Origin of the sequence: Paraburkholderia lebeckiae (assembly GCF_050436225.1) — a bacterium.
GTDB classification, from domain to species: Bacteria; Pseudomonadota; Gammaproteobacteria; order Burkholderiales; family Burkholderiaceae; genus Paraburkholderia; species Paraburkholderia tuberum.
Map to the genome: position 1 here is coordinate 348529 of NZ_JBNDLU010000001.1, position 55741 is coordinate 404269.

53 protein-coding genes and 1 pseudogene (1 of these 54 cut by a window edge) are annotated in these 55741 nt (G+C 66.6%); 24 read left to right on the forward strand and 30 right to left on the reverse strand.

Going from position 1 to position 55741, the window contains the following annotated elements; translation table 11 throughout:
- The first annotated feature begins 28 nt into the window (after positions 1–28).
- Positions 29–1144 carry a YVTN family beta-propeller repeat protein gene (locus OKW45_RS01600; RefSeq protein ID WP_429465480.1) on the forward strand — a complete coding sequence of 372 codons (1116 nt, stop codon included), beginning with the start codon at positions 29–31 and terminating at the stop codon, positions 1142–1144.
- A gap of 160 nt (positions 1145–1304) precedes the next feature.
- Here the strand turns inward: OKW45_RS01600 and OKW45_RS01605 are convergent, their stop codons facing one another.
- Positions 1305–1547 carry a hypothetical protein gene (locus tag OKW45_RS01605; protein ID WP_429465482.1) on the reverse strand — a complete coding sequence of 81 codons (243 nt, stop codon included), beginning with the start codon at positions 1545–1547 and terminating at the stop codon, positions 1305–1307.
- Positions 1548–2039: 492 nt separating this feature from the next.
- On the opposite strand from OKW45_RS01605, the gene OKW45_RS01610 reads away from it, so the two are divergent.
- On the forward strand, positions 2040–2945 hold the full coding sequence (locus OKW45_RS01610; protein ID WP_429465484.1) for a lipid A biosynthesis lauroyl acyltransferase: 906 nt from the start codon (positions 2040–2042) through the stop codon (positions 2943–2945).
- A 197-nt stretch (positions 2946–3142) separates the two neighbouring features.
- Here OKW45_RS01610 and OKW45_RS01615 read toward each other — a convergent pair whose 3' ends face one another.
- On the reverse strand, positions 3143–3358 hold the full coding sequence (locus OKW45_RS01615) for a hypothetical protein (protein WP_429465486.1): 216 nt from the start codon (positions 3356–3358) through the stop codon (positions 3143–3145).
- 692 nt (positions 3359–4050) lie between these two features.
- Positions 4051–6426 (reverse strand): TonB-dependent receptor, encoded by a 2376-nt coding sequence (locus OKW45_RS01620; RefSeq protein ID WP_429465488.1) that lies wholly within the window; start codon positions 6424–6426, stop codon positions 4051–4053.
- A gap of 179 nt (positions 6427–6605) precedes the next feature.
- Here OKW45_RS01620 and OKW45_RS01625 point away from each other — a divergent pair, with 179 nt between their 5' ends.
- A complete protein-coding gene (locus tag OKW45_RS01625; RefSeq protein WP_429465490.1) occupies positions 6606–7604 on the forward strand; it encodes a histidine kinase in 999 nt (332 codons plus the stop codon).
- Here OKW45_RS01625 and OKW45_RS01630 read toward each other — a convergent pair.
- From OKW45_RS01630 to OKW45_RS01685, 12 genes are all read right to left on the reverse strand, one after another.
- The gene (locus OKW45_RS01630; RefSeq protein WP_018424574.1) at positions 7574–8236 is read right to left on the reverse strand and encodes a response regulator; all 663 of its coding nucleotides are present in this window, start codon (positions 8234–8236) and stop codon (positions 7574–7576) included. The genes OKW45_RS01625 and OKW45_RS01630 overlap by 31 nt on opposite strands.
- Positions 8233–9483, reverse strand: a complete 1251-nt coding sequence (gene pqqE, locus OKW45_RS01635; protein WP_429465492.1) for a pyrroloquinoline quinone biosynthesis protein PqqE — start codon at positions 9481–9483, stop codon at positions 8233–8235. The genes OKW45_RS01630 and pqqE overlap by 4 nt, the downstream gene beginning before the upstream one ends.
- 4 nt (positions 9484–9487) lie before the next feature.
- Complete coding sequence (gene pqqD, locus OKW45_RS01640; RefSeq protein ID WP_429465493.1) at positions 9488–9766, reverse strand: pyrroloquinoline quinone biosynthesis peptide chaperone PqqD; 279 nt, start codon at positions 9764–9766, stop codon at positions 9488–9490.
- Positions 9763–10521 (reverse strand): pyrroloquinoline-quinone synthase PqqC, encoded by a 759-nt coding sequence (gene pqqC / locus OKW45_RS01645; protein ID WP_429465494.1) that lies wholly within the window; start codon positions 10519–10521, stop codon positions 9763–9765. The genes pqqD and pqqC overlap by 4 nt, the downstream gene beginning before the upstream one ends.
- 72 nt (positions 10522–10593) lie before the next feature.
- Positions 10594–11508 carry a pyrroloquinoline quinone biosynthesis protein PqqB gene (pqqB, locus tag OKW45_RS01650; RefSeq protein WP_429465496.1) on the reverse strand — a complete coding sequence of 305 codons (915 nt, stop codon included), beginning with the start codon at positions 11506–11508 and terminating at the stop codon, positions 10594–10596.
- Positions 11505–12539 (reverse strand): alpha/beta fold hydrolase, encoded by a 1035-nt coding sequence (locus tag OKW45_RS01655; protein ID WP_429465498.1) that lies wholly within the window; start codon positions 12537–12539, stop codon positions 11505–11507. Before OKW45_RS01655 ends, pqqB begins: the two co-directional genes overlap by 4 nt.
- The gene (locus OKW45_RS01660) at positions 12536–13120 is read right to left on the reverse strand and encodes a cytochrome b (RefSeq protein ID WP_429348038.1); all 585 of its coding nucleotides are present in this window, start codon (positions 13118–13120) and stop codon (positions 12536–12538) included. The genes OKW45_RS01655 and OKW45_RS01660 overlap by 4 nt, the downstream gene beginning before the upstream one ends.
- An 81-nt stretch (positions 13121–13201) precedes the next feature.
- Positions 13202–14038 (reverse strand): formylmethanofuran dehydrogenase subunit C, encoded by an 837-nt coding sequence (locus tag OKW45_RS01665; RefSeq protein ID WP_429465501.1) that lies wholly within the window; start codon positions 14036–14038, stop codon positions 13202–13204.
- Positions 14035–15006, reverse strand: coding sequence for a formylmethanofuran--tetrahydromethanopterin N-formyltransferase (gene fhcD, locus OKW45_RS01670; RefSeq protein ID WP_429465503.1), 972 nt, complete (start codon positions 15004–15006; stop codon positions 14035–14037). Before fhcD ends, OKW45_RS01665 begins: the two co-directional genes overlap by 4 nt.
- A gap of 10 nt (positions 15007–15016) precedes the next feature.
- Positions 15017–16726: a formylmethanofuran dehydrogenase subunit A gene (locus tag OKW45_RS01675; RefSeq protein WP_429465505.1), complete on the reverse strand. Its 1710-nt coding sequence runs from the start codon at positions 16724–16726 to the stop codon at positions 15017–15019.
- Positions 16723–18108: a molybdopterin-binding domain-containing protein gene (locus tag OKW45_RS01680; protein ID WP_429465507.1), complete on the reverse strand. Its 1386-nt coding sequence runs from the start codon at positions 18106–18108 to the stop codon at positions 16723–16725. Before OKW45_RS01680 ends, OKW45_RS01675 begins: the two co-directional genes overlap by 4 nt.
- A gap of 306 nt (positions 18109–18414) precedes the next feature.
- Positions 18415–19164 carry a HisA/HisF-related TIM barrel protein gene (locus OKW45_RS01685; protein ID WP_429465509.1) on the reverse strand — a complete coding sequence of 250 codons (750 nt, stop codon included), beginning with the start codon at positions 19162–19164 and terminating at the stop codon, positions 18415–18417.
- A 14-nt stretch (positions 19165–19178) separates the two neighbouring features.
- On the opposite strand from OKW45_RS01685, the gene OKW45_RS01690 reads away from it, so the two are divergent.
- The 3 genes from OKW45_RS01690 to OKW45_RS01700 all read left to right on the forward strand — a co-directional run bounded on the left by OKW45_RS01690 (position 19179) and on the right by OKW45_RS01700 (position 22085).
- Positions 19179–20222, forward strand: a complete 1044-nt coding sequence (locus tag OKW45_RS01690; RefSeq protein WP_429465511.1) for an ATP-grasp domain-containing protein — start codon at positions 19179–19181, stop codon at positions 20220–20222.
- Entirely contained in the window at positions 20219–21328 is a 1110-nt protein-coding gene (locus OKW45_RS01695; protein WP_429465513.1) for a hydantoinase/oxoprolinase family protein, read from the forward strand. The genes OKW45_RS01690 and OKW45_RS01695 overlap by 4 nt, the downstream gene beginning before the upstream one ends.
- A gap of 166 nt (positions 21329–21494) precedes the next feature.
- On the forward strand, positions 21495–22085 hold the full coding sequence (locus OKW45_RS01700) for an amino acid kinase family protein (protein ID WP_429465514.1): 591 nt from the start codon (positions 21495–21497) through the stop codon (positions 22083–22085).
- Positions 22086–22092: 7 nt separating this feature from the next.
- On the opposite strand, the gene OKW45_RS01705 is transcribed toward OKW45_RS01700, so the two are convergent.
- From OKW45_RS01705 to pqqA, 3 genes are all read right to left on the reverse strand, one after another.
- Positions 22093–22836 carry a (5-formylfuran-3-yl)methyl phosphate synthase gene (locus OKW45_RS01705; RefSeq protein ID WP_018424589.1) on the reverse strand — a complete coding sequence of 248 codons (744 nt, stop codon included), beginning with the start codon at positions 22834–22836 and terminating at the stop codon, positions 22093–22095.
- A gap of 27 nt (positions 22837–22863) precedes the next feature.
- Positions 22864–23463 (reverse strand): DUF447 domain-containing protein, encoded by a 600-nt coding sequence (locus OKW45_RS01710; RefSeq protein ID WP_018424590.1) that lies wholly within the window; start codon positions 23461–23463, stop codon positions 22864–22866.
- A 105-nt stretch (positions 23464–23568) separates the two neighbouring features.
- Complete coding sequence (gene pqqA, locus OKW45_RS39620; RefSeq protein WP_113062024.1) at positions 23569–23643, reverse strand: pyrroloquinoline quinone precursor peptide PqqA; 75 nt, start codon at positions 23641–23643, stop codon at positions 23569–23571.
- A 482-nt stretch (positions 23644–24125) separates the two neighbouring features.
- Between pqqA and OKW45_RS01720 the strand changes: the two genes are divergently transcribed.
- From OKW45_RS01720 to rpe, 8 genes and pseudogenes are all read left to right on the forward strand, one after another.
- A complete protein-coding gene (locus OKW45_RS01720) occupies positions 24126–25625 on the forward strand; it encodes a form I ribulose bisphosphate carboxylase large subunit (protein ID WP_429465518.1) in 1500 nt (499 codons plus the stop codon).
- Between the two features lie 117 nt (positions 25626–25742).
- Positions 25743–26171, forward strand: coding sequence for a ribulose bisphosphate carboxylase small subunit (locus OKW45_RS01725; RefSeq protein WP_027195078.1), 429 nt, complete (start codon positions 25743–25745; stop codon positions 26169–26171).
- Between the two features lie 45 nt (positions 26172–26216).
- Positions 26217–27213 (forward strand): annotated as a pseudogene (gene cbbX / locus OKW45_RS01730) (CbbX protein).
- A 27-nt stretch (positions 27214–27240) separates the two neighbouring features.
- Positions 27241–28344, forward strand: a complete 1104-nt coding sequence (locus OKW45_RS01735; protein WP_018424595.1) for a class 1 fructose-bisphosphatase — start codon at positions 27241–27243, stop codon at positions 28342–28344.
- Positions 28345–28399: 55 nt separating this feature from the next.
- Positions 28400–29272 (forward strand): phosphoribulokinase, encoded by an 873-nt coding sequence (locus OKW45_RS01740; protein WP_429465520.1) that lies wholly within the window; start codon positions 28400–28402, stop codon positions 29270–29272.
- Between the two features lie 46 nt (positions 29273–29318).
- Complete coding sequence (gene tkt / locus OKW45_RS01745) at positions 29319–31370, forward strand: transketolase (protein WP_429465522.1); 2052 nt, start codon at positions 29319–29321, stop codon at positions 31368–31370.
- Positions 31371–31414: 44 nt separating this feature from the next.
- Positions 31415–32452, forward strand: coding sequence for a class II fructose-bisphosphate aldolase (fba, locus tag OKW45_RS01750; protein ID WP_184006734.1), 1038 nt, complete (start codon positions 31415–31417; stop codon positions 32450–32452).
- 22 nt (positions 32453–32474) lie between these two features.
- Entirely contained in the window at positions 32475–33182 is a 708-nt protein-coding gene (gene rpe, locus OKW45_RS01755) for a ribulose-phosphate 3-epimerase (protein ID WP_429465524.1), read from the forward strand.
- A 13-nt stretch (positions 33183–33195) separates the two neighbouring features.
- Here the strand turns inward: rpe and OKW45_RS01760 are convergent, their stop codons facing one another.
- The 3 genes from OKW45_RS01760 to OKW45_RS01770 are packed head-to-tail and all read right to left on the reverse strand — an operon-like array spanning position 33196 to position 37246.
- Positions 33196–34578, reverse strand: a complete 1383-nt coding sequence (locus OKW45_RS01760) for a DUF6513 domain-containing protein (RefSeq protein WP_429465526.1) — start codon at positions 34576–34578, stop codon at positions 33196–33198.
- Positions 34557–35186, reverse strand: coding sequence for a flavoprotein (locus tag OKW45_RS01765; RefSeq protein ID WP_018424601.1), 630 nt, complete (start codon positions 35184–35186; stop codon positions 34557–34559). The genes OKW45_RS01760 and OKW45_RS01765 overlap by 22 nt, the downstream gene beginning before the upstream one ends.
- The gene (locus OKW45_RS01770) at positions 35183–37246 is read right to left on the reverse strand and encodes a sigma-54-dependent Fis family transcriptional regulator (protein WP_429465528.1); all 2064 of its coding nucleotides are present in this window, start codon (positions 37244–37246) and stop codon (positions 35183–35185) included. Before OKW45_RS01770 ends, OKW45_RS01765 begins: the two co-directional genes overlap by 4 nt.
- A 388-nt stretch (positions 37247–37634) precedes the next feature.
- On the opposite strand from OKW45_RS01770, the gene OKW45_RS01775 reads away from it, so the two are divergent.
- Complete coding sequence (locus OKW45_RS01775) at positions 37635–38141, forward strand: dihydroneopterin aldolase (protein WP_018424603.1); 507 nt, start codon at positions 37635–37637, stop codon at positions 38139–38141.
- A 106-nt stretch (positions 38142–38247) separates the two neighbouring features.
- Here OKW45_RS01775 and OKW45_RS01780 read toward each other — a convergent pair whose 3' ends face one another.
- From OKW45_RS01780 to OKW45_RS01820, 9 genes are all read right to left on the reverse strand, one after another.
- Complete coding sequence (locus tag OKW45_RS01780; protein ID WP_018424604.1) at positions 38248–38625, reverse strand: hypothetical protein; 378 nt, start codon at positions 38623–38625, stop codon at positions 38248–38250.
- A gap of 137 nt (positions 38626–38762) precedes the next feature.
- Entirely contained in the window at positions 38763–39272 is a 510-nt protein-coding gene (gene fae, locus OKW45_RS01785) for a formaldehyde-activating enzyme (protein WP_018424605.1), read from the reverse strand.
- A gap of 184 nt (positions 39273–39456) precedes the next feature.
- Complete coding sequence (locus tag OKW45_RS01790) at positions 39457–40359, reverse strand: triphosphoribosyl-dephospho-CoA synthase (protein ID WP_429465530.1); 903 nt, start codon at positions 40357–40359, stop codon at positions 39457–39459.
- Between the two features lie 5 nt (positions 40360–40364).
- Complete coding sequence (locus tag OKW45_RS01795) at positions 40365–41336, reverse strand: ATP-grasp domain-containing protein (RefSeq protein ID WP_429465532.1); 972 nt, start codon at positions 41334–41336, stop codon at positions 40365–40367.
- Positions 41333–42373, reverse strand: coding sequence for a methenyltetrahydromethanopterin cyclohydrolase (gene mch / locus OKW45_RS01800; RefSeq protein WP_429465534.1), 1041 nt, complete (start codon positions 42371–42373; stop codon positions 41333–41335). Before mch ends, OKW45_RS01795 begins: the two co-directional genes overlap by 4 nt.
- Positions 42336–43559, reverse strand: a complete 1224-nt coding sequence (locus tag OKW45_RS01805) for an ATP-grasp domain-containing protein (protein ID WP_429465536.1) — start codon at positions 43557–43559, stop codon at positions 42336–42338. Before OKW45_RS01805 ends, mch begins: the two co-directional genes overlap by 38 nt.
- 11 nt (positions 43560–43570) lie before the next feature.
- Positions 43571–44497, reverse strand: a complete 927-nt coding sequence (locus OKW45_RS01810) for an NAD(P)-dependent methylenetetrahydromethanopterin dehydrogenase (protein ID WP_429465538.1) — start codon at positions 44495–44497, stop codon at positions 43571–43573.
- A gap of 103 nt (positions 44498–44600) precedes the next feature.
- Entirely contained in the window at positions 44601–45626 is a 1026-nt protein-coding gene (locus tag OKW45_RS01815) for a beta-ribofuranosylaminobenzene 5'-phosphate synthase family protein (RefSeq protein ID WP_429465540.1), read from the reverse strand.
- A gap of 276 nt (positions 45627–45902) precedes the next feature.
- The gene (locus OKW45_RS01820; protein WP_429465542.1) at positions 45903–46301 is read right to left on the reverse strand and encodes a 4a-hydroxytetrahydrobiopterin dehydratase; all 399 of its coding nucleotides are present in this window, start codon (positions 46299–46301) and stop codon (positions 45903–45905) included.
- A 418-nt stretch (positions 46302–46719) separates the two neighbouring features.
- Between OKW45_RS01820 and OKW45_RS01825 the strand changes: the two genes are divergently transcribed.
- The 9 genes from OKW45_RS01825 to OKW45_RS01865 all read left to right on the forward strand — a co-directional run.
- The gene (locus OKW45_RS01825; protein WP_018424613.1) at positions 46720–48537 is read left to right on the forward strand and encodes a methanol/ethanol family PQQ-dependent dehydrogenase; all 1818 of its coding nucleotides are present in this window, start codon (positions 46720–46722) and stop codon (positions 48535–48537) included.
- Positions 48538–48701: 164 nt separating this feature from the next.
- A complete protein-coding gene (locus OKW45_RS01830) occupies positions 48702–49121 on the forward strand; it encodes a c-type cytochrome (RefSeq protein ID WP_018424614.1) in 420 nt (139 codons plus the stop codon).
- A gap of 31 nt (positions 49122–49152) precedes the next feature.
- A complete protein-coding gene (locus OKW45_RS01835; protein ID WP_026226551.1) occupies positions 49153–50064 on the forward strand; it encodes a substrate-binding domain-containing protein in 912 nt (303 codons plus the stop codon).
- Entirely contained in the window at positions 50061–50831 is a 771-nt protein-coding gene (locus tag OKW45_RS01840; protein ID WP_429465544.1) for a hypothetical protein, read from the forward strand. The genes OKW45_RS01835 and OKW45_RS01840 overlap by 4 nt, the downstream gene beginning before the upstream one ends.
- Before the next feature lie 5 nt (positions 50832–50836).
- The gene (locus OKW45_RS01845) at positions 50837–51841 is read left to right on the forward strand and encodes a LysR family transcriptional regulator (RefSeq protein ID WP_184006704.1); all 1005 of its coding nucleotides are present in this window, start codon (positions 50837–50839) and stop codon (positions 51839–51841) included.
- A gap of 233 nt (positions 51842–52074) precedes the next feature.
- Positions 52075–53097 (forward strand): AAA family ATPase, encoded by a 1023-nt coding sequence (locus OKW45_RS01850; RefSeq protein ID WP_018424618.1) that lies wholly within the window; start codon positions 52075–52077, stop codon positions 53095–53097.
- Between the two features lie 20 nt (positions 53098–53117).
- Positions 53118–54017 carry a DUF58 domain-containing protein gene (locus OKW45_RS01855; RefSeq protein WP_429465546.1) on the forward strand — a complete coding sequence of 300 codons (900 nt, stop codon included), beginning with the start codon at positions 53118–53120 and terminating at the stop codon, positions 54015–54017.
- Entirely contained in the window at positions 54014–54937 is a 924-nt protein-coding gene (locus OKW45_RS01860) for a calcium incorporation protein MxaA (protein WP_429465548.1), read from the forward strand. Before OKW45_RS01855 ends, OKW45_RS01860 begins: the two co-directional genes overlap by 4 nt.
- Positions 54934–55741, forward strand: partial view of a vWA domain-containing protein gene (locus OKW45_RS01865; protein WP_429465550.1) — the 5' portion only. 179 nt of this gene lie beyond the right edge of the window; only the first 808 of its 987 coding nucleotides appear in the window; its start codon is at positions 54934–54936; its stop codon lies beyond the right edge, outside the window. Before OKW45_RS01860 ends, OKW45_RS01865 begins: the two co-directional genes overlap by 4 nt.

Consider the following 55741-nt stretch of genomic DNA (forward strand, 5'->3'; position numbering starts at 1 on the left):
CGCCGCGATATCAACCCGGAGTACAACGATGCTGGAGACACGGATTTCCCCCCGACCACCACGCCGTTCCCTCGCGCTGGCCTGCGCGCTCGTGCTGGCCGCGAGCGCCGCGCATGCCGCGGCCGCGCCGCTCGCCTACGTGACGAGCGAGAAGGCCGGCGTCGGCGTGATAGATCTCGACCGGATGACGCTCACGCAGACCTTTCCGGTAGGCGCCGATGGCCCGCGGGGCCTGAGCCTGAACGCCGACGGCACGCGTCTGCTGGTCGCCAACAAGAACACGAACGATCTCGCGGTGATCGACACCGCGACGGGCAAGGTGGTCCAGCGCGTGAAGATCGGCAAAAACCCCGAATATGTGCGGGTGCGCAACGGCTATGCATACGTGACCTACGAGCCCGGCGAGGACGGCGGGCCGCCGGGAGCCAAACCCGACGCGAAGGGGGACAATAAGCCCGAAGCGAACGCGGGCAACAAGCCCGGCGCGGACGACGACGACGCGAACAAGCCGCCCGCCGAAATCGCGATCATCGATATGAAAAACTGGCACGTGATCCGTTCGGTCACGAGCGGCCACGAAACCGAAGGCATCGAATTCTCGCGCGACGGCCAGATGATGCTGGTCACCAACGAAGGCGACGATACGGTGTCGATCTATCACGCTCGAACCGGCGCGCCGATCCGAACCGTGAAGCTCGCGGCGGGCGGGCGGCCGCGCGGCATTCGGCTGTCGCCTGACGGCAAGCATTATGTTGTCACGCTGGAGTCGCTCAGCAAGTTCGTCGTGATCGACGCGCACACGTTCGAGGTAGTCAAGACCGTCGACACCAAGCTTGGTCCCTATGGCGTCGCGTTCGGCCCGAACGGTCAGCGGCTTTTCGTGGCCGCCGCGCGCGACAAGGTGGTGCAGGTGTTTGACGGCCACACCTTCGAACATGTCGCCGATGTGCCGGTCGGCCAGCGCTGCTGGCATTTCAGCTTCACGCCGGACGGCTCGAAGCTGATGGTCGCTTGTGGTCGCTCCGACGCGGTCTACGTGCTCGACGCGAAGAGCTATCAGCCGCTCAAGCAGATCGGCGAGCTGCCGCTCGCGTGGGGCATCGTCACGTATCCGCACAGCGACGGCTCGATCGAATCGCATTGAGCGGGGCGGGCGAATGAGCTGTTATCGGGTCCTGCCATACCAGTACGTTCGCGCGCGGCACCGCCGCCGCGAGCTGTTCGCGGGTGAGGATCATCGCGCGTCTCCAAAAACGAAACAGCCCCGTCGAAGCGGGACTGTGTTGATGAAACAGGCCGGGAAATCAGGAAGTGCGACGCGTCGCGAGTGCCCGGTCGATGAACCAGAAGGTCACCGTCCCGCTAAAAATTTCCCTGTCACTTGACGTCCAGATGAGATTCGTCGCATCCGCAAGCGATGCGTGCTGCGAGAATGCGATATAGACCGTGAGCGCCTTGTCGAGCGAATTCTCCTTACCTCGGACGCGACCGAACAAACTCGACACTCGCAATACCATGCTGTCTCCCTCCCGCTTGAGGGTATGCATATGGCATCGCTAGGTACAACTCTGCGTGGCATCGCCGATGTCACGAAAACGACCGCGATCATCCGAGCGGCCCAGCTTGCATATCAGGAGCAATACTGGCGTGCTCGGGCAGAACGTGGATGGAATGGGCGTTATATGAATAAGTCGAGACGCGAGCTGACACTGACAGTCCGATCCAGTCGCCAGCGGCCGCTTTCGAGGTAAAGGACGGCAGTCGATCCGGATCTACCCTTCGCCCCCATACGAACTCGGTGGCGGCTTTCGAGTAGAATGGCCGCCCTGGTGGTCTATCGGTGGCGCGGGCGCCTGCCGCCCATGCACAGTTGTTTTCGCCAGGAAGAACCCGTAGCCCGTCCACTTGGGTAGCCCGTCATAAAGTAGTGCGTGCGATACAGTAGGGCGTGCGATACTTCGCTGCCGTCGCCATGCTACGCCGCCAGGATCTCGAATTGTGTTAGACGTCCGTAAGTATTCGTATTTTTCCGTTTCGCGATGAGTGATTCTCACGAGCGGGGTAATTTCCTGGCGCGATTTGGCTATGTTCTGATTGTAGTGCTGCTGCGCGTCTTCGCAGTCCTTCCCTATACGCTCGTCGCAAGGTTCGGCAGCGCGGTTGGGGCAATGTTATATGCACTTCCAAGCTCCCGAAAACATATCGTTCTCGTCAATCTGCGTCTCTGTTTTCCCGGCAAGAGCGAGTGCGAGTACGACGACCTTGCCAGAAACCATTTTCGCCACGTCGTTCGAAGCTATCTCGAACGAGGGATTCAATGGTTTGGCAGCGCGCAAAGGATACGAAAGCTGGTCCACATCGAAAGTCGAATCGATCTGGAAGACAGGAATGCTCCACCGACCATCTTTCTGGGCTTCCATTTCGTGAGCATCGAGGTCGGCTGCATACTCTACTCAACGCGCCTGCCCGCCGCCTCGCTGTATACACGCATGTCGAACGCGCGCCTTTGCAGTCTAGCCAAGCGGCAACGCGGCAGATTTGGCGCCGAGATGATCGAACGTTCGACAAGCGCCAGAAAGATCGTCGGCTTACTTCGTTCAGGCAAGCCAGTCATGCTGGCTGCTGATATGGATCACGGCACACACAACTCCGTTTTTGTGCCGTTTTTTGGCGTCCCCGCCTGCACACTTACTTCGGTTTCGCGCCTTGCCCGACTGGCCCATGCGCGGGTTGTACCATTCGTGACTGAAGTATTGCCAGATTACCGCGGGTATAAGCTGACCATCTTCGAGCCGCTCAGCGACTTTCCTTCAGAAAGTGAGACGATCGACGCGCGCCGAATGAATGAATTTCTTGAAACGCAGATCAATCGGTGCCCAGCGCAATATTACTGGGTGCATCGTCGCTTCAAGAATCGTCCACCGGGCGTGCCAGGCGTGTACTGAGCACGCCGTCCTTAAGGCATGCGACCGTTCCTGGTTGTGTGCTCTCGTGAGGGAACGCGATGAGCTCGACTGACAAGCATAGGTCCGCTATCTGACCGGACCGGACGATTGAGTGTCCCTGTCCGAATACTCAAGCGTATGTCCGCTCCTGGGCCGTATTGGGACCGACGCTCTGACATCGTCTGTCCGACCAATTCTTACTTTCTGCGCATCAACTGACTACCCGACGACGGCGATGTCGCAGCCGAATGGACAAACCGGCACAGCCGGTCCCACGATTCGATATAACGATATTTCGGCACACTGCCAAGCACCTCGTCGTAGCGCGATGCGACCTGTCCGACAGTGACGGTTTGCTCCGCCGACACCTGCGCGCCATGCCCCTGTGCGGCATCGGAGATACTGCTGTCCAACACGGTCTCCGCTTCGCGAAAAAGCGCGACGTCTGCCCTGGGACGAAATCATCCTGGCAACGCCTCGTCCGCGCTGACGAACCTTCTTATCCGGGTAAGCCACACGCACCATAAAACCCTCGATTGAAGAGCTCCTGGATAGGGACCGGCAGCTTTTGCGTCAGGAACACAAATGCGGTGCCGTCGACAACCCAGTACCGTACGAGCCGTCTTCCGCCGCAGCCAGTCCCTGCTGATCGAGGATTGTTCAATCAGTGCCGTATTGAGGTGACCGTGGCCCGTAAAGCAGCCCGTTCGGCGGCCCTCCATGCAGAAGCCGATAGCTCGTCACTCCGGCAATATCGTGCCCCCTGCCGACAGAACCGGTTAGTGTTTTGTCGTGGTAAAGCCAGGAGTCACAAGCCTGCCATTTTTTTAACGTTTATTGTCAATGTTTATCAAAACGGATCTATCTTAATTTAGAAAATGTTGACCGTGACCCGGCACCACCACGACTGAGCATAGGCCACGTCGCTCATGAACTCGATCCCGCGAGCACGAAGTCGTTAGGCATCAAACGCCGGGCTTACGGGTGCCGCGACGAGGCGTACTTATTCCTCAAAATCCGAGCCGCGTTCCCGGGCAGTGCGCTCGTGATAAAGCCTCAGGTGGCGGAAAGAGTGAAGCCATGCGATACGCCGCGCCAGACGTGACTACTTCCACGCATACCTCATCCCCACCCAGAACCCCCTCGGCGCACCGGGCCCAACGAACTGTTCGTTGACCGGCGCCGCGCCGTTGAACGTATTGCCCGGCCCGCTAAAGAAGTTCTCCCCGAGCGCGCCGAAGCTCGCATAGCGCTTGTCGAGCAGATTCGACACCGACGCGAACACCTGCAACTGCTTCGTCACCTGGTACGAGGTGTCCATATCGATCAACAGATAGCCGGAGATCTTGCCGTTCACGTCCTGGTTGTTTTCGTCGCCCTGCGCGTAGATGCTGCCGCGCCACGTCAGGTTCGTACCGATTCGCCATTTCGCGGTGGCCGCGTAATCGAGCCGCAGCTTGACGGTCGTCGCCGGAATGCTCGGGATGTGGTCGCCGGGATGCACGGTGATGTTGCCATTCGCGTCGGCGCTCGAGTTGCTGGGGCTGCTTTCGACCCATGTCGACTGGTAGGTCGCATTGACGTAGCTATAGCTGCCGGTCACTGTGAGCGGTCCATATTTAGTCTGCCCGGCCAGTTCGACGCCTTGCCGACGCGTGCGCCCGACGTTCTGGAAAAAGCCCTGCGAACTGCCCGCGCCGTTGCTGCTGATGAACTCGATGTCGTTGTCGAGCGTCGTGCTGTAGGCAGCCGCGCTCCATGTCGTGTTGCCGCCGATCCTGCCGCGCGCGCCGACTTCATAGGTCTTTGAAATGACCGGCTGCAACGACGGATCGGAGATGAAGTCGTTCGGCAGCGAACACGGCGCGTTCGGATCGGCGCAGGCCAGCTCGATTGCGGTCGGCGAGCGCATGCCCTCGTTGTAGGTCGCGTAGGCGGTGAGCGCCGGCGTCGGATTCCAGTTGATGCCGACCGCCGGATTGAAGCGCGAGAACGTATGGTGGCCGTCGAGCTGCGGCTGCGTGCCGGATTCGTCGCCGATCGTCGCATCGGCCCAGTTGTAGCGGCCCGACAGCGTCAGCGACCACTGCGGCGTCAGGGAGAGCGTGTCCGTCAGGTAGATGCCGTAGTTCGTGTTGTGCGTGTTCGCGTTGGTCTGCTGTGCGAAATTCCCGATGCCGACCGTCGCGCGCGAATCGGTAAACGCCGCGTCCTGCGACGACTGCGTGAAGCGCGAATCGGCGGCATCGACGGCCATGCCCGCGATGAACTGGTTCTGCATGCCGCCGAGCTTGCCGAGCAGCGTCAGTTGCAGGCTCGCGCCGTAGCTGTCGGTCGTCACGGTGGACTGTACGTTGGTCGCCTGCAACGTATCGACGGTGCCGTCGGGATTGATCGTGCCGTAGTCGTTGTTGACGTTGCTGCTGGTGTTGGCATTGCGAAAGTGCCGGTAGTACGCGTTGCCGCTCAGCTCGACGTTGTCGTTGAAGTAATGATCGCCCGACAGCGTCAGGTAGCCGGCGCTGTTCTGATTCCGATCGGGATACGTGTACGGTTGCCTGGAGTTACCGAGGAACGAGCGCGGAATGGTTTGCGCGCCGTGCAGATCGTTGTCCGCGCCGCCGGCCGATAACGACAGCGTCGTGTCGGCGTCGGTATAGCGCAGCTTGCCGAACACCTGGCGGATGCGGCTCTCGTTCTGCTCGGCCCAGCCGTTGTCGTTCGCGGCGTTGGCGGTGAAGTAGTAGTCGAGGTTCTGGCCGATCGTGCCGCCCTGTTCGATCTGCGCGGCCTTGCGTCCCCACGAGCCGCCCTGAATTTCGGCCTCGCCGACCGGGTTGTCCTTGCCGTTTTTCGTCGTGATCGACAGCGCGCCGCCGAGCGTATTGAAGCCGAAAGTCGGATTGGAGCCGGGGATCAGCTGCATCGTGTCGATCGCCTGTTGCGGCAGCAGGTCCCAGTTCACGACGTCACCGAACGGTTCGTTCACGCGCACGCCGTCGACGAATACCGACAAACCTTGCGGCGTGCCCAGCAGCGGCGACGCGGTGAAGCCGCGATAGAACAGGTTCATCTGATACGGGTTGCCCTGCGCGTCGGAGATCGTGACGCTAGGCAGATTCGCCGCGAGGTAGTCGCTGAGTGTCTGGCGGCCCTGCCGTTGGATATCGGCCGCATGGACCGTCTGCACGTTGGCCGGAACCAGCGTGAGCGGTGTGCCGATGCCGAGCAGCGGCGTGGTGCCTACGACGACGATCGGCGCGAGGGTCGTGGTAGGTGTCGTGTTGCTGCTGGCGTTGTCGTCGGCTGCCTTGGAAGAGGCGGCGGAAGACGCCGAGGCCGGCGCCGACGCCGCGACTGGCGGCTCCGCCTGCGCCCATACACTCGTGGACAGACCGGCGAGCGCGCCGCCGACGCAGAAGGTGATGCCGGCACGCCGCTGAAGCCGGCGTTTGCGGCGTGCTTGTGATCGCATGCTCATCGTTATTGTCTCCTGCCGGCTTGATATATGCGCGTGTCGCGCGTTGTTTGACGTTGGTGTAAAGCTTCGCATACGCGTCTGTAAGACGCGCGGGAGCTTTTCCCGATCTGCCGGGGAAGCGTTCCCAAACTCGCGCAAAACCCGCTGCGCGTGCCGGCGCTGAGTAGAATGCAAGCGTCATGTCAAGCGAACCGATCCATTCCTCTTCCGCTGACCGAGCGCCGCCATCGTCGCCGATATGGCGCGACCTCGGCTGGGTCGTCGCCGTGACCGTGCTCGCGGCGGTGCTCGGCGCCGCCTTCGATCTCAGCGAGAAGGTCTACCGGTTCACGCGTGGCATGGAGCGCTTCCAGCTCGACGAGTTGCCGGGCACGCTGTTCGTGCTGTCGATCGCGCTCGCGTGGTTCGCGTGGCGCCGCTATCGCGATGCGCGCCGCGAAGCGCGCCATCGCCGCATGCTCGAAGAACAGGCCGAACGGCTGCTCGCCGACAACCGGCGCCTTGCCAGTCAGGCGCTGCAGGCGCAGGAACTGGAGCGCCGCCATATGGCGCGCGAGCTGCACGACGAGCTGGGTCAATACCTGAACGCGATCTCGCTCGACGCGGCGCGCATCCGCGATCTATCGGGCGAGCGCGAGCCGGAAATTCATCGCATCGCGCTTGGGCTGATGCAGAGCGCGACGCATGTGTACCGCGAGATCGGTGGCATGATCCGCCGCCTGCGGCCGATCGGTCTCGACGAATTCGGCTTGCCGACCGCGCTCGAACATTGCGTCGACGGCTGGCGCGAGCGCTTGCCCGAGGCGTCGTTCTCGATGACGATCGAAGGCGATTTCAGCGGCCTCAGCGATGCGTTGACGATCACGCTGTACCGGCTCGTGCAGGAAGGACTGACGAATGTGTCGAAGTTCGCGCGCCGCTCGCGCGTCGAACTGTTCATGGTGCGCGCGCCGCGCGAACACAACGGCACGCAGATCGACGAGATCGTCGTCACGATGGCCGACGACGGCCCCGGCACCGATCTGACGAAGCCGCGCAGCGGGCTCGGGCTGATCGGCATGCGCGAACGCGTCGAGGCGCTCGGCGGCGAATTTCACATCGCGAGCGAGCCGCAGAGCGGTTTTCTGTTCTGCGCGCGCGTGCCCGCTCACGCGGGGCTGGCCGAGCCCGTGAACTGAAGCCCGAGGCGGCTTGCCATCTGCGCGAGCTGTACACCGTTGTCGGCGCCGAACTTCTGCCGGATCACCGATTGGTGGTTGGCCACCGTCTTCTGACTCAGGCCCAGCCTTTCGGCGATGCTCGGCAGCGTATAGCCCTGCACGAGCAGCCGCAGCACCTCGAACTCGCGCGCCGACAACTGACGCCCCGGCGGCCCTTCGTTGAACGCGGTGCGCAGCGCGAGCGCCTGCGAGATGTCCGGGCTCAGGTAGCGGGCACGCCGCGCAATCGAGCGCACCGCTTCGACCAGCACGTCGGGCGCGCTCGCCTTGGTCACGTAGCCGAGCGCGCCCGCGTCGAGCGCGCGGCGCACGAAGATCGATTCCTCGTGCACGCTGAAGATCAGCACGCGCGCGTCCGGTTCGCGCGCGAGCATGCGCCGCATCGCTTCGATGCCGCTTGCGCCCGGCAGCGACACATCCATCACGACCACGTCGGGCCGCAGCGCGCAAAAACGCTGGTAGGCCTGCGCGGCGTCGCCCGCTTCGCCGCACACCTCGACGTCGGCATTCAGTTCGAGCAGACGCCGGTAGCCTTCGCGCACCACCGCATGGTCGTCGACGAGCAGAACGGAGATGGTGTCGGCACTCATGATTGGACTCCGGGTGACGCCCGGTTATCGCCACCGGCGTCGGGCTCGCGGGCAGCGGCCGCGAACTTGCGTGAGTTGGCGTCGTTGCGGAACAGGATCGGCTGTTCGCGGGCCGCTGCTGTCGCCCCGGTTTCGGATGCAGATCCCGATGCTGCACGCCGCACGATCTTGACCACGGTGTCGTGAAACGGCGACTTGTCGCAGACCGGGTCGGCGTTGGCCGCGTCGCCGGTCAGCAGGAAGGCCTGGCAGCGGCAGCCGCCGAGGTCATGTTCCTTTTCATCGCAGCTACGGCACGGCTCCTTCATCCACTGCAAACCCCGAAAGCGGTTGAACGCGTCGCTGTCGTACCAGATCTCGCGCAACGGCATGTCCTTCACGTTCGGCAGCGTCAGGCCGGGCAGGCCGCGCGCCGCGTGACACGGCAGCGCGGCGCCGTCGGGAGCGACGCCGAGGAACACCGCGCCCCAGCCGTTCATGCAGCGCTTCGGACGGCGCTCGAAGTAGTCGGGCACGACGAAGAAGATCTTGCAGCGCTCGCCATGCGTGCGGCGATAGCGCGCGACCACTGCTTCGGCTTCTTCGAGCTGCTGTTGCGTCGGCATCAGTTGCGCCTGGTTCTCGCGCGCCCAGCCGTAGAACTGCGTGTTCGCCAGCTCCAGATATTCGGCGCCGAGAGCCAATGCCATCTCGATGATCTTGTCGACATGCGGCAGGTTGTAGCGATGCAGCACGCAGTTCATCACCATCGGAAAGCCGTGCCGCTTGAGCGCGACAGCGACGCGCTGCTTCAGCTCGAAGGTGCGCGTGCTGCTCAGGAAGTCGTTCAACTGCTGCGTCGAATCCTGGAAGGACAACTGGATGTGATCGAGCCCGGCGGCCTTCAGATCGCCGAGGCGCTGATCGGTGAGACCGACGCCCGACGTGATCAGGTTCGTGTAGAAGCCGAGCCTGTGCGCTTCTTCGACGAGTACTTCGACGTCGTCGCGCACCAGCGGCTCGCCGCCCGAAAAGCCGAGCTGCACCGCGCCGAGCGCGCGCGCCTCGCGCAGCACGTCGAGCCATTGCGCGGTGGTCAGTTCGCGGTTGTGATCGGTGTAGTCGAGCGGGTTGTAGCAGAACGCGCAATGCAGCGGACAGCGATAGGTCAGCTCCGCGAGCAGCCACAGCGGCGGCGGTACTACGGCGGCCGCGTCGCTTTGCGCTTGCGCGCCGGGTTGAGAGCCAGGTTGAGAAAGATCGGTCATCGCGCTACTCCAGCCAGCCGCGCCCATGCGCGTCGGCGATGAAGGCCCGCACCTCGCTGCCGATGCCGGTCGTGTTGAACGCCTGTTCGAGGTCGGCGATCAGCGTATCGATGTCGCGTGTGCCGTCGCAGCGCTTGAGGATTTCTCCCGCGCTTTGATTGAGTTTCACCATGCCCTCGGGGTACAGCAGCACGTGCGCGTTCTGCGCGGGCTCCCATTGCAGGCGGAATGGCTTCGCGATCGCGAGCGGCGTGGCGGGGTCGGGGCGAGTCGAGTCGTTCATTGCGGAAATGCCTTCTCGATCGCATCGAGCATGGTCCACAGAATGTCGAGCTTGAACTGCAGGATGTCGAGCGCCCGTTCCTGCTGATCGCGTCGCGTGAAATGCGCGAGCGTGACCTCGAGTCCGTGCTGCACATCGCGCTGCGCGAGCGAAATGCGTGAGCGGAAGTACGCGAGGCCCTCGGGTTCGATCCACGGATAGTGCTCGGGCCAGCTCGCGAGCCGGTCGCGATGCACCTGCGGCGCGAACATTTCGGTCAGCGACGAGCACACCGCTTCCTGCCACGGCGCGCGGCGCGCGAAATTCACATACGCATCGACGGCGAAGCGCACGCCTGGCGTCACGTGTGCGAGCGCCCACAGTTCGTCGCGCGTGAGGCCGACCGCGTCCGCGAGACGCGCCCAGGTTTCGATGCCGCCTTCCGCGCCATCGTAGCCGTCGTGATCGAGAATGCGCAGCACCCAGCGGCGGCGCGTCTCGCGGTCCGGACAGTTCGACAGCACGGCCGCATCCTTCAGCGGAATGTTGATCTGGTAGTAGAAGCGGTTCGCGACCCAGCCGCGAATCTGCTCGCGCGAGCAGCCGCCGCTATTCATCTTCACGTTGAACGGATGGTGGATGTGATAGGCGGTGCCCTTCGCGCGCAACTGCGCCTCGAATTCTTCACGGCTCCAGGCGGGTCGGTCGATGCCTTGAGTTCCCGTTGTACTCACGTCGCGTGTTGGTGTCGTGTCCTGAATGTCTTTCGCGTTCATGCCGTCTCCGTTTTATCGTCGTTCACAGCCGCGCATCGTTACCGCATCGCTCCGTACTCTTCACTGCTCGCTTCAAAGCTCGAAGCTCATTCCGTCGTACGCGACCTCGATGCCATGCTCGCCTAGCACGCGCCGCTCGGGGCCGTCTTCGATCAGGATCGGATTAGTGTTGTTGATATGGATCAGCACTTTGCGTTTCGCGCCGAGCGAATCGAGTGTTTCGATCATGCCGCCCGCACCGCTCTGCGGCAGATGGCCCATATCCGCCGAGGTCTTCTTCGACAGGCCGAGGCGGATCATTTCGTCGCCGGTCCACAGCGTGCCGTCGACGAGTAGCAGATCGGCCTCGCGCATCGCCGCCAGCACGTGCGGCTCGATCGCGCCGAGCCCCGGTGCGTAGAACACGCGCCGGCCCGATTGCAGGTTCGTCAGCAGGAGTCCGATGTTGTCGCCGCGCTCCGGCGCATTGCGATGCGGCGAGTACGGCGGCGCCTTGCTCGACAGCGGCAGCGCGTCGATGCGTATGCCGGGCAGCGCGTCGACGGCGAGCGGCGCGCCGTCGAGCGCGATACGGCGGTGCTCGACTCCGCAGTAGTGCGACAGGATTGGCGCGACTGGAAAGCCGGAGCGGAGGTCTTGCCAGACCGCATCGGTTGCGTATAGCGGCAGCGGGGTGTCGCGTTCGCGCAGCATCAAGAGGCCGGTCACGTGGTCGATCTGCGCGTCGATCACGAGCACCGCGGCGATGCCGCTGTCGCGCGCGCGCCGCGCTGGTTGAAGTTCGGGATGCGCGGCGATCTGCGCGAGCAGATCGGGCGATGCATTGACGAGCAGCCAGTCCTCGCCGTTCGCGCTGACCGCGATCGACGACTGCGTGCGGCGCGTCGCCTTCACCGTGCCGCGACGCACTCCGTCGCAATTGCGGCAATTGCAGTTCCACTGCGGAAAGCCGCCGCCCGCCGACGAGCCGAGTACCTTGATCTTCATGCCGCGCGACGCATGCTGCTGCGCCCCTCTTCGACGGTGGGAGCGAACATCGCGGTGAGCGCCTGCGCGACGCATGCATGCAGCGCGGGGTCGCTCGCCAGATGACCCGCCGCGCTGACAGACTCGACGCGCGCCGACGGAACCGCGCGCGACAGACGTCGCAGATTGCCGCGCGGACACACCGGATCGCGCCCACCATGCACGGCCGCAATCGATACCCCGGCCGCCGCCGCGCGGCGCGCGAGCGACAGCAAACGCGTCTCGCCGAGCCAGCAGCGATGCGCGAGGTAGTGCGCCTGAATCCGGTATTTGCCGATCAGCTTGCGCGCGTGGCGTTGGGATTCGCGTGGGTTTCGCAGGTTCGCACGTCGTTGTGCGGCGCCTCGCGACGATGCGCTCGCGAGCACCGCGTTTTCATAGCCGCGCCAGGCCAGCGCGAGCGCGCGTTGCCGCGCTTCATTCGCGCCGTATTGCAAGCTGTCGCCGCAACGCGCGGCCAGTGTCGCGGGCTGCTCGCAGCGAGCAGCGGCACGCAGTCTCGACCACGCACGCGGCGCACGCTTGCGTGACCCGATGAACAAACCGCGCACTTCGCGCGCGGACGACAGGAACAGGCCGCGCAGCACGACGCCCGTCACCGACCGCGGACACTGCCCCGCATACGCGAGCGCGAGCGCCGCGCCCCACGATCCGCCGAGTACGCCCCAGCGCGCAAAGCCGAGCCGCGCGCGAATCGCTTCGAGATCGGCGATCAGATAGTCGGTGCGGTTGTGGCGCACGCTGCCCTGCGGCGTCGAGGCACCGGTGCCTCGCTGGTCGATCAGCACGACGCGAAAGCTTCGCAGATCGAACAGCCGCAGCACGCCGGGCTGACTGCCGCTGCCTGGGCCGCCGTGCAGCACCGCGACCGGCACGCCGTCGCGCGCGCCGGCCAGCGCATACCACACGCGATGACCATCGCGCGTGCGCAGCGTATGGACTTCGAGCGCGGCGGCCGCCTGCGTGTGGCGCGATAAGCTTGGCATCGTCATGGCAGCATCCTCGCGAGCAGGTTGTCGCGATCGATCCACTGATGCTTGAATGCGCCCGCCACGTGCAACACGATCAGCGCGATCAGCGCGAAGCCGATGGCGTGGTGAAGGCCGAAGAACAGCGCGCGCAGATGCGCGTCGTCCCAGCCCCACTTCGGCAGCAGGATGCCCCAGAAGCGCGTGCCGTAGGTGTTGAACGACGAGCCGAGATACCCGGCAAGCGGCATCGCCACCATGCCGACATATAAAAGACCCTGCGTAGTGCGCGCGGCGGCGCGTTGCCACGGTGGCATCGGCGGCAGCGGAGGCCGGTGAAGGACCAGCCGCGCGACGATGCGCAAAAGCACCAGCAGGAAAACCGTCAGTCCGAGCGACTTGTGCAGATTGATCAGCGTCGCTTTGACAGGCAAGCCCTTCGGCAATCCGACCATATAAAGCCCGAGCGCGAGCAGCCCGACGATGCCGAGCGCGATCAGCCAGTGCAGCGCGATCAGCAGCCCGGCATAGCGCGGGCCGCCGGCGCTGGCATTTGCGTTGACGTCGATATCAGGCTTCGCGTTTGCGGAATCTGCTGTCGTCATGCCCTGTCTCCATGCAACATCGTTGCGGGACGTTTCTTTTTCGCCGAACACCGTTTCAGTCGCGGCTGACATAGCGCTGCGTCAGCCGACGATCAGTATTTCACCGCGGCCGTCGACCGCGAGGTCGCCCGTGAAGCGGACCGGCAGACGATCCGCGCGCCACTGCGAAAACGGCGCGATTTCGGCCGCGAGACTGCGTATGAGCAATGACCAGAATACGTCGAAACCGTGTCCGCCGCCGGTGAAAGTAGGGGGCGGCAGTGGCTCGGGCCGTTGCGCGAGCAGCAGCGTGCCACGCCTCATTGCATAGGCATAATGCGCGCCCAGTTGCCCCGCCACGCCGACGGTTCCCGCCACCAGTCGCGACGCCGCGAAGTCGCCCGCGTTGCCGCCGACCAGCACGAGGCCGCGGCGCATCCGGTCGGCGAGCCGCGCGCCCGCGTTGCCGTGGATCGTCAGCGTGCCGCCGCTCATGCCTTCCATATCGCCCGTCAGTGCGCCGGCGGCGAAGTCGCCGCTGTCGCCGCGCACCGTCACGCGTCCGCCGCGCATTTCGCAGCCGGTGAAGTGCCCCGCGTCGCCGTCGACTTCAAGCAAGCCGCCGCTCATTCTGAAGCCGCTGTAGTCGCCGACCGAGCCGCGCGCGACGAGCCGTCCGCCATCCATCTGCGCGCCGAGCCGGTCCAGCCACCGCGCGGCGTCGTCGATCAGCAGCGTGGCCATGTCGTCGCCGGACGCAGGCGCGTCGTCGCGCGAAACCTCGAATACGTCGCCGACCAAGCAGCGCTCGTTGCCGGCCGGCAGCACGATGCGCTCGATCTCGGCCACGCTCATGCTGGCCAGCGCCGAGGGTGACAGCGCTGCGGCATCGACGCGAAAGCCGGGTGGTGTCGTCACGCGCAACGTGGTCGTGCTCATGCGTGACTCCCGTTGAGCCCCGCCGCCAGTTCGTGCAGATGAAAGTGGTACGGCCCGAGCTTGCCGCCGTAGTTGCCCGCGGAAATGCGCAGCACGCCGGCCGCGCGGCCGAGTCCGGCGGCCGCGCCGATCCCGGCCGTCATCGCCGCGCCGACGTCGGCGTCGGTCAGACCGTCGATGACGATCTCCAGCACGCAGCCAACGTCCGCGCTCAACTCGCTGCGCCGCGCGAGGCCGGTCAGGCTCGGGCAGAACGCGTCGTTGGTCGACGCGGTCGCGCCCGCGTACTTCGAGCCGATCTTCGAGCCCGAGCGCACGATGCCGCCGGGAAACGGCATGATCACGTTCGGCAGCCGGCGCATCGCGTCGACCGCGGCTTCGGCGGCCGCGAGCGCGGCGCCCAGGTCGCGCGCGAGCAGCAGCAGATTGCCGCCGCCGACGGCCTTGACCGTCGCCGCCGTGTCTTCGCAGACGAACTCGCCGTCCATCACCGGCACGCGCCAGTACCGCGTGGGTCCGTTCCCCGCGTCGATCATCTTCGCGATCTGCCAGCCGTCGCCGAAAAAGCGCAGTCCGCTGCCGAGCGGCGCCGGGTCGGACAGCGGCGCGCGGCTCGTGGCCGGATCGATGCCGCCGTAGACGGCCGTGCTCGGGCAGGTGAGCACGCACTGGCCGACGCGCCGCCCGATCTGCTTCGCGAGCTCCTTCGACGACACCGCGAACAACAGCACCGCGACGCCGGGCCGGCCGTCGGGCGTGGCATCGGGCGCGAGCGCACGCTCGACGCCCGCCTCGCAGCCGCAGCCGATCACCGAGGTCGCGAAGCCCGCCAGCGAGTTCGCCGCGTGCATCGCCCACGTCGGCGTGTGCGCGGTGATCACGAGCCGGGTCGCCTTCATCGGAAAGGCTTCGGCGAAGGTCGCGTCGATCGCGGTGCCGTTGATGTCGAGCGGGGCGGGTGCGTTCATCGTGGACGCGTCAGGTTAGACATTCCACGGGCAATAGTCGTCCGCCGCGGCAGCAGCGGCAGGCTTCGTCGTCGCTGATCGCGGCGTGGGCGAAGTTGCTCGCGAGGTTCGCGTCGCTATACGCGCGCAGCGTTGTCTCGATGCCGCGATCGAATTCCGGCGCGACGAAATGGATACCGCCCGTCGGCGTCGCGACCAGCGTACCGTCGCGCGCGACCAGTTCGCCGTCCTTGAACACATAGGCCGGCGACGTGAACATCCGCTCGCGGTCCGGCTCGTCGCGATAGACGGCGATATCCGCCGCCGCGCCCGCGCCGAGATGGCCGCGATCGCGCAGACCGAGCAGACGCGCGGGGCCGGCGCGCGTGATGATCGCGATCTCGTACAGCGAGAATTCGCGCTTGAGCTCCGGCAGCGCACTGGCGACCTGTGCTTCGGGATGCAGCTTCGCTAATTGCTCATCGCGAAACGGCTTGTCCATCAGCAGGCGGATCAAATGCGGGTAGCTGGTAAACGGGCCGCCGTTCGGATGGTCGGTGGTCATCGCGACGCGCCACGGGTCGTCGACGAGCAGGAAGATTTCGAGGCCGATGATCCATTGCAGCGCGTTCACGTAGCTCTGTTCGCGATAACGGAACGGCAGCACGCCGCAACCCGCGTCGCACTCGATATCGCCCACCACCCACTTGTGCGGCCGCGCGAGCGGCGCGTTGCGGAACTGCATCATCGTGTCACCGGAGGCCGTGACGGTCTGTCCGAAGATGATCTGGCCGACGTCGATCGACACGTTCGGCCGCGCGTTCACGGCCTCGGCAATCTGCCGCGCGCCCGACGAAAACTTGCGCGAACCCTCGGTGCCATAGCTGTGAAACTGGATATGCGTCAGATGGATCGGCAGGCCGTCGGCGGCGTCCATCGTCGCGATGGTCGAGGCGAGGTTGCCGGGCACGCCGAGGTTGCTCGTGTGCACGTGCAGCGGATGCGGCACGCGCAGCTCGGTCAGCGCGCGCGTCAGCGTGCGCAGCACGTCGCGCGGCGTGATGCCGTAGTGCGCGTGCGGCTCGTCGACGTTTAGCGAGCGCTGGTTGAACTTGAACGCCGAGATGCCGCCGGGGTTCACCACCTTGACGCCGAGCGCCTTGCTCGCGTCGATCGTCCAGCCGACGTAATCGCGCAGACGTTCGAAGTCGTCGCGCGCGGCGAGCATTCGCAGGAACAGCTCGTCGTTGCCGAGCATCACGTACGCGCCGTGATCGATGATCGGCGTGTCGCCCATTTCGAGGTGCGTGTGGCGCGCGTTGGACGGCATCATCGCCGGCTCGAACGCGGCCGTGTAGCCCATTTCGGCGTAGCGGTAGCCGGTCGCGAGCGTGCCCGGCGTGCAGACGCCGCACGACGGCAGGCGCAGGTAGCGGCCGTTGTCGTCGCGCGCGGCTTCGTAGGCGGCCTCGCGCGGCGCATGGGCGCCCCGCGCATCGGCGCGATGGTCCTCGGGCAGCAGCAGGCGCGACAGATTGGTCTTGCCGCCGCCGATATGCGAATGCAGGTCGATGCCGCCCGCCATCACGATCATGCCGGTCGCGTCGTATTCGCGATCGACGGGCGTGGTGGCGGGCACGTCGACGATGCGGCCGTCGCGGAACGTGAGGTCGCGGCGCTCGCCGTTGACGTTGTGGATCGGGTCGAACAACGTGCCGCCCTTGAGCCGGACGAGAGTCATGGCTGATCCTCGCGCGTACCCGAGCGTTCGCTCAATCGCCCGCTCAACTTCGCGGCAATCGACGCCACCGACTCCAGCGCGGCACCACGCGCGGCGGTGAGCGGCATCACGACCGTGCCGTCGATGCGAAACAGATGCCCGCCGCTATCGACGCCCGGTGTCGCGACCGGCACGAACACGGTGTTCGCGCCGCGTGCCCTGGCGGCATCGGCGAGCGCCGGATGACCGAGCACGATCAGGGGAAGCGCGGCATCGAGCGACGCGGGCCACGCGTGCGGCGCGAAGCCCGCGATCCACAGCAGCGCATCGACTTCGCGTTCGGCGAGCAGCCGAGCCGTCCGATAGCGGTACGGATCGTGATCGAGTGGCGCGGTGCCCGCGGCGTGCGCCGGCATCGACACGCGCGTGCGCAGCGGCAAGCCGGACAGCCACGTGACGGTCTGATTGACCGTCAACGCGCCGTCGTCACCGCCGAGCGCGAGACATGCCGCGCGCGTCGTGCGATTCACGGCCTTCACGATCCGGTTCAGCGCTTCGATCAGCAGCGCCGCGTGCGGCGCGGGCAGTGCGGCCGGTTCGTAGACGACCACCGTATAGCGCGCGCCGGCGATGCGTGCGTGCAACGACGCGAGCGCGGTTGCCACGTTGGCTGCGCTGCTATCGCCGTGGCTGAGCGCGGCGGCGTCGCGTCCTTCCGCGAGCGCTGACCACAGCGCGAGCGTGTCGTACGGATCGGTGTCCGGCAGCAGCGTGTCGATGCGCGTTTGCGCGAAGCCGGCTGCGGCCGGGTCCGCTTCGCAGCCGACGAAGACCAGCTCGCGCGCGAGTTCGAGTTCGGTACCCGCCAGCACGCGCGTGAAAAAGCGCGGATAGCGCCGCGACGGCTGACAGCCGAAGAACACCAGCAGGTCGGCGCGCGCGCGCACTTCGGAGAGCGTCGTAAAGAGCGAGCCGCGGTCTTGCAAAGCGAGCGTCGCGGGCGTCAGCGCATCGCCGTGCAGATGATCGAGGATCGCGCCGCAGGCGGCGGCAAGCGGATACAGCGCGCGGATGCCGGCGACGTCGGTGGCGAGGCCGCCGAATAATGGGCGGCGCGCGTTCGCGAGCAACTGCGCGGCGCTCGCCAGCGCGGCATCCTTGTCCACTTCGTTGCCATCGACGGTGCAAGCGCATTGCGCGTCCGTCGCGCCGTACTGCGCGAGCGCGTGGGCGAGCCGCGAACATTCGGTGTCCGGCACATCGAGCGTGCCGTCGTCGTGGGCAGCGGCGGCCAGGTCGTCGCACAGCAAAGGGCAGAACGGACAGATCCAGTCGTGTGTGAGCGCCGCGGCGCGTGTCGCGCTCGGGCTGGGGGTCGATGGATCGATGGAGGGGCTATGCATGGGGCAGGTTTAGCAAGCTCCATGCCGATCTTTCCGACACGCCTCGGCGGGCGAGCGCCGCGCTGAAGCGGGCCGCGCCTACGGTCGTACTGCTTTGCATTCAGCGGATGAGCATGCGCGGGTCCCTGCGGCAAGCGTGCCTGATCCTGCGTCGGCGCGCGGCGTCAAAGGCCCGCTGCGCCATACAAAATGTGTGCCGTTCTGGAGCAGAGTGTCAAGCAGAGTGTCACGCGCGAACAGTCCGGCTTGCGTTGCGTTTACCGACAGCGCTGTCAGAACGCGTGGCATGGAAATTGTATGGAAGGCCTACGCGGAATCGGAATGCGCGCAGTCGATCTGTCGATCGTGCAGCGCGGACGCCACCAGCCAGGCGCTTGCGCCGGTGCCGGCCGCGGCGGCCAGATCGTCGCGATTGCGGATGCCGCCCGCGCCGATCAGCGTGGTGTGCGCGGCGGCCTGCGCGCGCACGCGCTCGAACGTCGCGAGATCGGGGCCGGCGTAGCTGCCGACCTGGTCGAGCGTCATCGCGATCACGCGCGACGGCCACCACGCCGACGAGCGGTCGAGCGCGGGCGCGGCGAGCAGTTCGCCCGCGCGATGATCGAGCGACAGGATCGGCGCGAGACCGGCGCGCTGAGCCGCGTGCAGTGCGTGGATATCGCGCAGCGTCTCCGAGCCGAACACAGGCACGAGAGTCGCGAGGTGGGAACCGGCAGCAGGGCTGTCGTGTTGATCGATGGCGTCGTCGATGCGCTCGAACAGCGCGCGCATCGACGCGTAGTCCGCGAAACCCGCGTCGAGCCACAGTTCGATGCCGGGCAGCGCGGCCCGCAATGCGGCGAGTGTCGAAGCATGCGCGCCGCGCTGCAGGATGGCGCCGAGATCGGCGATATAGAGCGTGCGCGCGCCGCTGGCTTCGAGCAGCGCGCGGGCGGTGGCAAGTGGGTCGCTCGTCGCGACGAGGCGGGACTGGATGGGCCGATAGGCGCTCCGCTCGCCGCGCACGGCGCGTACGACCTGGCCGTCGAGCAGATCGAGAACAGGTATCACCTGCATAGGGGCGCTTTCCTTTGAACAGAATCTTTGTCTACGAGTATCTCACCGGCGGCGGCATCGACCCCCAGCTCGCCGGCCCGGGCAGTCTCGCCGATTTGAGCGCGCTGATCGTCGAAGGACGCGTGATGCGCGACGCGCTGGTCGCCGCTCTGCGTGAACTCGACGGCGTGCAGGTCACGTTCGCGACCTCGCGCTTCGAAACGCCAGGGGCGGGCGAGGCCCATTGTATGGCCGCGCCCGGCGAATCGATGACGGCGTTCGTCGCGCGCGCGGCGCGCCAGCACGATTACGCGTGGGTCGTCGCGCCGGAATGCGACGGGCTGCTGCTGCGCTTTCACGATGCGGTCGGCACCGCGCGCTGGCTCGGCTGCGCGAAGGAAGCGATCCGCGTCGCGTCGAGCAAGAGCGCGACGGCGGCGTGTCTTGCCGCGCATGGCATTGCGACGACGCCGGCGCTCGAACCCGGCGACTCAGCCGCGCAGCACGCCGGCCGGTGGGTGGTCAAACCGGACGACGGCGCGGGCGGCCTCGACACCATCGTGTACGAGCGCTTCGCCGATGCCTGCGCCGAGTACGAGGCGCGCGCGGCGGCGGCGCGCAATCCGGTGCTGCAGGCGTGGGTCGATGGCGAGCCGTTGAGCCTGTCGCTGATCTGCCGCGGCGACGCTACCAAGCTCCTCAGCATCAATCGTCAGCAGATCGGGCTGAGCGGCGGCGACGCGTCGGGTGATGTTGCGCGGATCGTCGAGTTCGACGGCGTGCTGGTCGATCAGATCGACCAGCACAGCGACATGGGCCGCGCGCTCGACACGCTCGCGCATCGCGTCGCGCGGGCCATCCCGGGCTTGCGCGGCTTCGTCGGCATCGATGTCGTGTGGCACCCACAACTCGGGCCGGTCGTGATCGAAGTGAATCCGCGTTTGACGGTCGCTTATGCGGGGCTGTCGGCGGCGCGCGGCAGCGGCCTGACGCGCGCGCTGCTGGCCGCGCATGGCGTGCGCCTCGAGCGCTGCGGCGCGGCGCGCGCCAATTGGCCGACGTACGAGGTGCGCCCTTGAGCCCCGCCCGTTCGAACCCGGCGGCGCGGTTCGGCTGGGACGTCGGCGGCGCGCACGTGAAGGTGTCGCTCGTCGACGGCAGCGACGCCGTGCTGGACGTCGTGCAATGGCCGTGTCCGCTTTGGCAGGGGCTCGACCATCTGCACCGCACGATCGACCTCGTTTTCGAGCGCTGGCCGCAGGCCCGCACGGACGCCGCGCAGCATGCGGTGACGATGACCGGCGAGATGGTCGACCTGTTCGCGGATCGCGCCGAAGGCGTGCGCGCGATCGTGGCCGCGCTCGCGCAGCGGCTCGGTCCATCACTGCGTTTCTACGCCGGCGACGCCGGCTGGCTCGCCGCCGCCGACTGCGCGGCCGGCTGGCGTCACGTCGCGTCGGCGAACTGGCTCGCGACCGCGAGCTGGGTCGCTACCCGCATGGCGAACGCGCTGCTGATCGACATCGGCAGCACCACCACCGACATCATTCCGATCGTCGGCGGCCGCGTCGTCGCGCGTGCCGCGACCGATGCGGGCCGGCTCGCGACCGGCGAACTCGTGTATCACGGCGTCGTGCGCACGCCGTTGTGCGGCGTTGCGCATCGGATCGAATTCGGCGGCGCCATGCTGAACGTGATGAACGAATGGTTTGCCACGACCGCCGACGTCTACCGGCTGACGGGCGAACTGGACCCGCTGCACGACGTGCAGCCGAGCGCCGACCAGGGGCCGAAAACGCAGGCGGCGAGCCGCGCGCGGCTCGCGCGCATGATCGGGCACGACGCGCACGACGCGTCGGACGTCGAATGGCTGCACTTTGCGCGGCGCTGGCGCGCGCTGCAGGTGCGCGAAATCGGCGCGAACCTGATGCGCGTGGTCGCCGCGCAGCCGGTGCTCGCGGCCGCGCCGCTGGTGGGCGCCGGCTGCGGCCGCTTCCTCGTCGCCGCATTGGCGCGCGACGAGGCGCGCGGCTATATCGATTTCGGCGCGCTGGCGGGCGTGCCCGATGCTTGCGCGGCATGGGCGGCGACCTGCGCGCCGAGCGTGGCGGTCGCGCTGCTCGCGGCGCGCGAGCCGGGCGCGCAACGGCGCGGCGCGCGTGGTATCGCGGCGCGCGCGGCATGAGTCGAGAGGCGCGGCGCTCAATCCGGGGACGCGGCGCGCCGGCGCACGAGTAGCGCAAAGAGGGGCAGTGGACACGATAAGGCGAGCGGGACAAGTTCGGTGATGAACGAGGTTGCGAAACGACGCGACCCGGCCGGGCACTCAACTGGACACGAGGGCAACAGTCATGTGGGTGGTCAAGATCGGAGGCAGCCTGAGTCACGACCCGGCACTGCGTCACTGGCTCAGTGAGCTATGCGAAGTCGGCGGCGGACGGGTCGTGATCGTGCCCGGCGGCGGCGATTTCGCGGACAAGGTCCGCCAGTACCAGGGCGAGTGGAACTTCGACGATCTGGCCGCGCACAACATGTGTCTGCTCGCGATGACGCAATATGCGCTGCTGATGCAGGGCGTTTCGCCCGAACTGGTGATCGCGTCGAGCGAGGCGAAGATTCGCCGCACCCTGCGTGACGGTCATGTCGCCGTGTGGGCGCCGACCGCGCTGATGCGCGACACGCCCGACGCGATGAGCAACTGGGACACGACCTCGGACAGCCTCGCCGCCTGGCTATCGACGATGCTCAACGCGGAGCGGCTGGTCGTCGTCAAATCCTGTCCGATCGCCGTCGACGATCCGCTCGAAACGCTGGCCGCGTCGGGGGTGGTCGACCGCAAGTTCGTCGACTACGTGAACGATGCGAACTATGTGGTCGAATTGCTCGACAAGAGCAACGTCGCGCTGATGCGCGACCGTTTGCTGAATATTCCGGTGATGTGATCGGCTGCTACAGCCGCGTCGCGTCGGTCGTGCCCGGCAACGGCGCGCCGCCATCGACGCGAATCTCTCCAGCCGGCCGGTGCAACGCGCTCGCCCATTGCGCGACGCGCTCGGGGTCGAGCCGCGAGCGGCGCCCGTCGGCGCACAGCGCGGTGCGAAAACCGGCCACGTCGGGCGCCAGCGCGCGGATCTGCGGCAGTTGCGCCCAGCCGAGCGCACCGGCGATGCCCGCCATCGCGCCGCGCTGACGCGCGAGCCGCAACCAGCGCGCGAGCGAGTCGACATCGACGTGATCGAACAGCGTGCCGCCGTCCTTGCTCGCGGTATCGAACATCAGACCGGCGAAGCCGAGCGCCGCGGTGTGGCTGACCAGTTCGTCGTCCATGCCGCCGTCGCATAGCAGCACCGGCACGACGCTAGCCGGCAGATTCGCGAGCTGCTCGATGCAGCGGCGCGCGGCCGGTCCGCGCGCGACGCCGACCTTCACATAGTCGACGCCGGCATCGCTGACGTCGATCACGCGCGCGGCGATCTCGTCGAACGCATCGGCCGGCACGTCGCCGATTGCCGCGCTGATCGGCTTGACCGGGTAGCGCGCGCGAAGTTGTTGCGCGATGTTCGTGATGGCGCCGATCGACAGGCCGCCGAGCGCGCCGTCGTCCGGCTCTTTCAGGTCGATCAGCTCGGCGCCCGCGCGGGCGGCGTCGAATGCTTCGTCAGCCGAGCGGACGCTCGCGAGCAATGCGGTCATCTGGGTTCTCCGCGGAAGGAAGGGTTTTCAGTGATGGGCCGAAGCGGCGGCTTGATGCGCCGCGTCTTCGAGGCTCGCGCGATATCGCGCGATCGCGGCGACGAGCCAGCTCCATGCGGTGCGCTCGTTGTCGCCGGCGGTTTTGTCGATCGCGATCTGCAGATACGCCATTTCCCGATCGACCTTGTCGGCCGGCAGCATGAAGAGCCGGCTCACCAGAATCGCGCCTTCCACGACCGCCGACTGCGCGCGATTGAAGCCCGCGAACGGCGCGTGGTTTTCACGGTGCACGCATTTCATCACCAGCACCGGGCGCTCCGCGTCGTCGCGCAGCTCGTCGAGTTCGAGCTCGGCGTGGGCCAGCGACTCGGCCAGACGTACGCTCGGCACGCGGCTCGCAGCCACGGTCGGCCAATCGGTCGCGCAGTGCGTGACGCAGCCGGCGAAGATACGCACGTCGGTGGTGAAATTCAGCACGGCCGCGCGCGTCGCGATCACGTTGTCGAGCGTGACCGACGGACGGAACGGCGCAAGGATGATGCGCTCACCCTCGTAGCGCGCGCCCATTGGCGCGATATGGGGACGGCCATCGCACGCTGCCGTGGTGACGATCGTTTCGTGGATCATGGCTGGGAACGTGTGTCCCGACAGCGCCGGAAGGCCGGCCGTCAGCAGAAGTCAAACACAAACGGGAACCGCAAAGGGGCCGCGGCGTGCGGCCCGGTTGCGGGCTTAACGCGTAGCGACATACATCACGATTTCAAACCCGAGGCGTACGTCGGTGTAGCTCGGAGTCGTCCATTGCATACGTGCTTCCTCCTTCGGTTGAAACAGCGGGTGGAACAGCGTTGCGCCGCCGGCCCGGCGTGATGCCCGGTGTCGACGGCAGCCGGCATCATGCAAGCTCCGTGCCCACGCGCGTACCGGCCGGCCAGGCGTGCGTGCATTCGACGGCCAATACAGCACCCGGCGAATTGCGCCACGCCGTGGCGCTCGCACGGGTTGCCAGACGCAAAGAGCCGCGCGGTGTGGCGAAAACGAAGCAAAGTGTGCCATCGCGATTCGCTAATTCGATTGCGCTGTCACGCCGCGCGCCTCGCTCACCAACACATTCTGCTCCCATTCGCGTCGCATGGCTCGAAAAAGAACCTCACGATGTGATAGCGATAACCGATCCGTTAAGTCTGCCAAATAAAATCGTGAATTCACCTTGGGCGTGTCCGTGCCTACAGTGCAACTCAAGCGCTTCGTTCTTCCGGCAGTGCGCTTGCCACCTTCGAGGACACGTCATGAACGATTTCAGTCAACCGCCGATCCAGCCCGAACCTCAAGCGCGCGATCCGCACAATCCGCGCGAACGGTACGCGGCGGGCGTGATGAAATACCGCGAGATGGGGTACTGGCAACCGGACTACGAACCGAAAGACACCGACGTGATCGCGCTGTTTCGCATCACGCCGCAACCCGGTGTCGAACCCGAGGAAGCAGCGGCCGCGGTGGCCGGCGAATCCTCGACCGCGACGTGGACGGTGGTGTGGACCGACCGCCTGACCGCCTGCGACATGTATCGCGCGAAAGCGTATCGCGTCGAGCCGGTGCCGGTGTCTCGCGCCGACGAGCCGCAGTACTTCGCGTATATCGCTTATGAACTCGATCTGTTCGAAGAGGGCTCGGTCGCGAACCTGACCGCGTCGATCATCGGCAACGTGTTCGGCTTCAAGCCGCTGAAGGCACTGCGGCTCGAAGACATGCGCATCCCCGTCGCGTATCTGAAGACGTTTCAGGGGCCGCCGACCGGCATCGTCGTCGAGCGCGAACGGCTCGACAAGTATGGTCGGCCGCTGCTCGGCGCCACCGTGAAGCCGAAGCTCGGTCTGTCGGGCAAAAACTATGGACGGGTGGTCTACGAAGGCCTGCGCGGCGGCCTCGATTTCCTGAAGGACGACGAGAACATCAATTCCCAGGCGTTCATGCATTGGCGCGACCGCTTCCTGTTCGCGATGGACGCGGTGAACCGCGCCCAGGCCGAAACCGGCGAACTCAAAGGGCACTACCTGAACGTGACGGCCGGCACGATGGAGGACATGTACGAGCGCGCCGAATTCGCGAAGGAGCTCGGCTCGTGCATCGTGATGATCGACCTCGTGATCGGTTGGACCGCGATCCAGTCGATGTCGCGCTGGGCCCGCAGGCACGACATGATCCTGCATCTGCATCGCGCGGGGCATGGCACCTACACGCGGCAACGCAACCACGGCATCTCGTTTCGCGTGATCGCCAAATGGCTGCGCATGGCGGGCGTCGATCATGCGCATGCGGGCACCGCGGTCGGCAAGCTCGAAGGCGATCCGCTGTCGGTGCAGGGCTACTACAACGTATGCCGCGACGCGCACAACGCGGTCGATCTGTCGCGCGGCATTTTCTTCGACCAGCCGTGGGCCGGCTTGCGCAAGGTGATGCCGGTCGCCTCGGGCGGGATTCACGCGGGGCAGATGCATCAACTGCTCGACCTGTTCGGCGACGACGCGATCCTGCAGTTCGGCGGTGGCACGATCGGCCATCCGGCCGGCATCCAGGCCGGCGCGACCGCGAACCGCGTCGCACTCGAAGCGATGGTGAAGGCGCGCAACGAGGGCCGCGACATTCTGCGCGAAGGCCCCGACGTGCTCGAAGCCGCCGCGCGCTGGTGCACGCCGCTCAAGCAGGCGCTCGATACGTGGCGCGACGTGACCTTCAACTACGCATCGACCGATACGCCCGATTTCGCCGCCACGCCGACGGCGGCCTAGCAACGCCGAGCTTTTCCCGCGAGCGCCTCACGAGCGCATCCGCAACGCGGTGCAACGGCACCGCGCGGGGCACCGTTGACGCCGCTCCGAACGCGACATCCATCCACGAGGTTCGTCATGCGTATTACTCAAGGAACGTTTTCTTTTCTGCCCGAGCTGACCGACGAGGAAATCGGTCTGCAAATCGACTACGCGCTGCGCCAGGGCTGGGCCTGTTCGGTCGAATTCACCGACGACCCGCATCCGCGCAACACCTACTGGGAAATGTGGGGTCTGCCGATGTTCGACCTGCACGACGCGGCCGGCGTGTTGCAGGAGGTCAGGGCTTGCCGCGAGGCGCGGCCGCAGCACTACATCAAGGTCAACGCGTTCGACTCGGTGCGCACCTTCGAGACGATGCGCCTGTCGTTCATCGTCAACCGGCCGGACGTGGAGCCGGGCTTCCGGCTGTTGCGGCAGGACGCGCAGGGGCGCACGCAGCGCTACAGCATGACGGGCTACGCGGGCGACCGGCCAGCGGGCGAGCGTTACGGCGCGGCGGGCTGATGCCTATGACAGGTCGCACGACCCCACCCGCAGCTAGGAGGAACCATGACAGACGCCGCCATCGTGGACGCACTGCCCGCGTCCACCGCGCACAGCGACGCCGCCGCGCCCCACATCGACCTCGCGGCGCTGTACCGCGACTCGGGCATCGGCGACGTGCTCGGCGAACTCGATCGCGATCTGGTCGGGCTCGCGCCCGTGAAAACGCGCATTCGCGAGGTCGCCGCGCATCTGCTGGTCGAGCGCGCGCGGGCTTCGCTGGGTCTCGCGGGCGGCGCGCCGACCTTGCATATGTGCTTCTTTCTCCGGCAACCCCGGCACCGGCAAGACGACGGTTGCGCTGCGCATGGCGGAAGTGTTGCACCGGCTCGGCTACATTCGCCGCAATCATCTGGTGTCGGTCACACGCGACGATCTGGTCGGCCAGTACATCGGCCACACCGCGCCGAAAACGCGCGACGTGCTCAAGCGCGCGATGGGCGGCGTGCTGTTCATCGACGAAGCGTATTACCTGTATCGCCCGGAGAACGAGCGCGACTACGGGCAGGAAGCGATCGAAATTCTGTTGCAGACGATGGAGAACCAGCGCAGCGATCTGGTCGTGATTCTGGCCGGCTACGCGTCGCGAATGGAAGTGTTCTTCGAGAGCAATCCGGGTTTCCGGTCTCGCATCGCGCATCACATCACGTTTCCCGATTACGAGGAAACACAGCTGCTCGAAATCGCCGAACGGATGCTCGGCGCCATGCATTACCGCTTCGATGCCGCGTCGCGCCGCGCGTTCGCCGACTATCTGGCGCGCCGCATCCGTCAACCGAATTTCGCCAACGCGCGCTCGGTGCGCAACGCCCTCGACCGCGCGCGGCTGCGCCAGGCGAACCGCCTGTTCGCGAGCGCCTTGCAAGGCGGCGAGCCGATCGACGCCGCCACGCTGACGCTGATCGATGCCGCCGACGTGCGCGCGAGCCGCGTGTTCGACGCGCCGCCGCAGTCCTCGCAATCGCCTTCCACCGCGCGCGCCGTCACGGCGCCGCCGGGCTGAATCACGACACCATCGACGGAGAACGCCATGCAGGACGGACGCACGACACTATCGAAGTTCCTGATCGACACGCTCGATCGCCCGCCGTGTACGGACGACACGCGCGACACTGCAGGACTCTCCGCGCTGCTGATCGACGTAGCGGCGGCCATCAAGTCGATCTCGGCGATGCTGACCAAGGGCGCGCTAGGCGGCAACTACGGTTCCGCGCAAACGCTCAACACGCACGGCGAGCAACAGAAGAAGCTCGACGTCTCGACCAACGAGATCTTCGTGCAGCAATGCGAGTGGGACGGCTTGCTGGCCGCGATGGTGTCCGAGGAAATGGAGCACGTCTACGCGATTCCGCCGGACTATCCGCGCGGCGAGTATCTGCTCGCGTTCGATCCGCTCGACGGCTCGTCGAATATCGACATCAACGGCGTGGTCGGCTCGATCTTCTCGGTGCTGCGCACGCGCGACCCGGCAGAGGATGCAACCAGCGAAGCCGCGTTCCTGCGGCCGGGCTGCGAACAGGTCGCGGCCGGCTATGCAGTGTATGGACCGTCGACGATGCTGGTGCTGTCGGTCGGCAATGGCACGCATGGCTTCACACTGGAGCGCGACATCGGCAACTTCGTGCTCACGCATTCGAACATCCGGATTCCGGAGGAAACCGGCGAGTTCGCGATCAACGCATCGAACGAGCGCTTCTGGGAGCCGCCCGTGCGCCGCTACGTGCAGGAGTGCAAGGACGGCCGCAGCGGTTGCCGCGCGCGCGACTTCAACATGCGCTGGATCGCGTCGATGGTCGCGGAAGTGCATCGCATCCTGATGCGCGGCGGCGTGTTCATGTATCCGCGCGACTCGAAAACACCGGCGATGGAAGGACGCCTGCGCCTGCTCTACGAAGCGAACCCGATGAGCTTCCTGGTCGAGCAGGCGGGCGGACTCGCGATGACCGGCCGGGAACGCATTCTCGACGTCGCGCCGCGTGCGCTGCATGGCCGCGTGCCGGTGATTCTCGGCTCGAAGAACGAGGTCGAGCGCATCGCGCGCTATCACGGCGAATACGACCGCGGCGAGGACAAGCCGTTCACGTCGCCGCTGTTCGGCACGCGCTCGTTGTTCCTGCCGGATTTCACGGCGTGATCAGCGACTGACGGCGCGCTCAGCGCACAGAACACAGTCATACGGAGACAAACGCATGTCAGTCAAACATCCGATCATCGCGGTGACCGGCTCGAGCGGCGCCGGCACCACCACCGTCATGAAGAGTTTCACGCATATCTTCAGACGCGAGCACATCAATGCGCAGATCGTCGAAGGCGACGCGTTCCATCGCTACGACCGCAATGGCATGCGCGCGGCGATGCAGGAGCGCGAACGCGACGGTGTGCCGAATTTCAGCCACTTCGGGCCGGAAGCGAATCTGCTCGAAGAGCTCGAAACGCTGTTCACGCGCTACGGCGAAAACGGCAGCGGGCAGCTTCGCCACTACGTGCACGACGCGGGCGAAGCGCAACTGTACAAGCAGGACGGCGGCACCTTCACGCCATGGGAGGAGGTCGCGCCCAATACCGACCTGATGTTCTACGAAGGGCTGCATGGCGCGGCGGTGACCGGCAGGGTCGATATCGCGCGGCATGCGGATCTGCTGATCGGCGTCGTGCCGATCATCAACCTCGAATGGATCCAGAAGCTGCACCGCGATCAGACGATGCGCGGCTACACGCACGAAGCGGTGGTCGACACGATCCTGCGGCGCATGCCCGACTACGTGAACTACATCTGCCCGCAGTTCTCGCGCACGCATGTGAACTTCCAGCGCGTGCCGACCGTGGACACGTCGAATCCGTTTACCGCCCGCGAGATTCCGCAACCGGACGAGAGCTTCGTCGTGATCCGCTTCGCGCGGCCGAAGGGTATCGACTTCCAGTATCTGCTGACGATGCTGCACGACTCGTTCATGTCACGCCCGAACGTGATCGTCGTGCCGGGCGGCAAGATGGGACTCGCGATGCAACTGATCTTCACGCCGATGATCCTGCAACTGATCGACCGACGCTCGCGCGCCTGAGCGGTATCAGACGGATACCGAGGTTCATTTCGCAAGGAGAGATTCGATGAGTGCAGTCGCGCAACCGCTTGACGCACCCGCCACGCGCTCGATGGCCGACGCGCTGCGCATGCTCGCAATCGATGCGGTGGAAGCCGCGAAGTCGGGACACCCTGGCATGCCGCTCGGCATGGCCGAGATCGCGGTCGCATTGTGGGACCGGCATTTGAAGCACAACCCACGCAATCCAGCCTGGCCCGACCGCGATCGGTTCGTTTTGTCGAACGGGCATGGTTCGATGCTGCTCTATGGACTGCTGCATCTGACGGGCTATGACCTGCCGATCGACGAATTGAAGCGTTTTCGCCAGTTGCACGGCAAAACGCCGGGGCATCCCGAAGTGGGCGTGACACCAGGCGTCGAGACGACCACCGGGCCGCTCGGCCAGGGGCTCGCGAACGGCGTCGGCATGGCGCTCGCCGAGGCCTTGCTCGCGCGCGAGTTCAATCGGCCCGGGCATAGGGTCGTCGATCACCGTACCTACGTGTTCGTCGGCGACGGCTGCCTGATGGAGGGCATCTCGCACGAAGCGGCGTCGCTCGCGGGCACGCTGAAGCTCGACAAGCTGACGGTGCTCTACGACGACAACGGCATCTCGATCGACGGCCACGTCGCGCAATGGTTCGGCGACGACACGCCCGCGCGCTTCGCGTCCTATGGCTGGCACGTGGTGCGCGAGGTGGACGGCCACGACGTCGATGCGGTCGATCGCGCGTTGCACGCGGCGCGCGCCACCGGCCGGCCGACGCTGATCTGTTGCCGCACGGTGATCGGCCAGGGCGCGCCGTCGAAGGCCGGCACGCACGATGTACACGGCGCGCCGCTCGGCGCCGACGAGGTGCAACGCACTCGCCGCGCGCTCGGCTGGCCGCATCCGCCGTTCGAGATTCCCGGCGGGATTCGCGCGAACTTCGACGCGAGCGAGCGCGGTGCCGCCGCTGAAGCCGAGTGGCGCGCGCGTTTCGACGCGTATCGCCGGCACTATCCGATGGAAGCCGCCGAATTCGAACGACGTATGGATGGCAGCTTGCCCGCGCATTGGCACGACACGGTTCGCGCGCTGCTGCGCGATGCGGATGGCGCGGCCGAATCGATCGCGACGCGCAAGGCTTCGCAAAAGGCGATCGCCGCGCTCGCGCGCTGCCTGCCGGAGCTGCTCGGCGGCTCGGCCGATCTGACCGGTTCGAACCTGACGGACTGGCCGGGCGCGGTCGATGTCCGCTGTGACGAAAACGGTCTGCGCGGCGGCAACTACGTGCACTACGGCGTGCGCGAGTTCGGCATGAGCGCGGTGATGAACGGCATCGCGCTGCATCGCGGCTACCTGCCGTTCGGCGGCACCTTCCTGACGTTCTCCGACTATGCGCGCAACGCGTTGCGTATGGCCGCGCTGATGAAGACGCGCTCGATCTTCGTGTTCACGCACGACTCGATCGGACTCGGCGAAGACGGACCCACGCATCAGGCGGTCGAACACGCGGCGAGCCTCAGGCTGATTCCGGGGCTCGACGTCTGGCGTCCGTGCGACACCGTCGAGACCGCGCAGGCGTGGGTCGGCGCCGTGGAACGGGACGGGCCGTCGTGTCTGTTGCTGAGCCGGCAGAACCTGCGCTTCGTGACGCGCTCCGCCGAACAGGTCGCCGCGATTGCGCGTGGCGGGTACGTGTTGCGCGATTGGCCCACCGAAGAAGGGCAAGAGCCACCGGCGCGCATCGTTATGATCGCCACCGGCTCGGAAGTTTCCCTCGCACTCGATGCGATCGCGCCGCTCGCGGCCGCCGGTATTGCCGCGCGCGTCGTATCGATGCCATCGACCACCGCGTTCGACCGGCAACCGCGCGCCTGGCGCGACGTCGTGCTGCCGCCGGGCGTGCCGCGTGTCGCGATCGAGGCGGGCGTGCGCGCGTTCTGGCGGCAATACGTCGGGCTCGACGGTGGCGTGGTCGGCATCGATACGTTCGGCGAATCGGCCCCGGCCGCCGCGTTGTTCGAGCATTTCGGGCTGAACGCGCAGGCGGTGATCGACGAAGCGCGGCGCGTCGCGGACCGCGCGCGTTGAGCCCGCCGCTCGCCAAGATTTCATTTCATATCGAGGAGCACGCAATGGCCTTCATCACCCTGCGGCAACTGCTGGATCACGCGGCCGAACATGACTACGGCGTGCCCGCGTTCAACGTCAACAACATGGAGCAGATTCACGCGATCATGCGCGCGGCCGAGGCGACCGATAGCCCGGTGATCCTGCAGGCGTCGGCCGGTGCGCGCAAGTACGCCGGCGAGCCGTATCTGCGCCATCTGGTGCTCGCCGCGCTCGAAGCGCACCCGGACATTCCGCTCGTGCTGCATCAGGATCACGGCGCGAGCCCCGCGGTGTGTCAGCAGGCGATCCGCTCGGGCTTCACGTCGGTGATGATGGACGGCTCGCTGCTGCCCGATCAGAAAACCCCCGCCGCGTACGACTACAACGTCGAGGTGAGCCGGCGCGTGGTGGACGCCGCGCATGCGGTCGGCGTGTCGGTGGAAGGCGAACTCGGCTGTCTCGGTTCGCTCGAAACCGGCACGGCAGGCGAAGAGGACGGCGTCGGCGCACAAGGCAAGCTCACGCGCGAGCACCTGCTGACCGATCCGGACGAAGCGCGGCGCTTCGTCGACACGACCGGCGTCGATGCGCTCGCGATCGCGATCGGCACGTCGCACGGCGCGTACAAGTTCAGCCGCGAGCCGACCGGCGACATCCTCGCGATCGACCGGATCGCCGATATCCATGCGCGCATTCCGAACACGCATCTGGTGATGCACGGTTCGTCGTCGGTGCCGCAGGAATGGCTCGCGGTGATCCGCGAATATGGCGGCGAGATTCCGACCACCTACGGCGTGCCCGTCGACGAAATCCGCCGCGGCATCGCGCACGGCGTGCGCAAGGTCAACATCGACACCGACATCCGTCTCGCGATGAGCGGCGCGATGCGCAGGTCGCTCGCCAATGCGCGCGCGGAGTTCGATCCGCGCGCGGCATTGAAGGCCGCCACCGCCGCGGCGAGCGCGATCTGCGTCGAGCGATTCGAGGCGTTCGGCTGCGCGGGGCAGGCGGCGCGCATCAAGCCGCTGCCGCTCGATACGATGGCGAGCCGCTACCACTAACGCCACTGCCACGGAGAACGCAATGCGCGAATTCCTGATTGCTCCGTCGCTGCTGTCGGCGGATTTTGCCCGGCTCGCCGACGAGATTCGCGACGTGACGGCGGCCGGCGCGGACTGGATTCATCTGGACGTGATGGACAACCACTACGTGCCGAACCTGACGGTCGGCCCACTCGTGTGCTCGGCGATCCGGCCGTACACGACGCTGCCGTTCGACGTGCATCTGATGACCGCGCCCGTCGATCCGCTGGTGTCGGCGTTTGCCGAGGCCGGCGCGAACCTGATCAGTTTTCATCCGGAGGCGACGCTGCACGTGCATCGGACCATCGACCTGATCCGCTCGCACGGCGCGCGCGCGGGGCTGGCGCTGAATCCGGCGACGCCGCTCGCGGCGCTCGATCACGTGCTGGAGATGCTCGACGTCGTGCTGGTGATGTCGGTGAATCCGGGCTTCGGCGGGCAGGCATTCATCGCCGAAACGCTCGACAAGCTGCGGTTGCTGCGCGAGCGCGTCGACACGACGATGCAGCGCACCGGGCGGCCCTTGCTGATCGAAGTGGACGGCGGCGTGAAGGCGTCGAACATCGCGCGTATCGCCACGGCGGGCGCGGACGTGTTCGTTGCCGGGTCGGCCGTGTTCGGTGCGGGCGATCGCGCGCAGGCGATCCGCGGCATGCGCGGCGAACTGGTTACTGTCGACGAACACGCGGGGGTGGCCGCCATGCAGTGATGGCGCTGCTGTTTCAGCGCTTTTTCATCGTCTCGCCCGGCGCGCACCATGCGCTGAGATCTTCTTCAGGCCGGTCGACAGCGCAGCCCCAGTCGAGCGGCTGGTCCTGATCGAAGCGCTTGCCGAGCCGCCATGCAATCTCGGCGCGCGCAAGCTGCACGCCCATATAGAACGCGTGGCCGCCGTCTGTTTCGAGGTTCAACTGCGGGTACAGCGCGAACGGATCGTCGCCGCGACGATGGCCGTCGCGGTTGTACACGTGAATGCCGTCGGCGCTGATCTGCACGCGGAAATTCGGGTCACGCACGCCGCGCGCGAATTCGCCGATTTCTTCGGCGCTGTACGGAAACGGCCGTTTCGCGTGGACCGTCGCGAGTTCGGTGCTGATGCCCTTCGGCAGCACCTGCGCATCGCGCGCGGCGTGCATCACGCGGCGCGCGACATCGGCTTCGCGCAACGCGCGCCGCGCGTGCTGGCTCACCGACGTCGCCAGCACCGCGCCAACGCGCAATTCAGCCGCCATGCCGAGCAGCACCGCGTTGATGCCGCTCGTGTCGGCCTCGGTCAGTTCGGTCACGTTGCCGATGCCCATCATGATCGCGATGTCGGGATAGCGCTCGCGCAAACGCACATAGCGCGCAATCGACGCGGCCAGCCCGAACGGAATCGGATCGAGAATCGGATCGGCGAGAAACGCGCGGCCGCGCGCGGACAGCGCGTCGATCGCGGCGTCGAGCGAGGCGGGGTCGGCCGGTTCGCGCGCGACGAGGATCGGCGTCGACGGTACTTCGTCGGCGATCCATAGCGTGTCGAGGTTCAGGCTCATCAGATAGTCGGCGCCCGCGCGGCCGCCGCGCAGCAGTTCGTCGTTGCGCATCGAATCGACGCTGACACGATAGCCTTCGGCCTTCAGCCGCCGCACCGCGTCTTCGAGATGCGCAAACGGCGTGTCCGGCAGACAGCCGATGTCGATCACGTCCGCGCCTTGGGCCGCATACTCGCGCGCCCTTGCCGCGATGCCGTCGAGGTCGAGGCGCGGCGCATCGACGATCTCCGCGAAAATCTCCGTGTCGTAGCGGCTCAGATCGAACGGCTTCGCCTTGCGGCCGAAAAACTGCGGCAAGTCCTTGACCTCCTCCGGACCGCGTTCGAACGGCACGCCGTAGTGCGCGCTCAGCGCGTCGAGATCGCCACGGCAGCGGCCCGGCACGATCACGCGCTGCGCGGCGAGCGGCGCGCTCACGCGGCGCTGGATCAGGTCGGCGGTCATCAACCCGGCCACTTGCAGGCCGATTTCGCGCACCTCCCAACTGAACGGCGTTGGCGCCATGCCGTCGAGCACGCGCCGCAGGCTCGGTTCGGCAAGCCGGCCGGTCAGGAAGAGGAGGTGGTCCATGCGAGGTCGAGGGTCGCGAGGCGTTGGGTGAGCGCCGCTTCGAGTTCGTCGAGCGAGCGCGCGAGCGTCGTGTATTCGAAGCGCGCCAGACGCTCGACATTGTCGAGTTCGATCGCCCGTGGCCGCAGTTCGACCCATTCGTCCGGGCTATGCGTGATCACGCTCGGTTCGGTGTCGCACGCAAAGACGATGCCGGGGATGCATTGCTTGCCGGCCTGCGCATACATATTGGTCGGCAGCGTATCCGAGATGCCGTAAGCACATTTGGCGACCGTGTTGCTGGTGGCGGGTGCGATCACGACCGTGTGATAGACGCCGTGATACAGCATGCCGACCGGCACGCCGCTCGCGCTGTTGTCGCGCAGTACGCGAAAGTGTTCGCGCAGCTTGTCGAGCGACCAGCCATAGAGCGGCAGCACTTCCTCGGCCGCCGCGGACAGAAACAGATCGACGAGGGGCAAGCGCCGGGCGAGCGCGATCGATTCTTCCAGCATATGACCGGAGCCGGTCACGCACCACGCGAAGTGCGCATCCGGCTTGAAGTCCGCGAGATCGCGGGCGCCCTTGCGAGCAGTCTCGCTGGGGGACCTGAGGGACGACCCCGTCATGCGTCGAGATCGAACGGCATGCCGTCGGCCGGCGAGCCTTCATGCGACAGCCGGATGTGCAGCCGGCGCATCTTGCGATACAGCGTATTGCGGCTGATGCCGAGCGCCTTCGCGACGTTGCTGACGTTCCAGCGGTGCTCGTCGAGCAGCGACAGCACCGTTTCGCGCTCGTTCAGCTGGATCGCGTTCAGCGAAGAAATGTCCGCGTCGTCGGCGAGATGCCCGTCCATGTCCGCGTTCGCGAGGCGCAGCGCGATCGGCAGGTCGACCGTCGACGTGCGTTGCGTGACCTCGGGCGGCAGATGCTCGCAGCGGATCGGCTCGCCGTCGGACAGCGCGATGGCCATCTGCAACACGTGACGCAGCTGACGGATGTTGCCGGGCCACGCGTAGGTCAGCAGCGCGTGTTCGGCTTCCGGCGTCAGATCGGGCGGATCGTCGGTTTCGTTGGCGAGCAGATGATGGATCAGCGGCAGCTTGTCGACGCGCTCGCGCAGCGCCGGCAGATTCAGCTCGACGCCCTTGAGCCGGTAGTACAGATCCTCGCGGAATTGCCCGCTTTGCACGAGTTCGAGCAGATTGCGGTGGCTCGCGCTGATCAGCTGGAAATTGACCTTGACGGTGGTCTCGGCGCCGAGCGGCGTGACCTCGTGTTCCTCGATCACGCGCAGCAGGCGTGCCTGCAACACGAGCGGCATGTCGCCGATCTCGTCGAGAAACAGCGTGCCGCCGTTGGCCTGCACGATCTTGCCGCGCCGTCCTTCGCGCTGCGCGCCGGTAAATGCGCCCGCGCGATAGCCGAACAGCTCGCTCTCGATCAGGTTCTCCGGCAGCGACGCGCAGTTGACCGGCACGAACAGACCGGCGGCGTGCGGGCTGATGCTATGCAACGCCTGCGCGAAGACTTCCTTGCCGGTGCCGGTCTGGCCGCGCAGCACGATCGGAATCTTGCGCTGGATCACGCGCGCGGCCAACTGGATCTGCGAGGCCATGCGCGGGTCGCCGAATTCGAGGTGCGCGATCTCGTCGAGCTTCGGCTCCGGCCGATGTTTGTCGTGCTTCTCGTGTTTTTCGGCGGCGTTGGCGCGCATGGCGGAGTCGGGGACGAGCACGCGCGTCACGCGCCCCGTGGCGTTCTGCGGCGTCTGCGCGACGAGGAAAAAGCGGTTCGTCGCGTTCGCGCTGTAGACGGTGACCGGATGGAACGAGCCGCGAATGCTGCGCGCGATCATGTCTTCGAGCGACGCGTTGAATGCTTCCTCGATGCGCCGGCCGCGCAGCTCGCTCAGCGAGCGGAAGCCCAGCTGGAACAGCGCGCTGCGATTCGCGGCGAGCACGGTGCTGTCGTCGCCGACCGCGAGCTTGCCGCCGTGCAGCGTGCCGACGAATTCCGGGCGGCTGTGGAAATGGATCATGTTGGCGTGCCGGTAACGGGCATCGAGCAGACGGTTTTCGATCATCTGCCGCGACATGCCGACCAGCACCAGCGAGTGCTGCTGCAGCAGCTTCGAGCGGCTCGTGACGTCGAGCACGCCGGCGATTTCGCCGCCATCGTCGAAGATCGGCGCAGCCGAGCACGTCAGCGACGTATAGCGCGGATAGAAGTGCTCGTTCTGACAGACGGCAATGCAGTCGCGCTCCGCGAGACAGGTGCCCATGCCGTTGGTGCCGGCTTCGCGTTCGCTCCACAGCGCGCCGACGCGAAAGCCGTCGACGGCGACCGCCTCGGCGAACGGCACGGACGACACCTGATGCACGATCACGCCGCCAGAATCGACGAGCACGACCGCGAGCTCGGGATCGGCCAGTTGCTGGTAGAGCGTCGTCATCTCGAGCTTCGAACACGCGATCAGATCGCCGAGCGCCTCACGGCGCGCGCTGAGTTCGTACTCGGTGAGCACCGGCGGCGGCACGAAACGCGCGGGGTCCAGCTGGAATTCGTTGATGCAGCGCGTCCACGACTGAGCTACGGGTTCGCTTGTCGGGCGCGTGGTCAACTGATGGTTGACCACGTTCAGAACTTCCCGGACGTGCGTACTGCTGTCAGCGAGCAACGACATGGGATTTGTCTCCGTTGCGTCATTTCGGAAGCGTGACTGCTTCGCACGCCGCGAATGCCGCTTTATCAAGCCTGCCTGCCCTTGGTGCGGCGGAATCTCGGTTCGCCTGCGCCCTCGCGACCGGCCCTACTACGAGGCGGGTGTTTAAAACTGTACGCCCGATGCAGGATTGGTTCAACAGAAAGTCACACTGGGTTTACCTCACTGTGCCCGGAATTTGCTTTTCTCGATGAGCGACGCGTTAAACGGGATGCAGATTGCATGCCTGTCGCAGCTTCGGCACAGAGTGTGCCGCGCGTCGTTCAGTTCTACTGTTCTACTGTTGCATCGTTTCGCTCGTCATCACTGGCTGTTCAATCCTGGGCCGCGCCGCGGCGGAGATCAAATCATGGATCGTTTCGATACTGTTCGCCTTGCCGCATTTTCCAGCCTCGGCGCCGATCCCGGCTCGCAAGTCGGCGCGTTGCCCGAGCGCCTCGACATCGTATTCATCGAGAACTTCATCGGCCAGACGGTCATTGGTATCGATAGCAGCGAGTTGCATGTCGCGCAACCGGTGCGTGTGAACCTGGCTATCGGCGTGCCAGCGATCCGCGCCTGCGCGACGGACCGGATCGAAGATACGGTCAACTACGCGGCCGTGCGCGGGGCGCTGCTCGAGCTGTTCGCATCGCATCGCGTGCGGCTGCTGGAGGCGCTTGCCGAGACGATCGCGCAACTGCTGATCGCCGACTTCGGCGCGCACTGGGTGCGCGTGTCGCTCGCGAAGCCGGCCAAGTTCGCCGACCTCGCGGCTGTCGGCGTGCAGATCGAGCGGCGTCGCGGCGATGGCTCGGCGGCGGCCGTGGGTCTCGCGCGGTACGCGTCGCTGGGCGAGGGGCTGGTGCCGAATTGAGGGACGCGCCGAGCGGGGGGCGCCTAGCCGGGGGCGCCGAGCCGGGGCGCCGAGCGGGCGGCGCCGGGCCGGGCGCGCAGAACGCCCGGCGCGTTTCAGGCCGTGGTCATTTAGCCACGGTCGACGTTTTCTGCGGACCGAGTCCGCACGCCTGATATGCGCTGGTTTGCAGCGCGCGGAAGCGCTTGGTTTGCGCCTTGGCGTGGTCGACGCGGAATTCCGCGCCGCCTTCGCCGCCTAGCGTCGCGTACTTCGAAAAGGTCGACTGGTCGACGAATTCGTCGTACGGCAATGACGCGGCCATCTTGTCGATCACGCACGAGCACTTGTAGACGTTCGCGAAATCGTGGCCGTTATCGTCCATGCAGCTGAGCACGTATTCGACGCGACCCTCGGTCGGATAGTTGTAGCCGCCCGCCCACGCGAGCGGCGCGGCGAGCACGAGCGAGGTAAAGGCGAGAAGCGCGCGACATCTGTTGGTCATTGAATGCCTCTGCGAGAGCATTGAACCTGCTTCGCGAACCGCTGCGCGAGATGCGTGCCTTGCGGCCGCGAGGCGACGGGATGCGCGAGGAGGCGGCGCCGGCAACGGCGCCGCGTCTCCTGCGCTTGCATGAGCCGTCAGTTCGGCGCGAACGGATGCGCGACGCTGCCCTTCTTCGCGACCACTTCAGCCGCGCTCGGGTCGCCGGTGACCGCGCGCTTGATCGCCTCGCGCGTCGCCTGATAGTTGAACTGCTGGATCTTCTTGTCGTCCTCGGCCTGCCAGTGGATGAAGACGCCGACGCAAAGGAACAGATCGTCGGCTTCTTCCTGCGGGATCGTGCCGTCCTCGACGCTGTCGGCCACCGCGAGCGCGACCGCGTGCTGCGCCGGGCCGAACATCTGCACGGCCTGCTTGGCGCCTTTGATCGTCACCTTGTTGAACAGGATCGTATTGGGCTTCGTGATGAGATTGGGCGCGACGACGGCGAGCAGCGACGTGAAGCCGTCCTTGTTGTTGGTGAGGGCGTGGCAGAACGCGGTTTCCGCAGCCGAACCTCGCGGTCCGATCAGCAAGTCGATGTGCGCGACCTCGTTGCCGTCGCCGACGAGCGACTCACCGATCATGACGCGGTTGATCTTGGCCATTCTGTTCCTCCAAAAGAGTAGGTATGGACCTGCTGACGAGGCGCCGCCCGCGATCGTCCAGATCAGCATCGCGAGAGCGGTGCGGGAATGCACGGCGGTACTAACTAACAGGTTCCGTGCCAGTTGTGGCAAAGGGCCTGCTGGCGCGCCTGTTCGGGTCGTGTTCAGTCCAGACGATTCAGGGTTAACCGCGCCCTTCGACACAGCGCGCAAGAAAAAGCGTGGCCACCGCGAGGTCAGCGCTGGTGCCGGGATTGATCGCGCGAGCCTTCAATTCGGCATCCCAAGCATCGAGTTGCGGATCGCTTGCCGAGCGGCGCGCGGCGGATCGCGTTTGGCGCCAGCGCGCGTGCTGTTCGCGTGCCACGAGCGTGACACTCTGCGCCAGCGCGAGGCCGTGCTTGCGCACAATGTGAGAGTCGGGCCATCCGCCGAGGAACGTGAGAAACACGTTGAGCATCGCGATTTCGCCTGGATCGGCGGGCACAGGTTCGGGCGTCGGTCTGGAGGCTTCGAAGTAGGCGGCGAGGCCGGTGTCGAACAGGTCGGCGAAACCGTTCGCGTACTGCCGCGCGATGCTGTCGCGTTCGCTGGCGAGCCGCATCGCGTCGCATAGGCCGATCGTCGGCGGTGCGTGGACCGATTGCTCGGGCGCGTCGCCGAGGCCGCCGGGATTGGCGAGCGCGATCGCGCGGTAAGCAAGCCGGGCGTCTTCGACGTCGAGCCGGCTCAGCACGTCGCCGACGGCCGCGCGCCACGCTTGCGCCGACACCGGCGGTTCGCCGGTTTCGTCGAGGGCCGCGGCGAGCGGCGCGACCAGCAGCACGATGCCGAGATTCGTATTGCAGCCGACGGCCGCGCGCGTGCGCGTGACCGCGTCGAGAATGCGCTGTCCGACGCGCTCGCCGCGCGCGAATAGCGCATCGAGCGAAGCGTCCGCGCTGGCGAGGAACTGGGCCGCGTGCATGCCGTGGCCGGGGCTTTGGGTGCTGACGTTGCCGGGTTTCGGCGTGGTGACGTCGAGCGCGCAGGCTTCGAGGAAGGCCGCGCGCGCGTGCTCGACGGGAATCGCATGAGTGTCGGGCATCGCGCTCAAGCCCGGCGCTGCGGCGACTGCTCAGGCAACCCCGCGCTAGCGGCTTGCCCGGCCAGCCTGCGATCGAGCAGATCGTCGACGAGCGCCGCCGCGACATCGAGCGGCACGACCGACTGCAAACCGCGCCACGCGGCCACACCGTTGACTTCGAGCACGAGGGGCAGCGCGGCGTCGTCGGCATTCGGGATCAGGTCCACGCCCGCGTAGTCGAGCCCGAGCGCGGCGGTTGCGCGCACTGCCGTCTGTGCGAGCGGGACCGTCAGCTCGGCGGGTTCGCAGCGCGCGCCTTGCGCGACGTTGTGAATCCAGCCCTTGCCGCCGCTGCGCCGCATCGCCGCGACCGCCTTGCCGCCGATCACCAGCACGCGCCAGTCGAAACCGGGTCGGCCACTCGCGACGAAGCGCTGCAGATAAGCGACGTGCCGATAACGCGCGAGCGAAGGCAATGGCGCGAGCACGGCGCCGCGCGCGCCGAGCCGTTTGAGCCCGTGGCCTTGCGAGCCGAACAGCGGCTTGAGCACGACCTGACGGCCGGCGGCCGCTTCGCGCATCAGTACGCGTTGCGCGAACGCGGCGGATTCGCCGGCCCAGGTGGCCGGTGTCGGCACGCCCGCGCGATGCAGCAGGAAGCTCGTCATCGACTTGTCGACGCTGCGCTCGATCGCGCGCGCGTCGTTGTACACCGGCACGCCCGATTCACGCAGCGCGTGCAGGATGCCGAGCCGCAGCGTCACCTGCTCGAAGCTGCCGCCGGCGATGCCGCGTACGAACACCGCGTCCGGCAGCGTGCGGCCGAAGCCCGGAATCGCGAGGCCGTGCGGCAGCCACGTGGTGTCGATGCGGCAATCCGCGAGATCGACGCAACGCGCTTCGGCGCCGCGCGCGCGGAACGCCTTTTTCAGCCGGCCGGTGTGCCAGCCGGTTTCGTCGGTCATGATCGCGATGCGCACGCCTGACGTGATCGTCATCGCGCGACGGACTCGCCGCCCCACTGTTTGCGCAGCAGGCCGCCGTCGAGCCGGCCGCCATGATAGGTCGCGCCGCTTTCGAGGCTGCTGACCCACACCTCGGCGGGCGCGAACAGCGCGGGATCGATCTGATAGAAGTCGAAGTTGACGGCCGTGAAGACGTCCGCGAACGGCCGGCCGTAGTCGCGCGAATTGGCGGAGGGGAGGGTGTCGGCGAGACGTTGCGCGATCTCGTCGTGCTGGACGGTCAGATGCACGCGGCCGCCGTACAGGATCGCGTCGTTGGTGCGGCCCATCGCCTGAATGCAGTCGGGCGCGGGCGGAGGCAGCGGCGCCGAGCCCGTCCCCGCGACGATCTCATCGAGCGGCACGCCGAGCACGTGCACCTTGTGCAGCGCAACTTCGACCACGCGGGCGACGACCTGTACCGTTCCCGCGACAGAGTGTGTCGGCGTGACGATCAGCGTCAGGCGGTCGGGCGCGAGGCCGCAATCGTGCAGCACCTTGTCGATCACGACTTGCGGCGGCAGGCGGTCCACTTCGAGCACCAGCGCGCCGCGCTCGTGGCGGTCGCGATAGCCGAGTTCGTCGAATAGCGGCTCCTTGACCGCGAGCGCGCGCGCGGGCCCCGAGCCGAGCGAAAAGAATTTCTTGCCGCCGGTCTGCTCCCTGGTCGCCGACAGGCTCCAGCCCGCGTACTGGCTGCCCAGACAGGCGAGCACCGGCGACGATGTGCTGACCTCGAGCATCGTCGGCCACAGCGGCGCGGCGTCGAAGTTCGCGCGTACCGCGACGCGGCCGAGACCGCCCATGCAGATGCGCGCGATCAGCACGCCGGCGTCGAGGCCGCCGCGCGCGTCGACGCCGGCGTCCGCGATCACGGTGCCATCGCGCGTGCGCGTCAGTGCGACGCCGAGCTGTGCCGCTTGATCGACGAGCCGTGCTACGAGGCGCTCTGAAAGCGCGTTCACGCTCGGCAACGCGGCGGGCGGGGAAGTCTCAGCTGTGGGCGTGGAGGCAGGCATAGTCGGGTTCATCGCAGGTTTCGATTCGTTGGACGACGCGTTCGTGCTGCGCGTCGAGCGCGGTGAACACCGCGTCCACCGATGCCGCTCGCACGTGCAGCGTGCAGACCGGCTGCCCTGCGTCGATGCAGGTGCCCGGCATCGGTACGTCGCGGCACTGCGGATCGCGCACGCAGGTGTCCGAGAACGCGGCCGGGACGCTGAACGGCCGCTGCGCGAACAGCACGCGCTGACCGGCACGCCAACGCGGCGCGCGGGCGAGCGCGAGGCTCGCGGCCGACGGCGCGCGGCCGTGGCGGCACGCGTCGAGGTGGCAGGCGAGCAGGCCGGCCGGCCATGCATCGGGCGACGCGGTTTCGTAGAGCGCCATCGTCGACGAAGGGCGCGGGTTGATTTCGAGCACGTCGAACGACGTGCCGTCCGACAGGAAGTCGCAGCTGTTGATGCCGACGAGGCCGGTGTTTGCGCACAGCGCGTCGAGCGCTTGCTGCGCGTGCGCGACGAGCGCTGGCGGCAAGTCGATCGGCCCGATCGAGCCCGCATGCACGAAGCGCAGATCGCCGATCGCGCAGGTGAGTTGCTCGGCGAAACCGATCAGATGCGCGCTGCCGTGCGCGCCGATGAAAAGCACCGACAGCGAGCGGCCTTGGCCAATGCGCTGGAAGTAGCCGTGCGCGGAGTCGGTCGTTAAATGGAACGAGTCGGCCGCCTCGATATGCGTTCCGCCACAACCGTCCGCCTGCTTGAACAGCCAGCCCTCGGCCGTCGCGGGCCGCTCGAACGACACAGCCGGATGCGCAATCCGCAACGCGTCGAGCAGCGCGAAAAAACGCCGCGGTTCGCGGACGGCCGCGATCGCCTCGGCATCGTTGCCGAGAAAGCGCGGCAAGCCGGATTCGCGGCACAACTGAGACATCAAAGGTTCGAGCCCGCTGCCGCCGATCCAGCCAAGCAAACCCGGCAAGCGCGCGACACGCGCAAGCGCATCGACGAGCCGCGCCCGGTCGATCCCGAGCGCGCCATCACCACGGCCGATGTCGAACCATAGCTCGGCGGCCTCGCGCGTGTCGCGGTCGCCGAAGATATCGAGCGCGGCGACATGCAGGCCGGCGCGCGCCGCGGACTGCGCGAGCAAGCGAGCGGACTGCCCGACGACCGCGACGATCGGCGCGTGCATGAGCGGACGGTGCGACTTCATGACGACCGCGCTCAGCCGAGACCGGCCGCGACCGCGCGGGCCTCGTCGTAGGCTTCCGGGAAGCCCAGGTAGACCGGCTTGCCGCCCGTGCGCATGCGCATGAAGAGGCGATGCTCGACCTGATACTTGACGTTGCCGATCGCCAGCGCGCCGATGCCGACCGCGCCCGCGTTCGGCACGCCGTCGATCGGCTTGCCGTCGTTCATCACGTTCACGCCGGCGATGCCTTCGGGCGGCACCGCGTTGACGTCGGCGGCGACGAGCAGGTGCTTCGCATGCACGAGGTCGTCCCTGCCGACCACCTGCGCGCCCGCGACGGCGGTGGCGAGCACGATTTCCGCGTCGGCGAGCGCGCCGCGCAATTCGTCGGGCGTCGTGGCGCTGATGCCGTTCGTGAAGATGCCGAAGCGCTCGTTGACTTCGGCCGAGGCCCCGAGCGCGCGATTGCGGTCGTGGTGGCTCGCGATCGTCACGTCGGCGCCGCGCGACGCGGCGATCGCCGCCGCGATGCGTCCGACCGCGCCCGTTCCGCCGAGAATCAGCACGCGCTTGCCGCCCAGCTCCACGCCGTGCTGTTTGCCCAGATGCCGCTCGACCAGCGCGACGAGCGCTGCCGCGGTCGTGTACGAACCGCTCGGATCGGCGAACACCGAGACCTCGAACGGCGGGACCATCGCGCGGCGCGCGGTGTCGAGCATGTCGGCGGCCTGCATCACGTCCCGTCCGCCGATGAAGATGCCGGTGCGCGACACCCCTTTCGGGCCGCGCGAGAAGATCGCGTCCTGCGTCAGATTCGCGACCATGCCCGCTTCGACGTTGCAATACGGCACGATGACCTGATAGCCGGCGTCGGCGGCCATGTTGACGTCGAACGGACTCATCTGCGGCGTGGCCGTGAACATGTGCAGGACGTAGGGCCTTTCAATGGTTTCTGACATGGCAGGGGCTCGTTTTAGTGGCAATCTCGGGGACGGCGCAAGGCAAGGCCGCGCCGCGCGTGGCAGCGTCTTACGCAGGCGGCGGCCTGAGCGGTGCAGCGCATCATGCGGCGTCGATGTGCGGCGCGCGCGCCTCGGCGCCGCTGATCGCCGCGCCGCTGTTGCGGCCCGCGACGACGCTGCATTCGATATGCGGCAGCGCGCTCGCGACGGTGCGCGCGGTCGCGAGCGCGCGGTCGGCCTCGCGCGCGCTTGCGAGCACCGCGAAGCCAGTCGGGCCCCACGAGGTCTGGCCGATGCCGGCGGTGCGTTCGGCGGCGACCGCGCGCAGTACGCGCTCGACGTCGGGACTCGCGAACACGCCGCCTTGCGCGCTCGCGAAATATTCGCCGATGGTCTGCTGCAGCTCGGTGAGGCCGTGCGCGAACGGCGCGAAGTTATGTTCGGCGGCGCCGGGCAGGATCTGCATCAGCACCAGATGACACAGATGCGCGGCGAGCCGCCGCGGAAACGGCGCGAGCGATGCGAGCGCGCTGCGTTCCTCGGTACCGTGCAAGCCCTCGCGGCTGTTGTCGCTGACGAGCAGCACGCGCCACGGCTGCGGAAACGGCTGGCGCGACAGCAGCGGCGGCATGCTCTGGCGCAGATCGCCGGGCGGGCCGCCATCGAGCAGCAGGCCGCCGCACTCGAAGCCGAGTATGCCGATGCCGGAGCGGGCGCCGCGCCCGAGCAGACTGGCGAGCTCGGCGCTCGTCGCCGGCTGGCCGACGAGGCGCGCGAACGCGGTGCCGACCGCCAGCGCCAGCTGCGTGCCGGAGCCGAGGCCGGTGTGCGCGCGCGGCGCCTCCAGCACGTCGATCGCGAGTGTCGCCGGTCCATAGGCGGCCTGCAGCCGCGCGAGACTCAGCGCGATGCGCTCGCGCTCGGCCTCGCTGACCACGCCGCCGATCTGCTCGCGTTCGGCGAGCCGCGCTTCGATCCGCGTGCCGTGCGTATCGATGACGAGCCCCAGGCTGCCGAACGCACGCCCGAGCGACGCGTTCGGATCGAGAAAGCCCAGATGCAGCCGCGCGGGCGCATCGATCGTGATGGGGGCGCGTGGCGGCAGGCGGCGGAGCTGAAGCGGCATCTCGAGTGTCCTCAGGTGTCCTTGCGGGTGCGCAAGACCGGGTTCGGCCGCGGGGCGTCCGCAACGCGTCGCGGGTTCCAGCGATAGTGCGCCCGGCGACGTCAAGCGAAAGCCGTACCAGGCACGCGCAACGGCCGCCGCAGCGGGTTCGGCCCACTGGAACCTCTAAACAACGGGCACGCCGCGCCCCACGCGGTTTCGCCGCCGCATGGACGCTGTGTGACGCCGAAGGCGCACTGTGTCACGCGCTGTTTCATCCGGCGACAGGAACGCGTGTCAACTGCCTTGCGCGGGTTTGGGCGCGTCGTACTTGATATAGCGGAAGCGCTGATCGTCGGCGGGCGTGCCTTCGAGCGGGCCGTCCTCGAGGGCGGGCTGCCAGTGGACCACCGATTCGATCTTCGTCGCGAGCGCGAAGTCCTTGTCGGTGATGCCCTTGGCGGTGTGCGTCTTCAGCTTCACGGTCACGAATGCGTACGAGACCGTCAGATCGGGGTGGTGCCAGGCGGCTTCCGCGAGGTGGCCGACGGTGTTGACCACCATCAGCGTTCCCTTCCAGCCCTCGGTGCGGTATTTGCGCCGCAGCCAGCCATCTTCCAGATACCAGTGCTGCAGCGGACCGACGAGGCGCTGCTGGATCTCTTCGTCGGTATAGACGTGCTCGGTGTTTGCCATGGCTGTTGCTCCTCGAATGCGCGAATCGATCGCCGAACGAAGCATCGTTGCAAGTGACAGCCCCATGCCGCGGCGTGTGATTCGCAAAGGACACGATTCGTATCACGCAAGTGACACAGTATGTGCCGCATCGCGTGACGCAGGCCCTTCAGCTTACCGCCATGCAAGCATCGGCGTGCAACGCCCGAGTGCCGCGACACCTCGCGCGTGCCGAGTCGCTGGGCCAGCGCAGCCAATAGCGGCAAACGTTGCCGCTATTCCGGCATGGAATATGCGTCGGCCGTTCATGCGCCGCGAAGCCCGACATCGAATCGGGATAGCGCGTTAATCGTTACCTGCACTCGAGAAGGCGCGCACGATGCGATGAGGTAGCGTGGGTCATTCGTGAGTTGAACAGCAGGACAATTCTGGAGGAGACATGAACTTACGCACTGTAGTTCTTGGGCTCGCGATCCTCGCATCCGCAGCCTTTGGCTCTCTGGCTGCGCAGGCCGATTCGCAGCTCGACGGGCTGATGAAAAACCCAGCCAACTGGGCGACCCAGGCGGGCGATTATGCGAATCACCGCTACAGCCCGCTCAAGCAGATCAACGAGAACAACGTCGGCAAACTTCAGGTCGCATGGACCATGTCGACCGGCGTGCTACGCGGCCATGAAGGCGCGCCGCTCGTGATCGGCGACACGATGTATATCCACTCCCCGTTTCCGAACAAGGTTATTGCGGTCAACCTGAAGGATCAGACGTTCCTCTGGCAGTATCTGCCGAAGCAGGATGAACAGGTCGTCTCCGTGATGTGCTGCGACACCGTCAATCGCGGGCTCGCATATGGCGACGGCAAGATCTTCCTGCAGCAGGCCGACACCAAGCTCGTCGCGCTGAACGCGAAGACGGGCGACGTGGTGTGGACCGCGCAGAACGGCAATCCGAAAGCCGGTGAAACCAACACCAACGCGCCGCACGTATTCGGCGACAAGGTGCTGACCGGCATCTCGGGCGGCGAGTTCGGCGTGCGTGGACGTCTGATCGCGTACGACATCAAGACCGGCAAACCGGCGTGGACCGCGTACAGCACGGGCCCCGACAACGACATGCTGCTCGACCCGCAAAAGACGATGACGTACTCCAACGGCCAGATGGTGCCGGTGGGCGCGGATTCGTCGATCAAGTCATGGAAGGGCGATCAGTGGAAGCTCGGCGGCGGCACCACGTGGGGCTGGTATGCGTGGGATCCAAAACTCAACCTTGTCTACTACGGTACCGGCAATCCGGGCACATGGAACCCGACGCAACGTCCGGGCGACAACAAATGGTCGATGTCGATTTTCGCGCGCGACCTGAATACCGGCATGGCCAAATGGGTCTACCAGATGACGCCGCACGACGAATGGGACTATGACGGCGTCAACGAAATGATCCTGTCCGATCTGACGATCAACGGCAAGCAGGTGCCCGCGATCGTGCACTTCGACCGGAACGGCTTCGGCTATACGCTCAATCGCGTAACCGGACAGCTGCTGGTCGCGCAGAAGTACGACCCGGCGGTGAACTGGGCCGAACGTGTCGACCTGCAAAGCGGCCTGCCGATTCGCAACGCGGCGTACTCGACGCAGGCGGCCGGGTCCGATCACAACGTGAAGGGCATCTGCCCGGCGGCACTCGGTTCGAAGGACCAGCAACCGGCGGCATACGATCCGAACTCGCACCTGTTCCTCGTGCCGACCAATCACGTCTGTATGGACTACGAGCCGTTCGATGTCGACTACGTGTCGGGACAGCCGTATGTCGGCGCCACGCTGTCGATGTATCCGGGCCCGAACGAGGGCAACGCGATGGGCAACTTCATCGCGTGGGATGCGAGCAAGGGCAAGATCGTCTACTCGAAGCCGGAGAGGTTCTCGGTGTGGTCGGGTGTGCTGGCGACCGCGGGCGGCATCGCGTTCTACGGCACGCTGGAAGGCTACCTGAAGGCGGTGCGCATCAAGGACGGCAAGGAACTGTGGCGCTTCAAGACGCCGTCGGGAATCATCGGCAACGTCTTCACGTATGAGTATCAGGGCAAGCAGTACGTCGGCGTGTACTCGGGCATCGGCGGCTGGGCCGGCATCGGCATGGCGGCGGGTCTGGAAAAGTCGACTGAAGGTCTGGGCGCGGTCGGCGGCTATCGCGAGCTCGCCAAGTACACCGCGCTGGGCGGCACGCTGTTCGTGTTCGCGATTCCGAGCGAAAAGAGCTGAACCAACGGCTGAAATGAAGGGCTGAACGAGCGGGGCGGCCTTGACCGGCATGGCCGCCCCGCCAGCCTGGCAACAGCAGTGAATCACCCCCGACCGTGCCCGTTTGGTGGATGCGTTGATCAAGCGCATCGGGGCGCGGCTTATCTGAAGATGGAGACATGTGCATGAAAGGCCGATCTATCCTGTTGCTCACCGTATTGCCTGCAGCGCTCGTCGGGCTGCCCGTCGGATACGCGCAGAACAATCCTTCGATTGCGCAGGTCGCGTACAAGGTGGTCGACGGCACCAAGGTGGACAGTAATACGCTGCTTGGCTGGAAGACGTGGCGCGCGCTCGCTTGCGAACGCTGCCACGGCGCGCAGCAGCAGGGCATGGTCGGGCCGTCGCTGATCGACGCGTTCAAGACGCTGGACAAGACAGAGTTTCATCGCACGGTGTTCGGCGGCCGGGTGGACAAGGGCATGCCCGATTTCAGCACGAGCCAGATGATGCAGAAGAACTGGGAAAACCTCTACGCGTACCTGAAAGGGCGCTCCGATGGACAGATCAAGCCGGGCGATCTGAAGGCCATCGACGCCAAATAACGCCGTGCCGTCATTCTTCCGGAGGCTCACGATGCGTGATAAGAGAAGCATGTCCGTGCATGTCAGCGTGATCGCGGCCGCGTTGTGTGGCGCGGCGCTCGCGAGCGCCGCGGTCCGGGCGGACGGCCCCGCGCTGCCGAACAACGACGGCGCGGACGGCGTGCTCAGGGTGTGCGCGGACCCGAACAACATGCCGTTGTCGAACGACAAGGGCGAGGGCTACGAGAACCGCATCGCGGCCCAGATGGCGAGCGACTTCGGCTACAAGCTCGAATACACGTTCTTTCCGCAGCGCATGGGCTTCGTGCGCCACACGCTGCGCGAGAAGGAGGACGGCAGCGAGCGCTTTCGCTGCGACCTGATCATCGGCGTGCCGAAGGGTTATGACATGACGTCGACGACGCAGCCGTATCTGCGCTCGACCTACGCAATGGTGCTGCCGAACCGCCCCGAGTTCGCGAGCATCAAGACACCCGACGACCTGCTGAAGCTGCCGCCCGATCAACTGCACAAGCTGCGCTTCGGCATCTTTTCGCAAACTCCCGCGGTGGACTGGCTGCTCGGCCACAACCTGATCGACCAGGCGGTGTCGTACCAGGTGCAAAGCGGCGATCCGGCCGTGTACCCGGGCCAGATGATCGAACACGACCTGCGCGCAGGCAACGTCGACGTGGTGTTTCTGTGGGGGCCGATCGCCGGCTACTTCGCGAAGCGCGCCGGTGATTCGGTCAGACTCGTGCCGTTCCCGCCGGGGCCCGGCATCCGCTTCGACTACACGATTTCGATGGGTGTGCGCTACGGCGAGAAGGACTGGAAGGACAAGGTGGATCGATGGATCGGCGCGAATCACGACAAGATCGACAGCATCCTCGCGACCTACCAGGTGCCGATGCTCAAACCGGTCGACGCGCCGGCGGGCAAGCCCGGCGACGCATCGCAATGACGCGCGCGCGCGGCGCCTGGTTGCGCGCGGCACGCGCCGCGCTGATTGGGACGCTGTGCGTGCTGTGCCTCGCGCCGGCCGCCGCGCGTGCGGCGAGCCCGGCGTCGGCGCCGGGCGGCGACGAGATCACGCCAGCCGAGCGGCTGATTTTTCTGACCGATCATCTGCACGGCGTCGCCGCGCAGACCGAACTCGACTACACGCTGATCGATTCCGGGCAGCCGTCGCGCAGCGCCGATGTCGTCAAGGTGCTGGTGCTGAGCGAGAACAACGCGAAAGGCGACGCACAGGTGTCCGACCATAGCGGCAGCGTGAGCCTGCCGATCGGCGGCCTGCAGTGCAATCCGGCAATCATTTATTTTCTCGAACACGACATCGCGGAGATGCAGGGTCTCACCGGCGGGCAGCGCCGCTATTTCCAGCAGCGTCTGCGTCTCGCGCTCGCCGCGGGGCCGCAGATCGAGAGCGTGCCGAGCGAGTTCGGCGGCAAGCCGGTCAGCGCGCGGCGCATCGTCGTGCAGCCTTATCTGAACGATCCGAACGCGGCGCGCTTCGCGCAATACACGGGCAAACGCTACACGTTCCTGCTCGCTGACGGCGTGCCGGGCCAGGTCGTGCAGATCCGCACCGACGTGCCGGGTCCCAACAACGACTTTGCGCATCCGGCGCATACGGAGTCGTTGAGCTTTCAATCCGCACTGAACAAGTTGCCTTCGGGCAAGGCGCCGACGAAACCGTCATCGAATGCGCCGCGAGCGAGTCGCTGAATCAAATGCAGAACGCGAGTTTCGCGACGAACCGGGTCAAGCTGAATTTCGTTCGCACGCTGACCCTGCGGCAGTTGCAGATTTTCGTCGTCGCGAGCCGCTATACGAGTTTCGCGCGCGCGGCCGAGGAGCTGCATCTGACGCAGCCGGCGGTGTCGATGCAGATTCATCAGCTCGAAGAGGCGGTCGGCCTGCGGCTGTTCGAGCGCGTCGCGCGCAAGCTCACGCTGACCGAAGCGGGCGAGGTGCTGACCCATCACGCGAGCCGCATTCTCGGCGAAATCAAGGACACCGAAGACGCGATGATGTCGCTGAAGCAGGCCGACAGCGGCTCGATCAACGTGGGCATCGTCAGTTCGGCGACCTACTTCGCGCCGAAACTGCTGGCGATGTACTCGCATCTATACCCGAAGGTCGACGTGCACTTCTCGGTCGGCAATCGCGACGCGTTGCTGCGTCTGTTGCAGGACAACGCGATCGATCTCGCGATCATGGGCCGCCCGCCGCCCGAACTCGATACGACGGCCGAGCCGCTCGCGAGTCATCCTCAGGTGGTGATCGCGCCGCTCGATCATCCGCTGTGCGGCGCGCGCCGCTTCGATCTGCAGGAGTTGCGCCGCGACACCTTCCTGCTGCGCGAGCCGGGCTCGGGTACGCGCATGGCCGCCGAGGCGATGTTCCGGCAACATCTGTTCACACCCGCGAAAACCGTCACGCTCGGCAGCAACGAGACGATCAAGCAGGCGGTGATGGCGGGCATGGGCGTGAGTCTGATCTCGCTGCATACGTTGCAGCTGGAGTTGCGCACCGGCGAGATCGCGCTGCTCGACGTGAACGGCACGCCGATCGAACGCACGTGGCAGGTCGTGCATCTGCGCACGAAGCAGCTTTCGCCGACCAGCGTGATGTTCCGGCAGTTTCTGCTCGAGCATGCGGCGGTGCATCTGGAGCAGGAATATGCGCAGTTTGCAGGGGTGTTTGCGAAACCGCCGGTCGGCGCGCAGCGGTAGCGTTACGCGCGGGTTACGCGACTGCGCTCGTCGGCTTGCTGGTGAACGTGGCACAGTCTGTACCCGGCTGTCGTGACAGGCTGCCAACTTTTCGCATTCGATTTAACTCCTGGGTCCCGTGCGCGCGATCGGCATAAACCGTGCTTGAACGGAAGGCTGGCGAGCCTGGAAGCGCGTCGACGTTCGGGCGTCGTGCAAATAAACGCCAGCCACCACGGAAGGGGATCGCAGCGATGGTTTCTGGCGAGCAGCTTCAGGACTGGCGTTCTCACGCCCAGCGGATCGAAAATGAGGTCGCGAGAGTCGTCGTCGGTCAGCAGCAAACGCTGAGGCTCATCAACGTCGCGTTGTTCGCACGCGGCCACGTGCTGCTCGAAGGCGGCGTCGGGGTCGGCAAGACGACCGTGTTGCGGGCGTTCGCGCGCGTGGTTGGCGGCGATTTCGAGCGCGTCGAAGGCACGATCGATCTGATGCCGGGCGACCTCGTTTACCACACCTATGTTGATGCCGACGGCAAGCCGCGCATCGAGCCCGGCCCCCTGCTGCGCCACGGCGAGCAGCTGACCACCTTCTTCTTCAACGAGATCAATCGCGCGCGTCCGCAGGTGCAATCGCTGCTGTTGCGCGCGATGGCCGAACGTTCCGTGTGGGCGTTCGACCGCGAGCACCGCTTTCCGCACATGACCGTATACGCCGACCGCAACAAGGTCGAGAAGGAAGAGACCTTCGAGCTCGCGTCGGCGGCGCGCGACCGCTTCCTGTTCGAGCTGAACATGCCGACGCCGACCGACGAGGACGCGCGGCGCAGCCTCGTCTTCGACACGAGGTTCCATGACGTCGACGGCCTGCTCGCGCAGCTGACTCCGTCGATCGTGCCGTGGGAGCAGTTGAACCGGATCGGCGCGGCGATCCAGCAGGGCGTGCAGGCGAGCGAGACGATCGAGCGCTACGTGCACGACATCTGGCAGGCGACGGAAACGCCGGCGCGCTTCGGCATCGCGCTCGACGGCGTCGACATGGAGCAACTGATTCTCGCGGGCGCAAGTCCGCGCGGCATGAGCGCGCTGCTGCGGGCCGCGCGCGTGGTCGCGTGGCTCGCGGGACGCACGCATCTGCTTCCGGAGGACATTCACGAAGTGCTGCTGCCGGCGCTGGGGCATCGCGTGTTCTTCACGCCGATCTACGAGCTGCGCCGCCAGGAGCTGGCCGAGGCGCTGATCGCGCGGATCGTCGCGAACGTCGCCGTGCCTCGCTGACCGCCGGCGCGCGTACCACGATGAACGGCACCGCGGAATTTCACTACCGTCTGCCGATGCGCGCGGCCGGCGCGCGGCCCGGCTCGCATCCGGGCTCGAGCTTCGGCTCGGGTCAGCAGTTCGCGATGCACGGCCGGTTGTTCGACTACCCGGACCCGCGCCGGCTCGATCTGCGCGCGAGCTTGCGCGCGGCGCGCGACGAGTGGCTCGTGCGCGTGCATTTGCAGCGCGTCGCGGTGCCGGTGTTCGTGATCGTCGACGTATCGGCGTCGATGCGGTTCGGCAGCCGTAAAACGAAGCTGGAGGTCGCCGCCGATTTCGTCGAAGCGCTCGGCCATAGCGCGTTCCGGGTCGGCGACCGGCTCGGCATGCTGGCCTTCGATGGCGGCGAACGCGACGATCTGTTCATGCCGGCGCGCACGGGGCGGGGCACCGGCTCGCTGCTCGCGAGCATGCTGCGCGAACGCGCCGGTGAAACGGCTGATCGTCAGGCGAATGGTCCGGCAGCACGTCAGGCCGGACGCGCGGCCGTCGAAGGATTGCGGCGTTGCGCGATCCGTATCGCTGGACGCCAGGCGCTCGTGTTCGTCGTGTCCGATTTCCACTGGCCGCTCGCGCGACTGTCGTCGGTACTCGACATGCTGGTGCATGCGTGCGTGGTGCCGATGGTCGTGTGGGACGCGGCCGAGATCACGCCGCCGCAGCACGCCTCGCTGCTGGCCGTCAACGATGCGGAGTCCGGCGAGGAGCGTCGCGTGTGGCTTTCCCGCGATGTGCGCGAGCGCTGGCGCGAAGGGGTCGCGCGCCGTCGCGACGAACTCGCCGCGGGGTTCGGCGCGCGCGGCATCCGGCCGTTCTATGTCGAAGGCGCGTTCGATCCGGAAGCGATGTCGCGCTACTTTCTGGAGATGACGGTATGAGCGCGCGCGGTGTGCGCGGTGGCGTCGCTCGTCGGGCGGCGCTGCATGTGCTGATCGCGTCGCTCTGCGGCGCCGCGAGCGCGACGGCCAGCGCCGCCGTGGTGACCGCGCGCGTTCAGGAGCCGCGCGCGTTCGGCTATGTGCTCGGCGATGTGCTGACGCAGCGCGTGCTGCTGGAGGCCAACGATCGGGACATCGGCGCGGTCACGCCGCCTTCGGTCGGACGCACGGGCGTGTGGCTCGAACGCCGGCCCGTGACGCTCGAAACCGATGCCAACGGCCGCAAGTGGATGGTGATCGCTTATCAGGTCGTCAACGCGCCGCAGACGCTCACGCAGATCACGTTGCCCGCGTTGACGTTGACCTCGGCGGCGGGCACGCAATTGCAGGTCGCCGAATGGCCGGCGAGCATCGGACCGTTGACGCCGCAAACCGCGTTCGCCGCAGGGGATTTGCAGCCGCTGCGGCCCGATCGACAGGCACCCATGCTGGGCACAGCCGGCTGGCGTCGGCAGATCGCGTGGGCGCTCGGCTTGCTGTTCGTGACCGTGCTCGCGTGGGCGAGCTGGTGGTGGGCGCGCAACCGACGCGAGGCGGCACGGCTGCCGTTCGCGCGTGCATGGCGGCAGATGCAGCGGCTGCCGGAGGCGCCCGCTGCTTCATCGAGCGATGCGTGGGTCTGCCTGCATCGCGCGCTGAACGAAACCGCCGGCCAGGTCGTGCATGCGGCTTCGCTATCCGCGTTGCTCGCGCGCGCGCCCTATCTGCAACCGCTGCGCGCGCAGCTCGAACGTTTCTATCTGGCGTCGTCCGAGCGATTTTTCACACCGGCGCCGAAGGCCGTCGGGAATCCCGGCGAGCTTTCGTTGCACGCGCTGTGCCGTGCGTTATATCGGGCGGAGAGGCGCCATCAGCGATGACCATGAGCCTCGATTTCGCCCTGCCGTGGATGCTGGTGCTGCTGCCGCTCGCCGCGCTGCCGCTGCTGCGGCGACGCAGCGACACGCTGGTGTTTTCGAGCGTCGCGTGGCTGCCCGCCGACGATCTCGGGCGCGCGGCCGGCTGGCTCGTGCGCGGCGGCGCGGCACTGGCGATCGCCGCGATCGTCGTCGGGCTGGCGGGGCCGGGGCGCTCGCAGGTGCAGGTGCTGCGCACCGGCAGCGGCGCGCAGATTTTGATCCTGATGGACCGCAGCGCGAGCATGGACGAGCCGATGGGCAGCAAGGGCGTCGAGTCGCCGCGCGGCGACTCCAAGAACCACGTGGCGCGCGCCGCGTTGACGCGCTTCGTCGAGCAGCGGCCCAACGACCGGCTCGCGTTCATGATGTTCGGCACGAACCCCGTGCTGGCGATGCCGTTCACGTACAACCATCGCGTGATCGAGGCCGCTGTCGCGGCGACGGCGATTGGCCGTGGCATGCCGGACACCGAGCTCGATCGCGGCATGCTCGCGGCGATCGCGCAGTTCGACGGGCGCCTGTCGTCGGGCCGCCGCGCGATCGTGCTCGTCTCCGATGGCGGCGCGGTGCTCGACGAAACGATGCAACGGCGCATCGAGGCGGGACTGCGACGCAACCAGATCGCCCTGTACTTCATCTACTTGCGCAGCAGCGTCTTCAGTCCCGATCTGAACGCGACGCAGCCCGTCAGCGGAACCTCGGCCGAAGCGCAGCTGCATCGCTTCTTTCTGACGCTCAGGACGCCGTATAGGCTGTTTCAGGCTG

Excerpts from the sequence above, each read along its gene's own strand:
- fae (WP_018424605.1), bottom strand. The coding sequence starts at position 39,272 with ATGGCCAAGATCAACCGCGTCATGATCGGTGAGTCGCTCGTCGGCGAC.
- mch (WP_429465534.1), bottom strand. The coding sequence starts at position 42,373 with ATGAACCCGACTATGCCTGCCTCCACGCCCACAGCTGAGACTTCCCCG.
- pqqB (WP_429465496.1), bottom strand. The coding sequence starts at position 11,508 with ATGAAGATCAAGGTACTCGGCTCGTCGGCGGGCGGCGGCTTTCCGCAG.
- OKW45_RS01620 (WP_429465488.1), bottom strand. The coding sequence starts at position 6,426 with ATGAGCATGCGATCACAAGCACGCCGCAAACGCCGGCTTCAGCGGCGT.
- OKW45_RS01825 (WP_018424613.1), top strand. The coding sequence starts at position 46,720 with ATGAACTTACGCACTGTAGTTCTTGGGCTCGCGATCCTCGCATCCGCA.
- OKW45_RS01780 (WP_018424604.1), bottom strand. The coding sequence starts at position 38,625 with ATGACCAACAGATGTCGCGCGCTTCTCGCCTTTACCTCGCTCGTGCTC.
- OKW45_RS01685 (WP_429465509.1), bottom strand. The coding sequence starts at position 19,164 with ATGCAGGTGATACCTGTTCTCGATCTGCTCGACGGCCAGGTCGTACGC.
- OKW45_RS01610 (WP_429465484.1), top strand. The coding sequence starts at position 2,040 with ATGAGTGATTCTCACGAGCGGGGTAATTTCCTGGCGCGATTTGGCTAT.
- OKW45_RS01775 (WP_018424603.1), top strand. The coding sequence starts at position 37,635 with ATGGATCGTTTCGATACTGTTCGCCTTGCCGCATTTTCCAGCCTCGGC.
- OKW45_RS01740 (WP_429465520.1), top strand. The coding sequence starts at position 28,400 with ATGTCAGTCAAACATCCGATCATCGCGGTGACCGGCTCGAGCGGCGCC.
- OKW45_RS01855 (WP_429465546.1), top strand. The coding sequence starts at position 53,118 with ATGAACGGCACCGCGGAATTTCACTACCGTCTGCCGATGCGCGCGGCC.
- OKW45_RS01710 (WP_018424590.1), bottom strand. The coding sequence starts at position 23,463 with ATGATCCACGAAACGATCGTCACCACGGCAGCGTGCGATGGCCGTCCC.
- pqqC (WP_429465494.1), bottom strand. The coding sequence starts at position 10,521 with ATGAACGCGAAAGACATTCAGGACACGACACCAACACGCGACGTGAGT.
- OKW45_RS01680 (WP_429465507.1), bottom strand. The coding sequence starts at position 18,108 with ATGCATAGCCCCTCCATCGATCCATCGACCCCCAGCCCGAGCGCGACA.
- OKW45_RS01600 (WP_429465480.1), top strand. The coding sequence starts at position 29 with ATGCTGGAGACACGGATTTCCCCCCGACCACCACGCCGTTCCCTCGCG.
- fba (WP_184006734.1), top strand. The coding sequence starts at position 31,415 with ATGGCCTTCATCACCCTGCGGCAACTGCTGGATCACGCGGCCGAACAT.
- OKW45_RS01660 (WP_429348038.1), bottom strand. The coding sequence starts at position 13,120 with ATGACGACAGCAGATTCCGCAAACGCGAAGCCTGATATCGACGTCAAC.
- OKW45_RS01845 (WP_184006704.1), top strand. The coding sequence starts at position 50,837 with ATGCAGAACGCGAGTTTCGCGACGAACCGGGTCAAGCTGAATTTCGTT.
- OKW45_RS01835 (WP_026226551.1), top strand. The coding sequence starts at position 49,153 with ATGCGTGATAAGAGAAGCATGTCCGTGCATGTCAGCGTGATCGCGGCC.
- OKW45_RS01790 (WP_429465530.1), bottom strand. The coding sequence starts at position 40,359 with ATGCCCGACACTCATGCGATTCCCGTCGAGCACGCGCGCGCGGCCTTC.
- tkt (WP_429465522.1), top strand. The coding sequence starts at position 29,319 with ATGAGTGCAGTCGCGCAACCGCTTGACGCACCCGCCACGCGCTCGATG.
- OKW45_RS01830 (WP_018424614.1), top strand. The coding sequence starts at position 48,702 with ATGAAAGGCCGATCTATCCTGTTGCTCACCGTATTGCCTGCAGCGCTC.
- OKW45_RS01820 (WP_429465542.1), bottom strand. The coding sequence starts at position 46,301 with ATGGCAAACACCGAGCACGTCTATACCGACGAAGAGATCCAGCAGCGC.
- OKW45_RS01625 (WP_429465490.1), top strand. The coding sequence starts at position 6,606 with ATGTCAAGCGAACCGATCCATTCCTCTTCCGCTGACCGAGCGCCGCCA.
- OKW45_RS01630 (WP_018424574.1), bottom strand. The coding sequence starts at position 8,236 with ATGAGTGCCGACACCATCTCCGTTCTGCTCGTCGACGACCATGCGGTG.
- pqqD (WP_429465493.1), bottom strand. The coding sequence starts at position 9,766 with ATGAACGACTCGACTCGCCCCGACCCCGCCACGCCGCTCGCGATCGCG.
- OKW45_RS01760 (WP_429465526.1), bottom strand. The coding sequence starts at position 34,578 with ATGGACCACCTCCTCTTCCTGACCGGCCGGCTTGCCGAACCGAGCCTG.
- OKW45_RS01700 (WP_429465514.1), top strand. The coding sequence starts at position 21,495 with ATGTGGGTGGTCAAGATCGGAGGCAGCCTGAGTCACGACCCGGCACTG.
- OKW45_RS01850 (WP_018424618.1), top strand. The coding sequence starts at position 52,075 with ATGGTTTCTGGCGAGCAGCTTCAGGACTGGCGTTCTCACGCCCAGCGG.
- OKW45_RS01735 (WP_018424595.1), top strand. The coding sequence starts at position 27,241 with ATGCAGGACGGACGCACGACACTATCGAAGTTCCTGATCGACACGCTC.
- pqqE (WP_429465492.1), bottom strand. The coding sequence starts at position 9,483 with ATGACCGATCTTTCTCAACCTGGCTCTCAACCCGGCGCGCAAGCGCAA.
- OKW45_RS01815 (WP_429465540.1), bottom strand. The coding sequence starts at position 45,626 with ATGCCGCTTCAGCTCCGCCGCCTGCCGCCACGCGCCCCCATCACGATC.
- rpe (WP_429465524.1), top strand. The coding sequence starts at position 32,475 with ATGCGCGAATTCCTGATTGCTCCGTCGCTGCTGTCGGCGGATTTTGCC.
- OKW45_RS01655 (WP_429465498.1), bottom strand. The coding sequence starts at position 12,539 with ATGACGATGCCAAGCTTATCGCGCCACACGCAGGCGGCCGCCGCGCTC.
- OKW45_RS01840 (WP_429465544.1), top strand. The coding sequence starts at position 50,061 with ATGACGCGCGCGCGCGGCGCCTGGTTGCGCGCGGCACGCGCCGCGCTG.
- OKW45_RS01675 (WP_429465505.1), bottom strand. The coding sequence starts at position 16,726 with ATGACTCTCGTCCGGCTCAAGGGCGGCACGTTGTTCGACCCGATCCAC.
- OKW45_RS01770 (WP_429465528.1), bottom strand. The coding sequence starts at position 37,246 with ATGTCGTTGCTCGCTGACAGCAGTACGCACGTCCGGGAAGTTCTGAAC.
- fhcD (WP_429465503.1), bottom strand. The coding sequence starts at position 15,006 with ATGAACGCACCCGCCCCGCTCGACATCAACGGCACCGCGATCGACGCG.
- OKW45_RS01720 (WP_429465518.1), top strand. The coding sequence starts at position 24,126 with ATGAACGATTTCAGTCAACCGCCGATCCAGCCCGAACCTCAAGCGCGC.
- OKW45_RS01810 (WP_429465538.1), bottom strand. The coding sequence starts at position 44,497 with ATGTCAGAAACCATTGAAAGGCCCTACGTCCTGCACATGTTCACGGCC.
- OKW45_RS01805 (WP_429465536.1), bottom strand. The coding sequence starts at position 43,559 with ATGAAGTCGCACCGTCCGCTCATGCACGCGCCGATCGTCGCGGTCGTC.
- OKW45_RS01765 (WP_018424601.1), bottom strand. The coding sequence starts at position 35,186 with ATGACGGGGTCGTCCCTCAGGTCCCCCAGCGAGACTGCTCGCAAGGGC.
- OKW45_RS01705 (WP_018424589.1), bottom strand. The coding sequence starts at position 22,836 with ATGACCGCATTGCTCGCGAGCGTCCGCTCGGCTGACGAAGCATTCGAC.
- OKW45_RS01860 (WP_429465548.1), top strand. The coding sequence starts at position 54,014 with ATGAGCGCGCGCGGTGTGCGCGGTGGCGTCGCTCGTCGGGCGGCGCTG.
- OKW45_RS01605 (WP_429465482.1), bottom strand. The coding sequence starts at position 1,547 with ATGCATACCCTCAAGCGGGAGGGAGACAGCATGGTATTGCGAGTGTCG.
- OKW45_RS01665 (WP_429465501.1), bottom strand. The coding sequence starts at position 14,038 with ATGAGCACGACCACGTTGCGCGTGACGACACCACCCGGCTTTCGCGTC.
- OKW45_RS01725 (WP_027195078.1), top strand. The coding sequence starts at position 25,743 with ATGCGTATTACTCAAGGAACGTTTTCTTTTCTGCCCGAGCTGACCGAC.
- OKW45_RS01795 (WP_429465532.1), bottom strand. The coding sequence starts at position 41,336 with ATGACGATCACGTCAGGCGTGCGCATCGCGATCATGACCGACGAAACC.